Origin of the sequence: Pseudomonas sp. ATCC 43928, from assembly GCF_005938665.2 — a bacterium.
Classification (GTDB): domain Bacteria; phylum Pseudomonadota; class Gammaproteobacteria; order Pseudomonadales; family Pseudomonadaceae; genus Aquipseudomonas.
The window spans coordinates 5685001-5741175 of the sequence record NZ_CP041753.1 but is presented as its reverse complement, the minus strand read 5'-3'; the positions used below and the strand labels follow the sequence as shown (position 1 = coordinate 5741175).

Sequence of the window (56175 nt, the reverse complement as noted above, 5' to 3'; positions counted from 1 at the left end):
GCGGTGGAGGAGGTCGCACGCAACGCGGTTTCTACCTCTGACGCCACGCGCCAATCCAGTGAGTCGGCACACGTTGGCCATCAGCGAGTGAGCGAAACCGTGAGTGCCATCAGCGCCCTTGCCAGCGACGTGCAGACGACGGGCGGCTTGGTGCAGTCGCTGGCCAACCAGTCTCAGGACATCGGCAAGGTGCTGGATGTGATTCGTGCCATTGCCGAACAGACCAATTTGCTCGCCCTCAACGCGGCCATCGAAGCGGCGCGTGCGGGCGAAAGTGGTCGAGGTTTCGCGGTGGTTGCCGACGAAGTGCGTGCCCTGGCGTACCGCACGCAACAGTCGACTCAGGAAATCGAACAAATGGTTCAGGGCATGCGTACTGGCTCAACCCAGGCGCTGGACTCCATGCAAGCCAGCTCCTCGCGGGCCGCCAGCACCCTGGCGTTGGCGGAGCATGCGGGCGAAGCGCTGCAGACCATCACCGCTTCGGTTCACCAGATCCACGAACGCAACCTGGTGATCGCCAGCGCCGCCGAGGAGCAGGCGCAAGTGGCGCGTGAAGTTGATCGCAACCTGGTGAACATTCGCGATTTGTCGGTACGCTCCGCCGCTGGCGCCGATCAGACTAGCGCCTCCAGCCATGAGCTGTCGCAGTTGGCCAATTCGTTACGGACCATGGTGCAGCGGTTTCAGTTGTAAATCCGCCGGATGAAAAAAAGCCCCGCTCCTCGATGGAGAAGCAGGGCCTGGTCTTCATTGGCTTAGCTGTTGTCTTTCAGGTGCTCGAACAAGCCTTTTGGCATTTGTTTGCCATTGGCTTCGTAGCTGGCTTTCACATTGTCGAAAGCCTCTTGTTCCGAGATTTGACCATCGTGGTTGGTGTCGATCTTGTCGAAGTCGCCCTTGGGCGCCACTTTCAGGAACTCCGCACGGGACACCTGACCATCGCCATCGGTGTCGGTCTTGGCCATCGAGGCATCGCCGCACTTGCCTTCGCCACATTTGCCTTCTGGGGTTTTTACCGAAGTTTCGGCGGAGGCGACCATGTAGCCCTGGGTCAGTGGCTGCGCGGCGAATACGGAACCGGACAACATCAGGCCGCCGGCCAGGACGGCACCGAGCAGGCCAACGGTGTTTTTGCTGAGAGTAGTGGTACGGGACATTACAAATCTCCTGGGTTGCACGACACAACCGTTCGATAAAGGACGCCACGCAAGTGCGGCGATGACCGAAGCAGGCGGTGCCTTGCTCGGGTGTGGCCATTTAGCGGGCGCGGTGTATCGCTACTGTGTCGTGCAAGGAGGGAGTTTGTAAGCGAAGGGGTGAAATCGTGGGGCAGATACAGTGAGACACATAGGTGTCAGGAAGTTGGACCGGGACGCATGATTCGCGGGCAAGCCTCTCTCCTACGGGGGAGTCGATCGCATCTTTCGATTTGACTCCGAACTGTAGGAGCGAGGCTTGCCCATGAAGAGGCCCTAAGTGACGCCGAAGCTCTTAATGCAACTTGAGCCGCGGCTCGGTCCCACGCCCAATCTTGCTACCCAGCATCAACATCGCCGTACGGAACGCGCCATACAGCGCCATCTGGTGCATGCGGTACAGCGACACGTAAAACATCCGTGCCAGCCAGCCCTCGAGCATCACGCTGCCGGTCAGGTTGCCCATCAAGTTACCCACAGCCGAAAAACGCGACAGCGAAATCAGCGAGCCATAGTCGGTGTATTTGTATTCCGGCAGGGCCTTGCCTTCGATCCGTAGTTTCAGCGATTTGGCCAGCAACGAAGCCTGTTGGTGGGCCGCCTGGGCACGCGGCGGCACATTGCGGTCGCTGCCCGGTTGCGGGCAGGCCGCACAGTCGCCGAAGGCGAAGATGTTCTCGTCGCGGGTGGTTTGCAGGGTCGGCAGCACTTGCAGCTGGTTGATGCGGTTGGTTTCCAGGCCATCGATGTCCTTGAGGAAACCCGGCGCACGAATCCCGGCGGCCCAGACTTTGAGGCTGGCGTTGATTACCTGGCCGTCGGCGGTAATCAGGCTGTCGGCGGTCACTTCGCTGACCGCGGCATTGGTCATGACGTTGACCCCGAGTTTCTCCAGGGTTTTATGCACAGGCCCGCCGATCCGCTCCGGCAGCGCCGGGAGAACCCGTGGTCCGGCTTCGATCAGGGTGATGTGCATGTTTTCCGGCTTGATCCGGTCCAGGCCATAAGCCGCCAGTTCATGGGCGGCGTTGTGCAGTTCCGCTGCCAGTTCGACCCCGGTGGCACCGGCGCCGACGATGGCCACGCTGATCTGTTGCACGGTGTCGGTCTGTCCGGCGTGCGCGCGCAGGTAGTGATTGAGCAGTTGCTGATGGAAGCGCTCGGCCTGCTTGCGGGTGTCGAGGAACAGGCAGTGTTGCGCCGCGCCTTGAGTACCGAAGTCGTTGGTGGTGCTGCCGACAGCAATCACCAGCGAGTCGTAAGGCACTTCGCGCGCGGGTACCAGTTCAAGGCCAGCATCGTCGTAGGTGGCGGCCAGCTGGATTTTCTTCTGTGTGCGATCGAGCCCGCTCATGCGCCCCAGCTGGAACTCGAAATGGTTCCATTTTGCCTGGGCAACATAGTTGAGTTCGTCTTCGGAAGAGTTGAGCGATCCAGCGGCCACTTCGTGCAACAGCGGTTTCCAGATGTGGGTCAGGTTCGCGTCGACCAGCATCACACTGGCCGTGCCGCGCTTGCCCAGAGTCTTACCCAGACGGGTAGCCAACTCCAGACCGCCGGCGCCGCCGCCAACGATGACAATACGATGAGTCATGGGGATATCTCGCAAGGCTAAAAGAAATCTGTACCGTTACCCGAGCGAGCGCAAGGCAGCTCATAGCGTCAGGTAACTGATAAGTCGGCTCAACAGGCCTAAACCAATGGTCACTGCCAACACCACCACCAGGAGCATCCACGGCCGGAAAGGCCGGCGCTCGACTTGGTGCTGGGACAGGTGCAGGTACTCTTCGACATGCTTCTGGTCGTCGGGGTTCAGGCGGCTGGTCATAAAGGCCTCGTCGGGTAGACGTTGCTGAATGTGCAGACGTTACAGCAGATTGTCTGCAAGCGTTGAACGGTGCATGTGGTTCGGGTGAACGATTGCGCTTTGTAACATTCGGCCAGTGATTGCGCCATCCTGTGCAGGGTTGCCGCTATATGTGGCGGGACTCACAAGCTGATCCCGACATCGAAGACGATGCTGCGCCCCAGGTTGCTGCGCAGGAAATCCGGGGCATCCGGGTGGGCGAAGAGTACGCGGGCGAAGGTCGGGCCGACCAGCGACAACGAGCGCCAGCCCTGGCGCAGGTATTCGGTGGGCGGCGGGAAGTGGCTGTTGAGGTCCAGCACTTCGCGCTTGAGGCTGGCGAAGGCGATGATGTCCAGATCCCCCAGGTCCATGCCGCGCTCTTTGTAGTTGTGGGCTTTTTTGCGCAAGGTTGGCGCCAGTCTCAGCAGAAATTCATTAGCCGGGATGCGCCGGGGCTTGGCCTCGCGGCGCACCAGTTGGCTCAGGGAGAACGCGCTGCGCCGACGTTGCAGCTCATCACGCCATTCATCATTGAGGCGCCGGCCCTCGTCGAGCACGAAGAACACCTCGAAATTCGCGTCGCGAAACAGCACGTCCGGCGGCTCTCCGGCGGGGGCAAACTCGTCGGCGCGATAGGGAATGTTCAGACCTTGCAGCAGGCGCTGGCAAACCCAACGCTCACGCTCCCATTTGCGGGCATTGGAAAGGAACGTGTTGGCTTGCTCGGCCGCAATGGTCAGCAGGCGTAAATAATCGGAGTCATCCATAGGCCCAAGCTTAGCGTTCAAATGTGATCTGAATAATAAAGTCTGTCGCAAAAGAAAAAAGTCGGTCGCGATTTCCTCAGATAGAACCTTACCTGCTTTTTCTGACGTACCTATAGGTGTTCGCGCTGTTGTAGCCTTTCCATACTGTGTTTGATGACATCCATCACCGCAGCGGTCATGACTGAGGTAGAGACACCAAACATCAGGATGCCGTTGGCTGCTTCCAGTGGGCCAAGCAGACGCCAGCGTGGGGACATGATGATATCGCCATAGCCCAGCGTGGCGAAGTTGACTGCCGAGTGATAGAGCGCAGTGGCGAATTCGTCGAATTCGTCGAGCAACATGAACAGGGTGGCCCAGATGGCGATCTGCACGAAATTGCCGAGCAACATCAGCACCATGACCATCGACAGCAACAGGATATTCAGCCATTGCGATTCACGATTTGGATGGGTATGCCTGAAATGCACGTAATGGCGCAAACAGATAGTTATGAAAACGGCTTGCATCAGCAGGCAGAACAGCATCACGGGGAGACCGGCGAGTAGATTCAACAGCATGGCGATATCCTCGGCAGACGTGTCAGATCGGTCCCTGGCGGTCTGTCCCGGGTTCTTGCGCTTTATCGTCCACCCATTGCCAGAACAGCCGATAACCGACAGCCAATATCACAGGGCCGATAAACAGGCCGAGGATACCGCTCGTGACCATGCCGCCCAAGGCACCGATCAGCACCACCGGCATTGGCACATCGACACCTCGGCCTAACAGCAACGGCTTGAGGACGTTATCGACCAGGCCCGCAACGAAGACATAGATGGCAAACACAATGGTCGCCGTACTGGCACCTTCGTTCGCGAAGACGTAGACGATGACCGGAAGGGTAATCAGGGTGGCCGGTAATTGCATGATGCCAATAAGCAGCACCGCCAAGGCGAGAAGACCTGCGCCGGGGATGCCCATGGACACAAAGCCGATGCCGATCAACAGCATCTGGATGAAGGCGATGCCAACCACGCCCAACGCCACTGCCCGGATGGTCGCGGTGCACAGCTCGGTGATTTTCGGTCCCTTGACCGGGCCGCAGAAGCGCGAAGCGATTTGCACTGCGCTGCGGTGGCCACTTTCACCATAGGCTAAAAAAATACCGGCAATAATCAGGGCAAAGATAAATAAAAGGAGCCCCATGCCGGCCCCCGCCAGCTTGCTCAGCAGGGAGAGGCTGACACCTTTGATTTGCGGTATGAACTTCTGTAGCAGGTCGGGCAGGTTGGTGACAGCTTGTGTCCATAAGCCATGAAGGGGTTTGCCCACAAGTGGCCAGCCGGCCACCGCGTCGGACGGAGGGGGGATATGGAAACTGTCACTTTTGACCATGCTTATCGCCCGTTCCACGGAGTCTGCAATCGAGGTTCCCAACAAATAGGCAGGCACCATAAGGATGCAGATGGCGATCAGCACAATCAGCGTCGCGCTGAGCCCATCCTTGTTTCCCAGCGCGCCTTTGAACCTGACTTGTGACGGGTAGAGGGTGATTGCCAGGATTATCGACCACAGCATCAGATCGAGGAATGGACTGAATATCTGGAAGCAGAAAACCACCAGAACGGCGATCAACCCGGCACGAATCAGTACATCGAGCAGACCTCGGGAAAAAGCCTTTTCGGAAATGGGCGTGGGAACCATCGATTTTTCCTCCTATAGGAGCAAAGGCATGAGCCGGGTAAATCCAGCATAGACGTGCTCCTCGCCACAGGTTTCTCTGATTCAAGACCCTCTTTCCCCGCCCAACGCCCGGTTCCGGGCGGTGCACAAAACGGATAGCGATCTGCGCAAAGCGGATATTGCCCCGTGCCTGGCGACTTTACCCTCGGCTGTACGGACGTTAGCCGCGTTACCGACTCTTAAAAAAACAACAACAAGAGATAGATGCCATGCGCAAGATTGACGTACATGAGGTTATCGACAAGGCACGATTCAACCGCTTTCACTGGATGGTGCTGTTCTGGTGCGCCCTGATCATCATTTTCGACGGTTACGATTTGGTGATCTACGGCGTGGTGTTGCCGATGCTGATGAAAGAGTGGGGGCTCAGTCCTCTGCAAGCCGGCGCACTGGGAAGTTATGCACTGTTTGGAATGATGTTCGGCGCGCTGTTTTTCGGCCCGCTGTCAGACAAGATCGGTCGTAAAAAAGCCATCACCCTGTGCGTGATGCTGTTCAGCGGTTTTACCGTGCTCAACGGTTTTGCCAGTAACCCCACCGAGTTTGGCCTCTGTCGGTTCATTGCCGGGCTGGGCATTGGCGGGGTGATGCCCAACGTCGTGGCGCTGATGAATGAGTACGCGCCGAAGAAAATCCGCAGCACGCTGGTGGCGATCATGTTCAGCGGCTACTCGGTGGGCGGCATGCTCTCGGCGGGGCTCGGCATCGTGCTGATCCCAAGTTTCGGCTGGCAGTCGGTGTTTTACGTGGCGGTGCTGCCGTTGCTGCTGTTGCCGTTGATCATGTACTTCCTGCCTGAATCGGTGGGCTTCATGCTGCGTCAGGGGCGCAATGAAGAGGCGCGCAACATTCTCCAGCGAGTCGATCCGGCGTACATCGCGCAAACCGGCGATCAGCTGCACATGAGCGAAGTGAAGGGCAGCGGCACCCCGGTGTTGCAGTTGTTTCGTGAGGGGCGGGCGCTGCGCACGCTGATGCTGTGGCTGGCTTTTTTCTGCTGCTTGCTGATGGTCTACGCCTTGAGTTCCTGGCTGCCGAAACTGATGGCCAACGCCGGTTACAGCCTGGGCTCGAGCCTGTCGTTCCTGCTGGTACTCAACTTCGGCGCCATTTTTGGCGCGGTCGGCGGCGGTGTGCTGGGTGACAAACTCAACCTGCCGCGCGTGTTGGCGGTGTTCTTCGCCGTTGCAGCCGTATCGATCACCTTGCTTGGCTTCAACAGTCCGATGCCGGTGTTGTACCTGCTGATCGCCATCGCTGGCGCCACCACCATCGGCTCGCAGATTCTGCTGTACGCCTGCGCCGCGCAGTTCTACTCCATGGCCATTCGCTCCACCGGTTTGGGCTGGGCGTCGGGCATCGGCCGCAACGGCGCCATCGTCGGCCCGCTGCTGGGCGGTGCCTTGCTGGGGATCAGCCTGCCGCTGCAACTGAACTTCATGGCGTTTGCCTTGCCCGGTGCGGTGGCCGCCATTGCCATGACCGTGTTCGCGATCAGCAGTCAGCGCAGTGTCAAACAAGCGCTGTCGGGCCTGCGCCATGGTTCGCCTGACGGGTCTGTCGGCGACGTTTCATGAAAGCGTTATTCCGGGATTTTTCCTTGTCGGCTGCCGTCGCCGGATTTATCGCGACGGTGATTTCCTATGCGGGCCCCTTGGTGATCATCTTTCAAGCCGCCGAAACCGCGCACCTCTCGCGAGAAGTGCTGTCGTCGTGGGTCTGGGCGATTTCCATCGGCAGCGCCGTGCTCGGCATCGGTTTGAGCTTGCGTTACCGGGTGCCGGTGATCATCGCGTGGTCGGCGCCGGGCTCGGCGTTGCTGGTGGCGCTGTTGCCGGGAATATCCATGCCCGAAGCGGTGGGCGCGTACCTGGTCAGCAGCCTGATTATCTTTCTGGTCGGGGTGTCGGGGGCATTTGACCGGATCATCGGCAAACTGCCCGCAGCGATTGCGGCGGCGATGCTGGCAGGGATTCTGTTCAGTTTCGGCACCGGGTTGTTCGTCTCGTTGCAAGGCAAGCCGCAGCTGGTGCTGGCGATGTTTGCCACGTACCTGATCTGCAAACGGGTGATGCCGCGTTATGCGGTGTTGATGGTGCTGCTGGTGGGCTGTTCCATCGCGTTTCTCGCCGGTGATTTGCACCGCGAAGCGCTGGTGATCGGTTTGGCCACGCCAGTGTGGATCACGCCTGCGTTCAGTTTGAGCGCGACGCTGAATATCGCCTTGCCGCTGGTGATGGTGGCGCTGACCGGCCAGTTTGTCCCCGGCATGGCGGTGCTGCGCGCCAGCGGCTACTCAACGCCCGCCGGCCCGATCATCGCCAGCAGTGCGTTGGGCACTGCGCTGTTGGCGCCGTTCGGTTGTCACGGGCTGAATCTGGCGGCGATTACCGCCGCCATCTGTACCGGTCGCGAGGCCCATGAAAACCCGGGCAAACGCTATGTGGCCGGGGTGGTGGGCGGTCTCTGTTATTTGGTGCTGGGGATCTTCGGCGCCACGCTGGTTTCGTTGTTTTCGGCGTTCCCCAAAGAACTGATCGCGGCCTTGGCCGGGCTTGCGTTGTTCGCTGCGATAGCGGGGGCACTGGCTGGCGCAATGGCGGTGCCGAGTGATCGTGAAGCCGCATTGGTGACCTTTCTCACCACCGCCTCGGGCATGTCGCTGTTTGGGTTGTCTGCCGCTTTCTGGGGACTGATTTTCGGCATGGTCACCCACTGGTTGTTAAACGCCCGGCGTCCCATCGCTCGCAGCGCAAATGCTGCGACTGAAGCACTTCAACCTGTCGATCAATAAAAATAAGAGAAAAAACGATGAAACAGATTTTTCCAACAACCGGGTCAGTGTTGTCCATCGCTGTCGTCTCGAGTTTCTCCACCGGTGCGGTGGCCGCCGAGGGCGGTTTCATCGAAGACAGCACCGCCACCTTGCAAGCGCGCAATTACTACTTCAGCCGGGACTTCTCCGACATCGTCGGGGCCAATAAACAGTCGAAGGCCGAAGAGTGGGCACAGGGCTTCATTCTCAACGTCAAATCCGGTTATACCCAGGGTCCTGTCGGTTTTGGTGTGGATGTCATTGGCCTGCTCGGCCTCAAACTCGACAGCAGCCCGGACCGGGTCAATACCGGTTTGCTGCCGGTGCGCAATGATGGACGCGCGGCGAATGAATACAGTCGTCTGGGGGGCGCGCTGAAGGTGCGTTACTCCAAGACCGAATTGAAGGTGGGGGAGCTGCAACCCAACCTGCCGGTGCTGGCCTTCAGCGATATCCGTCTGCTGCCGCCCAGTTATCAGGGCGCAAGCATCAGCTCCAATGAGATCGATGGCCTGACCTTACAGGGCGGTCATTTGAGTTCGACCAGCCTGCGCAACGAGGCTGGCGATGAAAAGATGCAAGCCATGCTCGGTCATGTACCCCAGCGTCAGGTCAGCAGCGATGGTTTCAACTTTGCCGGCGCCGACTACGCGTTCAATGATAAACGCAGCTCGGTCAGTGCCTGGTTCGGGCAATTGGAGGATATCTACAACCAGCGCTTTCTCGGCTTCAAGCACAGCGAGCCGTTGGGTGACTGGACCCTGGGCGCCAACCTTGGCTATTACGATTCGCGCGAGGACGGCAAAAAATTACTGGGCAACATCGACAACCGGGCGTTCTTCTCTTTGCTGTCGGCCAAGCGCGGCGGTCACACGTTTTATGTCGGCTACCAGGGCATGTTCGGCGACAGCGCCTTCCCGCGAGTGTTTGCCAACATCTCACCGCTGGGCAATGAGGTGCCGACCTACGAGTTTGCCTACACCGATGAGCGTTCCTGGCAGGCGCGTTACGACTACGACTTCGCTGCCCTCGGTGTGCCGGGGCTGACCAGCACCGTGCGTTACATCACCGGCAATAACGTCGACACCGGCAAGGGGTTTGAAGGTAAGGACCGCGAGCGCGATCTGGACATCGGCTATGTGTTGCAAAGCGGCAGCCTCAAAGGCCTCGGGATCCGCGTGCGCAACGCCATGGCGCGCTCCAACTACCGCAGTGATATCGACGAGAACCGCCTGATTCTCAGCTACACATGGAAGTTGTTATGACCGGAGCGATCACAGATCGGTGGTGCAGTTGCCCATGACTTCGTACGTCACGCGATGGGTCTGGCCCTGATGGTCGATATATTCCATGGTCGCTGGCACGACTCCGCAGGCGGTTGCGGTGTCTGTCACTGAAACGACCTTGGCGATGTCCAGTGGTTGTGCCGGGTTGTACGGGGTGGCAGCGGCTGGCTCGTTGGCGGCCAGGGCCGAGGTGGCGGCGAGGGTCAGGAACAGGCTGGTCAGGGTTTTCATTTTTCTGTGCTCTGTGTGGGTTCCAGTGTCTGAATTTTAGTCTTTGCCTGTGGGCGATAAAGGGGGCTGGGTCTGATTCAGTCTTGCGGGAAATGTAACAATCGCTGTTGATTGTGTGCATATCCGTTTCTGCGGTAGTGCCGGCTGGCGGTTTCGCTCTTACAGCGAGTCACTTTGAAAAGCCCAAAGTAACCAAAGGCTCTTGCCCCTTTCGTTCGGCCCTTCGCCTAGGCTCAGGGTGCCCTCGCTCTGGTCCTGCTCCGTGGGCCCGCCGCCATCGGCCATCCATGGCCGGGGGCGGCTAACCCGGCATCCATGCCGGGTTGCCCACTGCGCAGAACCTCCACTCGGCCTCTCGAGGGGGCGTGCACCGCCAAAGCAATAGCGAGGCGGCCTACCGGCCGGCCTGACTTCAAGTGAACGCATTCCCCTGTAGGAGCTGCCGAAGGCTGCGATCTTTTGATCTTGCCGTTGCTTTGGTTTTTGATCTTGATCTATCCGCCCCTTTCCCAGAGGCCGAACGCAGGTATTGCGCAGGGGGCACCGCGGCAGGGATGCCGCGGTAGCCGCCCCCGGCCATGGATGGCCGATGGCGGCGGGCCCCCGGAGCAATGCCGGAGTGAGGGCATGCCGAGCCTAGGCGAGGCACCGAATGGAGGGGCAAAAGCGCTTTGGTACTTTCGCGCTTTTCGAAAGTGACCCGCCGTAAGGGCGGAACCATAAGTGGCCGTTACAAAAAAATGGATATGTACGCCACCAAAGAGCCGCCATTACCGCAGCAACGAACATGCCCCCCAATCGTAAAACGCCCCTCCAGAGCAAAATCAAAGGCCGGTGTAGACTGATGACCTGTTCTCTTCTGGTAAGACAAAGGAGTGTGCCCAGCCATGATCGGTGCCGAGTTACTGTCATCCCAAACCCTGACGATGGGGTGGCTGATCTATATACCGGCGCTGATCTGGGCAATTGCGCGAGCGCCATGGGTCGAACTGTTCAGCGACAGCCGCCGCCAGCATCTGTTGTTCGGTACGGTGTTTGCGCTGTTCATGCTGTGGCTGGTGCGACGGGACTTCGATACCGGTGTGTCCTATCACTTCATCGGCATGACCGCCGTGACCTTACTACTGGATTGGCCGTTGGCGATTGTCGGCGGGTTGGTCGCGCAGGTGGGCTTGGTGTTGCTCGGGCGTCAGGACCTGGCCGCTGTCGGGGTCAATGGCGCTCTGCTGATCCTGCTACCGGTGCTGGTCACCGAGTGCTGCGCCATCCTGGTGGAGCGCGCGCAGCCGCGTAATCCCTTCGTGTACATCTTCTGTTCCGGTTTTTTTGCCGCTGCGCTGTCGGCCTTGTTGTGCCTGATCCTGACGCTCACGCTGCTGTGGTACGACGAGCGATTCGTCATGCCGTACTGGCTGGAAGACTTTGTCGGTTACCTTTGGCTGCTGATTTTTCCGGAAGCGTTCATCAACGGCATGGTGGTCAGCGCGTTGGTGGTGTTTTGCCCAGAATGGCTGGAGACGTTCAATCGCACGCGCTATCTATCGGCGCCCTGGAAAGATGACGATCCCAAATCTTGATCCACATCAAATCCAAAAAACGTTGACGAATCCATGCTTCGGAAAACCTTCAGGAGCATCGAAATGAGTGTCTACGAGTGGGCCAGGCAGGAGTTGCGTCAGAGTCTGGATGTGGCGCAAGAGGTGGGCTTCGATCCGGGGTTGAGCCTGCGTGCCTTGCTCAGTGCGGTGGTGCAGCAGAGCAAGGCAGTGCGCAATCTTGAAGACCTGGCCGATGAGTTGCGGTTTCTCGCCGAGAACCTCGACGAGGGCCAGGACTATGGCTTTATGCGGCCCTGATGGCCGGGATCAGTGACGCGGGTCGAAGTCGCCGCTGAACAACTCGTCCTCGGCATCAGGGGGCACCGGGATCTTGTGTTCTTCCGACGCCCAGGCGCCCAAGTCGATCAGTTTGCAACGGTCCGAACAGAACGGCCGGAACTTGCTCTCGGGGCTCCATTCGACAGGGGCGCCACAGGTTGGGCATTCGACGGTCGGGGTTTGGCTCATGACTGGCCTCCACGCAAAGTAAGGTAAAAGTGATGCAGGCGTTCGACCTCGCTGTGCAGCCAGGCGAGGTCGCGGTCGTTGACCACCACATCGTCGGCATGGCTCAAGCGGTCCTGTCGGCTGGACTGAGCCTTGAGGATCGCCTGGACTTGCTGCTCGCTGGTCTGGTCACGCTGCAGGGTGCGTTCGATCTGTAACTGTTCCGGGGCATCGATCACCAGGACCCGTTGGGTCATGGCGTACTGCCCGGACTCGATCAGCAGCGGCGAAACCAGAATCGCGTAAGGCGATTGTGCCTTGGCCAGATGATGGGCGATTTCCTCGGCGATCAACGGATGCAGTAGCGCTTCGAGCCAGCGGCGTTCTTCCGGCACCTCGAAGATCAGCTTGCGCAGGGCTGCACGATCCAGCTGACCATCGGCTTGCAACACGCCGGGGCCAAAGTGCTCGGCGATTTTTGCCAGTGCCGGGCGACCGGGTTCGACCACCCAGCGAGCCGCATGATCGGCGTCGACCACGTGCACGCCGAGGTCGATGAAGTGCTGCGCGGCCGCGCTTTTGCCGCTGCCGATGCCGCCGGTCAGGCCGAGAATCCAGGGTTTTTCCACAGGGGTATTCATTTCAAACCGACAAACTGCCAATAGAAGCCGGTTATTTGACCACCCCAGAGCAAGGCAATCCAGCCGGCAATGGCCAGATAGGGTCCAAAGGGTAGCGGCGTCGAGGTTTTCGCATCCCGCAGGCGCAGCAAAATCACCCCGAGAATGGCCCCTACCAGCGATGACAGCAGAATGGTCATGGGCAGGATCTGCCAGCCGCCCCAGGCGCCGAGCATCGCCAGGAGCTTGAAGTCACCGTAACCGATGCCGTCCTTGCCGGTGACCAGCTTGAACAGCCAGAACACCGTCCACAGCGCCATGTAGCCGGCCACCGCGCCCCAGAACGCGTCATGCAGTGATACGAAGAGCCCGAAGCTGTTGAGGACCAGTCCCAGCCACATCAATGGCATCACCAGTACGTCCGGCAACAGTTGATGTTCGGCATCGATCAGGCTCATCGCCAGCAGGCCCCAACTCAGGACCAGCACCATGCAGGCCTGCCAGCCGAAACCGAAATGCCAGGCGACGAACGCCGACAGCAGGCCGCAGGCCAGTTCGGTCAGCGGGTAACGTTTACTGATCGGCGCTGCGCAGCTCGAGCATCGCCCACGTAAAAACAGATAACTGAGTATTGGAATGTTCTCCCACACTCGAATCCGATGGCCGCAGTGAGGACACTCGGAGTGGGGCAATATCAGGTTGTAGGTCGGACCGGGGGCTTCGACTGGCAAGTCCAGTACGTCATGGGCCTGCAGGCGCCATTCACGCTCAAGCATTTTCGGCAGGCGCCAGACCACCACGTTGAGAAAACTGCCGATCAGCAGGCCGATCAGCCCTGCGGTCATCACGAAGGCCAGCGGGTTGAGGCTCAGAAATTCGTTCAAGGACATATCAGACCGCTGAGCCGAGTTGGAAGATGGGCAGGTACATTGCAACCACCAGCCCGCCGACGATAACACCCAGCACCACCATGATGAACGGCTCCATCAGGCTGGTCAGGTTATCGACCATGTTGTCCACCTCGGCCTCATAGAAACCCGCGACCTTGTCGAGCATGTCGTCCAGCGCGCCGGACTCTTCGCCAATGGCCGTCATCTGGATCGCCATGGTCGGAAAGATGCCGGAGGTACGCATGGAAAAATTCAGCTGCATGCCGGTCGAAACGTCCTGCTTGATGCGCAACACCGCTCGCTTGAACACGATATTGCCGGTCGCGCCCGCCACTGACTCCAGGGCTTCGACCAGTGGCACGCCGGCGGCAAACGTCGTCGACAGGGTGCGGGCGTAACGGGCCACGGCGGACTTGTACATGAGCGCGCCAACCAACGGCAGTTTCAGCAGCCAGGTGTCCGTCCGGTCGCGAAAGCCCGGGGAATTCTTGAAGGCATGGCGCAGGCCGAAGATCCCCCCAGCCAACACGCCGAGTATCATCCACCACCAGTCCTGCATGAACTCCGACAAGCCGATGACCATCACGGTGAACGCCGGCAGTTCGGCGCCGAACCCCGAGAATACCGACTGGAATTGCGGCACAACCTTGACCAGCAGAATGCCGGTCACAATGATTGCGACGAACACCACGGCCAGCGGGTAGGTCATGGCTTTCTTGATCTTGGCCTTGAGGCTTTCGCTCTTTTCCTTGTAGGTCGCCACCCGTTCCAGCAGGGTATCCAGGGCACCGGCCTGCTCGCCGGCGTCCACCAGGTTGCAGTACAGCTCGTCGAAATACTGGGGCTTTTTGCGCAGGGCCGCGGCGAAGCTGTTACCGGCCGCGACTTCCTGTTTCACCTCGTCCACCAGCTTGCGCATGTTCGGGTTATCGAAGCCTTCGCCGATGATCTCGAACGATTGCAGGAGCGGTACGCCGGCTTTCATCATGGTCGCCATCTGCCGGGTAAACAGGGCGATGTCCAAGGGTTTGATGCGCTTGCCGGCACTGAAAATGGACGCGTACTTTTTCCGCACCTTGCCCGGATTGATGCCCTGCTTGCGCAACTGGGCCTTGATCAGCGCTGGATTTTGTCCGGTCAACTCGCCGGTCATTTTCGCACCTTTGCGATCCGTGCCTTCCCAGGCATACACGCTGATTTTCGCTGCTTTGACCGCCATATTCAGTCCTTCGTGACCCGGTTGATTTCTTCAAGGCTGGTGATGCCTTGCATGGCCTTGAGCAAGCCCGACGTGCGCAGGTCGTTGAAGCCGTCCTTGCGCATCTGGAGGTCGATCTCCAGTGAATTGCCTTCGGCCATGATCAGCCGTTGCAGGTCAGGAGTGTTCTTCACCACTTCATAAATCCCCACTCGCCCTTTGTAGCCAGCATTGCATTGATTGCAACCGACCGGTTCATAGATCGTGAATGAGCCGATGCGTTCCTCGGGGAAGCCTTCCTTGAGCAGCGTCTCGCGGGGAATCTCGATGGGCTTCTTGCAATGGCTGCACAACTTGCGCGCCAGGCGCTGGGCAATGATCAGGCTGACCGAGGTCGCAATGTTGAAGCCCTGAATCCCCATGTTGTGCAGGCGGGTCAGGGTTTGCGCAGCGCTGTTGGTGTGCAGGGTGGAAAGCACCATGTGCCCGGTCTGGGCGGCCTTGATGGCAATTTCGGCAGTTTCGAGGTCGCGGATTTCGCCGACCATGATCACGTCCGGGTCCTGGCGCAGAAACGAGCGCAACGCCTGGGCGAAATCCATTCCCTGCCTGGGATTGACGTTGACCTGGTTGACGCCCTCCATGTTGATTTCCACCGGGTCTTCGGCAGTGGAGATGTTGATGTTGACGGTGTTGAGGATGTTCAGCCCGGTATAGAGCGACACGGTCTTGCCTGAACCGGTGGGCCCGGTCACCAGGATCATCCCCTGTGGTTGCTTGAGGGCGGCCATGTACAGGTCTTTCTGCTCCGGCTCATAGCCGAGGGCATCGATGCCCATTTGCGCGCTGGACGGATCGAGGATCCGGATCACCACTTTTTCGCCCCACAGGGTCGGCAGGGTGTTGACCCGGAAGTCGATGGACTTGCTCTTGGACAGGCGCATCTTGATTCGCCCGTCCTGGGGTTTGCGCCGCTCGGAGATGTCGAGACTGGCCATGACTTTGAGCCGGGAAGCAATGCGGTTGGCCAGTTGCGTTGGTGGCTTGGCAACTTCATGCAGGATGCCATCGGTGCGCATCCGCACGCGGTAGGTTTTTTCGTAGGGTTCGAAATGCAGGTCGGAAGACCCGCTCTTGATCGCATCGAGCAACATCTTGTGGACGAAGCGCACCACGGGCGCGTCATCGGTGTCCTGTCCGCCGATGGCGTCCTGTTTCTGGTCGTCGACCGACTCGATGTCCAGACCGTCGAGGTCGACATCGGCCATCTCTTGCAGGTCGGTGGCGTGGCTGTCGAAGAATCTTTCGATGGCGTCGCTAAGCTTGTCCTCTTCGACCAGGATGGCTTCGGTGTTCAGCCCGGTACTGAATTGGATGTCGTTGATGACCTGTTGATTACTCGGATCGGAAACCCCCACGAACAGTTTGTTGCCGCGTCGCCAGAGGGGTAGGGCGTGGTGCTGGCGGATCAGTTTTTCGCTGACCAGCCCCTTGGGTTGGGTGTCTTTTTCCAGGCAGTTGAGGTCCAGCAGGGCCATGCCGAAATGCTCCGAAGCCACCTCGGCGACCTGCCAGCTTTTCAGCAGTTTGTTTTGCACCAGATAACTGACCAGTGAGACTCGATCGCGTTGGGCTTGCTGATACGCCTGTTGCGCACTTTGATCAGTGATCAGCTCGGCCAGCACCAATTGCTTGGCCAGACCGCTAAGGGCAATGTCATTCATTGGGATTCCGGACGCAGGCGGTTAATGACTTATAGCCTAGTCAAACAGTGGAACCAAACCAGCCGAGGTGAGGTGACAAAAAATGTCAGAAAGTGCGGATCCTGGGGGTACGAAAGGTCTTTGTCGTGATCCCGAGCCCAGTCTGCAGGGACGCATACGACTTGGCATGACCTGTGCTGCACCCTCTACAGATCATGAGATTTCGACTCATGCATGGAGCCTGTCTATGAAAAATCAAAATGGTTTTACCCTGATCGAACTGCTGATCGTGGTGGCGATCATCGGGATTCTGGCGACGTTTGCGTTGCCGCAGTATTCGAAGTACCAATCACGGGCGAAAGTTACCGCTGCGCTTGCAGAAATCTCGGCACTGAAGGTGCCTTTTGAAGACATTATGAATCAGGGTACAGATCCTACCCTCGCTTTGATCGGCGGTACGGCGACTACAGGTAACTGCACGATTACGGCATCGGGTACCACCGCTACCGGTGTGGGCACTATTGCCTGCACGATCCTCAATGCTCCAGGGCCTGTGCTCAGCAAGACCATTACGCTTTCGCGTACCCTCGCCGGTGGCTGGACATGCGCCACCACGGCTCTACAAGAGTACGCACCTAAAGGCTGCACCGGTACCTGATCCATATCACCCGGCATAAACGATGCCCCGCTTCTCACGACGCGGGGCATTTTTGTTGGTCATTTGGGCGGGGGGCGATTCGGATGATCACGAAAACCCCCGACAATTCATGCCCTTAGGCCTGCGTTAAAACCCGCAACTTGCATGTAGATAATGTCGCACTCATGCATTTTGCATGATTTCGAAAGTTGTCATTTTTATTAAGTTGTTGATTTATAGGTATTTGTTTTTTGGTTGCTAGTTGGCACAGCGTTCGCACTCTCTCTGGTAACCCTGCTGACAAGACGACACGCAGCAGACTTTCCAGAAGAACAGGAGTTACTCGTATGAAAAAGTTCGCTATCGCTGCCGCTACTGCTACCGCGCTGACCCTGACGATGGCCAACGCTGCATTCGCCCAGACCAGCCATACCACCCAGGCTCCCATGACGCTGGCTGCCGGTGAAGTGACCAAAGCCAAGGAAGCTACTTCCGATACCTGGATCACGACCAAAGTCAAAGCAGACCTGGTGACTGAAAAAGGCATCCCTGGCACCGACATCAAAGTCGAAACCAACAAAGGCGTCGTGTCGCTGTCGTCCACTGTTGCGGTGACTGAAGCTCAGAAAGCCACCGCCGTGGCCATTGCCAAGAAAATCAAAGGCGTCAAAGCGGTGTCCGCTGACGGCCTGAAAGCCGAGTAAGGCAAGGCTTCTCGCCTGGACCGGGAGAAGATGCGGCAGGCGGGCCAGGTCATACGTCTGTCGCTTTTTGAGAGTTCATGCGAAAGGCCATATGGACGTGGCCGTTACAGGCCCCGACATTCGTGTCGGGGCCTGTTCTATTGGGAGCAACGCCAAAAACTGTGGGGGCGAGTTCAGTTACCGCGCTTGCTGGTGATTTGAACCAACCGGTTTCCTTCAAAGCGCAGGTACTGGTACATCCCGCCGTTGGGCCCGTAGGTCCATTCCTCGACCTGAAACTCTTCCCGTCGATTGGCGCTGCGCTTGTAGCCAAGCAGGTCGCGGGCGACGGGCTCTCCGCATTTTTGCAGCACTTCGCTGGACCTGTCCCCGACGCTGATCAATTGACTGCCGCAGCGCAGGGTATCGGCCGCCGCAGCTTGGCCGGCAGCCAATACCAGGGCCAGGCTCATAAGCCATTGCGCGCCCATCATTCGGCATCCAGATGCAAGGCCGTCACCACGCGGCCATCGCTTTCGGCCTCACCGAGGTTGGCGTCGATGAAGTACACGCGGTCGTCGGCCAACTGCCCTTTGTCCACCAGGTAGTCCTTGATGCTGCTGGCCCGTTCCTGGCCCAGCTGACGCAACAGAACCTCGCTGGAGCTCCAGAAGCCGATCACGCTTTCGCGCATTTTTTTGCTGCGTTCTTCCTTGCCCAGATCCTTCCATTCCGCGGGCGGCTGGATCTTGAGGCGTGTGCGGTAGATTCCTTCGAGCAGCGGGCCTTTCTCGCTGTCCGGCACTTCCAGCATGGAGGCCTGGGCCGGCACTTTGTCACCGCGGCGCTGGAGCATTTTGTAGTAGTTGTACTGGTATTCCCGTTCCAGGCGTTGCTCGGCGAGCAGTGGGCCGTCGCTGCTCTTGGCGGCAGTGCCTTCGATTTCCAGGCGCAGGGCCGGACGCTCCTTGAGCGCCTGGGACAGTTTTATCAGTGTCGTTTCGGCTTCCTTGCTCAAGTCGCTCGAACCTGGTGCAAACGCCACGGTGCCCAGCTCCTCTGAACCGCCGCCGCTGACCAGCCCGCCAATCATTTTGAACGGCGCCGCGGCCGCCTTCACGATCAGATTGCGCAGGGTCTGCCAGATGATCGGCATGATGCTGAACTGCGGGTTGTTCAGGTCGCCGCTCACCGGCAGTTCGATGGAAATCTTGCCGTCGACATCCTTGAGCAAGGCAATCGCCAGTTTCAGCGGCAGGCTCACTGCATCCGGACTGTCGACCTTTTCACCCAGTTGCAGCTGCTCGACCACCACTTTGTTTTCGGCCAGGAGCTGACCGTTGGTGATCTTGTAATGCAGATCCAGATTGAGCCGGCCCTTGCGGATGCGGTAACCGGCGAACTTGCCGGAATAAGGCGTCAGGGTCGTCAGTTCCACCCGTCTGAAACTGGTAGCGATGTCCAGACTGGCCATCGGGTCGAACGGGTTGACCGAGCCCTTGATGGTCACCGGTGCATAGCGGTCGACCTTGCCTTTGACGTCGACGTTGGCCGGTTTTACGTGGCGGCTGTCGATGGTGCCGATCTGCCCGTTCAGTTGTTGGACGGCCGTGGCGAAGTTCGGTGTCAGGCTGAAGTCGGCGAAGTTTGCCGAACCGTCATTGATGGCGATGCTGCCAATGTGGATGCCCAGTGGTTTTTCGTTTCCGGCTGCCGGTTTGGCTGCGGCAGTTGTGGTCGTTGTGGCGCCGGAGTCGGCCGGTTGCGGGATCAGCAGGTCATCGATGTTGGTGGTGCGGTCATCGTTGATCATGAAGCGGGCATAGGGCTGGAACAGATTGACCTTGTCGATCGACAGGCTGTCGCCGTGCTGATAGTTCAGGCCTTCGAGCGCCAACTGTTGCCACTTGAGGAAGTCACGGGTTTTCAGAGTGTCGAGGGTATGTAACTGATCGATCTGGGCTTTACCTGTAACGCTGAACGCCAGGGGCTCGGTGCTTTTCAAGTCAACCGCCAGATCACTGCCCAGCATGCCGCTACGCAGTTCGAGGCGAATGAACGGATTGATGTAGGACTGGGCGACGCGCAGGTCGATATCCCTGGTCTGCACGTTCAGTTTGGCGCTGATCGGGGCCAGATTGACCGTGCCGTCCGCCATGATCTTGCCTTGCTTGCCCACGCCCGTGTCGAGCTTGAGGTTGAAAGGGGAGCCGTTGAGGCTGTCGAAATTCTGCAGGTCCAGGTTCAGCGGGCCGAGCTCCAGCGCTACGGCGGGTTGTGCCTTACGGTCGGCCAGATGCACCTGATAATTATGCAGTTGCACGTCTTTGAGCAGCACCTGCCAGGGCTTGCTCGGCGCGGTCGGTTCGGGCTTCGGTGAATCGGCTGCCGCGGGTGTGTTGGTGGGTTCGGCGTTGGCTTTGGCCGCCTGTTTGGACGGCTGGCTGGCGAACAGTTTTTGCCAATCGAGTTGCCCATCGGCTTCGAGGGCTGCCCAGGTTTCCAGTTTCTGGCTGCGGATCTTGCCGACCACCACTTGCTGCTTGGCCAGATCCACGGTGGTGTCGCTGACGTCCAGTCGTTCGAGCTTCACCAGAGGTCGGCCGTCCGGCGCCTTGATGGCGAAAGGCGCGACGCTGACGACGACGTTGTCCAGCAGCAGTTCGGTGCCTTTGTTCAGATTGAGTTTGTAGTCGGTGCTCAGGTTCAGGACGCCGTTTTCCAGGACCAGTGGCACAGCATCGCGCACATAGGGCCAGAAGGACTTCATCTTGCCATCGGTGATTTTCAGCTTACCTTCAGAGGCGATCGGGCTCAGGCTGAAATTGCCGGTCCAGTCGATCTGCCCGCCGGCGGGGCCGACCGCGACCAGGGTCATGTCGGCGTTGTCGTCGGGCAGGGTACTGAGGTTCTTCAGCTCGAAATCGAGTTTGTCGTAGAGGAATTCGATGGGCTCGCTGGGCCGGGCATCTTCGAAATGCACGTAGCCGCCGGCCAGTTTGATCCGCTCCACGCGCAGCGGGAAGGGTTTGGCGTTCGGGTCGACCGGGGTCGGTTCGCTGGCGGGGATTTTGAACAGCCCGAGAAGATTGAGCTGGCCGTCCTTGCCGAAGCGTATTTCGGTCTTGGGTTTGTCCAGTTCGATATCGGACAGGTGCAGCGCCTTGGTCCACAGGCTGTCGATCTGCAAGTTGGCGTACAGGCGTTCGAAGCCCACTTGTTCCTTGCCCGGCTCGCCGATGATCAGGCCCCAAAGGGTTACTTCAAGGCTGAACGGGTTGAGTTCGATCCGCGAAATTGTCGCGGGCGTCATGGCGTAGTTGGCCAATTGCTGGTTGGCAACCCGCAACGCGATGCCCGGCAAAATCAGAAACCCCAGCAGGCTGTAAAGGGCCAGGGCTGTTAACAAGGCGCCGATAGCGCGGATCAATCCTTTGGGCATGTGTGGCTTCATCTGTCGGAATCGGAGTGCCTTGGAGTATGGCATGCGTTTGCGGTTCCGAAGCAATCACGCTTTATAGGCGTTGTCTGATAATGGGTGTGGATTTTCAGAGCTGCAGGATCAGCGTTTTCAGCGGCGGTTGTTGGTCCGTCGACGGAAAGTCGCTGCCCGGTGTCAGCGCTGTCCACTCACGCACCGGGCGTCCGGCCTTCTCTGCGCAGCGCAGCACCTGTTCGCGCCAATCGTCCATGCTGACCTTCGCCAGGTTGTTGCAGCAGATCAACACGCCATTGTCGGCAGTGGTCAGCAGCGCCGGTTTGAGCAGGCTCTGGTAATCGCGCAACAGATCGACCGTGCCGAAAGCACTCTTGGCCCAGGCCGGTGGATCGAGCAGTACCAGATCATATTGACGCGGCTCCAGGCGCTGATAGCTCGGCAGTTTTTGCCCGCGACGCTGGCTGATCGGCAGGCCGGCCAATTGACGAATCGCCGGGAAGTAATCGGACTGGATGAACTCCATGGTCGGCAATTGCGGGTTGAGCAGACCGTTTTCGCGGCCGACCGCCAGGTTGCCTTCGGCAAAGTCCAGGTTGCACACCTCGCTGGCACCACCGGCCGCAGCGCAGAGACCGACGCCACAGGTGTAGGCAAACAGGTTCAGCACACTTTTGTTTTTGCTGTGCGCCTTGACCCAGCCGCGGGCGTTGCGCAGGTCGAGAAACAGCAACGGATCCTGGCCGGCATGGCGCCCGCGAACCCGGTAGTTCAGCCCCCATTCGTGGCCGATCAAGTCTTGCAGGGCGGCCTCGTCGGCGCGGTACACAGTGTCTTCGCGGTCGATGCGCGAGTTGCCGCGGGAGCGGTCGTTGTAGACCAGCAGGCTATCGAGGCCAAGCTGTTGATTGACGATTTCGTGCAATTGCAGCAGGGCGTCACGCTCCAGTGACTGATGAAAGCTTTGCACCAGCAGTTGCGGGCCATAGCGGTCGATGGTCAAGCCGCCGGCACCTTCCTGGCTGCCGTGGAACAGGCGATAGCAATCGGTGCCTTGCTGATGCAGCTCGGCGAGCAGGTCCTGGCGACGGTCAAGGGCGGCGCACAGCGCCTGATTCAAGGAAGACATGCTGGGCGCCTTGCTGGAGGGAATTGAGGGCGCGGGAGTTTAACACTGTGGCGAGGGGGCTTGCCCCCGTTCCAGTGCGCAGCACTGGCAAAAATTCGAGGGAGCGCCAAGTTTTTTGGGCCGCTTCGCTGCCCAACGGGGGCAAGCCCCCTCGCCACAATAAGCCTCACAGCGCGGCCGGTGGCCGCGCGCAACATTATTGGTTCAGGCGTTGATCAATCAGCCCTTGCACCACGCTCGGGTCGGCGAGGGTCGAGGTGTCGCCGAGGCTGTCCAGTTCGTTGCAGGCGATCTTGCGCAGGATCCGTCGCATGATCTTGCCCGAACGGGTTTTCGGCAGGGCCGGGGCCCACTGGATCAAGTCCGGTTTGGCGAAGCTGCCGATTTCCTGGCTGACATGGGCCAGCAGTTCTTTCTTCAGATCGTCGTTGGGGTCGACGCCGTTCATGGGTGTGACGAAGGCGTAGATGCCCTGGCCTTTGATGTCATGGGGGTAACCGACCACGGCGGCCTCGGCAATGCTGTCGTGCAGCACCAGCGCGCTCTCCACTTCGGCGGTGCCGATGCGGTGCCCGGAGACGTTAATCACGTCGTCGATGCGCCCGGTGATCCAGTAATCGCCGTCCTCGTCGCGGCGTGCGCCATCGCCGGTGAAGTAGTAGCCGGGGTAGGGCTTGAAGTAGGTTTCGACCATCCGTTTCGGATCGCCGTAGACGCTGCGGATCTGCGCCGGCCAGCTGGACTTGATGGCCAGCACGCCGCTGCCGGCGCCTTTGATTTCTTTGCCGTGCTCATCGAGCAACACCGGTTGCACACCGAACATCGGTTGGGTGGCGCAACCGGGTTTGACCCGTTGGGTGCTGACCAGCGGGCTGAGCATGATGCCGCCGGTTTCGGTCTGCCACCAGGTATCGACAATCGGGCAGCGTTGCTCGCCGACTGTATTGAAGTACCACTCCCAGGCTTCCGGGTTAATCGGCTCACCGACAGTACCGAGTAAGCGCAGGCTCTCGCGGGATGTTTCCTTCAACGGCCCGGGACCTTCACGCATCAACGCGCGCAGGGCGGTCGGGGCGGTGTAGAAGATGTTGACGTGGTGCTTGTCGATCACCTGCCAGAAGCGCGAGGTGCTGGGGTAGCTCGGTACGCCTTCGAAGATCAGCGTGGTCGCGCCATTGGCCAGCGGCCCATAGACAATGTAGCTGTGGCCGGTGACCCAGCCGACATCGGCGGTGCACCAGAAGACTTCACCGTCGCGATAGTCGAGCACGTATTTGAAGGTCATTGCCGCTTGCAGCAGGTAGCCGCCGGTGGTGTGCAGCACGCCTTTGGGTTTGCCGGTGCTGCCGGAGGTGTAGAGGATAAACAGCGGGTCTTCGGCGTCCATCGGCTCTGGCGGGCAATCGTCACCGACATCGCGCAGGGCCTGGTGATACCAGAGGTCGCGGTCTTCAACCCAATTCACCTGGTTTTGGGTGTGCTCGACCACGATCACACTGCTGACGTGCGGGCAACTTTGCAGGGCCTTGTCGACGTTCTGTTTGAGCGGCACGAATTTACCGCCGCGCACGCCTTCATCGGCGGTGATTACGGTGCGGCAGTCGGCGTCGAGGATCCGGTCACGCAGTGAGTCCGGGGAGAATCCGCCGAACACCACCGAATGAATCGCGCCGATCCGCGCACAGGCGAGCATGGCGTAGGCGGCTTCGGGGATCATCGGCATGTAGATGCACACGCGGTCGCCTTTCTTCACGCCACGGCTTTTGAGCACGTTGGCCAGTCGACAGACGTTGTGATGGAGTTTTTTGTAGGTGATCTGGATGGATTCGGCGGGGTCATCGCCTTCCCAGATGATCGCGGTTTGATCGCCACGCTTTTCCAGATGACGATCGATGCAGTTGTAGCTGACGTTTAACTTTCCGCCGGCGAACCAGCTCGCTTCACCGGTTTTCAGGTCGTACCGCTGAACGGTCTGCCACGGCGTGCTCCAGTCGAGGAACCGTGTGGCCTGTTCGGCCCAGAAGGTGCTGGGGTGTTCAATGGATTCACGGTACAGGCGCTTGTAGTCGTCCTGACTCAACTGTGCAGCCCGGCGGACGGCATCGGCTTTGGGGAACGTGCTGATATCGAACATGACGGTTCCTTATTCTTGTTTTGCGACAAGAGGGGAGCTGCGCGACCCTCGTAGGAGCTGCCGAAGGCTGCGATCTTTTGATCTTGTCTTTTACAACCAGGATCAAAAGATCGCAGCCTTCGGCCGCTCCTACAGTGATAGCGCACGCCACCGATTTTGCAGTAAACCCGGTGCCGTGGAACTGTCGGTGCTGCAAGTTGAAGGGGCGGGTAAACCGCCCCTTCAGCCTATCACCCGCGGTGACGACCGCGGAAGTAGTTGATCAGGCCTTGGGTGGAAGCATCGTCGGCCGGGGTTTCTTCGCTGCCGACCAGGCGGTTATAGACGCCTTTGCCCAGCTCTTTACCCAACTCCACGCCCCACTGGTCGAAGGCATTGATGCCCCAGACCACGCTTTGCACGAAGACTTTGTGTTCGTACAACGCCACCAGTGCGCCAAGACGCCGCGGGCTGATGCGTTCGAGCACAAGGGTGTTGCTCGGACGGTTGCCCGGGATCACCTTGTGCGCAGCCAGCTTTTGCACTTCATCCTCGGCCATACCCTTGTCACGCAGTTCGGCTTCAGCCTCGGTGCGGGTCTTGCCGAGCATCAATGCCTGGCTTTGCGACAGGCAGTTGGCGTACAGCCACTGGTGGTGGTCGGACACCGGGTTGAAACTGACGATCGGCACGATGAAGTCGGCCGGGATCAGTTGGGTGCCCTGGTGCAGCAACTGGTGGTAAGCGTGCTGACCGTTGCAGCCGACGCCGCCCCAGATGACTGGGCCGGTATCGGTGGACACTGGCGTGCCGTCCTGGCGCACGCTCTTGCCGTTGGATTCCATGTCCAGCTGTTGCAAGTGCTTGGTGATGTTGCGCAGGTAGTGGTCGTACGGCAGGATCGCGTGGCTCTGCGCGCCCCAGAAGTTGCCATACCAGATGCCGAGCAATGCCAGCAATACCGGCATGTTCTGTTCGAATGGCGCGCTCTGGAAATGCTGGTCCATGGTGTATGCACCGGACAGCAGTTCCTTGAAGTTCGACATGCCGATGGCCAGGGCAATTGGCAAACCGATGGCCGACCACAGCGAGTAACGGCCGCCGACCCAGTCCCACATCGGGAAGATGTTCTCTTCACGAATACCGAACGCCACGGCCGCCGCGTTGTTGCTGGAGACGGCAATGAAGTGACGGTACAGCTCGGCTTCCGAACCGCCCTGAGCCAGGTACCAGGCGCGGGCGGCCTGGGCGTTTTTCAGGGTTTCGAGGGTGTTGAAGGATTTCGACGAGACGATGAACAGCGTGGTCTCGGCGCGCAGCTTCATGGTCAGTTCGTGGAATTCACTGCCGTCGATGTTCGCCAGGTAATGGCAACGCACGCCTTTCTGGGCGTAGGACAGCAGCGCTTCGGACACCAGCTCGGGGCCGAGGAACGAGCCACCGATGCCAATGTTCACAACGTCGGTGATCGGCTTCTCGGTGTAACCGCGCCACAGACCGTCGTGGATACGGCCCACGAGATCGGTGATCTGGTTCAGCACTTTGTGCACGTCGGGCATCACGTTGACGCCGTTGACCGACAGCTTGTCGCCCACCGGACGGCGCAGTGCGGTGTGCAGGGCCGGGCGTCCTTCGGAAGCGTTGACGATTTCGCCCGAGAACAGCGCTTTGATCGCGCCCTTGAGGTCGACTTCGTTGGCCAGGCCCACCAGCAGATTGCGGGTCTCGGCGTTGATCAGGTTCTTCGAGTAGTCGAGAAACAGGCCGCAGCTGCTGAGGGTGAATTGATTAAAACGCTGCGGATCGGCATTAAAGGCTTCGCGCATGCTGAAATCCTGCATGGCTTGGCGGTGGTCATTCAGCGCTTGCCAAGCGGGCAGAGCGGTAACGTCGTGAGGAGTGCGGTAATACGCCATCGCTGCGGTTTTCCTTTTACTTGAACGGCCTTTTGAACACTAAAAATCCCGGAGCGCTGTGGGTGGGCGTCCGGTCAACTGCGTCGACACGATTTCTGGCGCAGGGCGAATACAGTAAACCTCGCGCTGCAATCTGTCTTGACTTTGTCTGACCTGCTCCCGGTACTTTTTTAACATTTAACCAGGAGCGGTCCGACAAACGGAAAGCTGGCAGGGGGGCGGTCCGGTCAGGCGACCTGAACCGGAATGGCATTGCTGGTGTGGCTCAGTTCGTTGCCCGGCGCCATGTAGAGCATGCGCGGCTTGAAGTTGAGCAGTTCGGCTTCGCTGTAGTGGGCGTAAGCGCAGATGATCACGCGGTCGCCGACCTTGGCCTTGTGGGCCGCGGCACCGTTGACCGAGATCATGCGCGAACCTTCTTCGCCACGAATCGCGTAGGTGGTGAAGCGTTCGCCGTTGTCGATGTTGTAGATCTGGATCTGTTCGTACTCACGGATGCCGGACAGGTCCAGCCATTCGCCGTCGATGGCGCAAGAGCCTTCGTAATCGAGTACAGCATGGGTGACTTCGGCGCGATGCAGCTTGGCCTTGAGCATGATGGCGTGCATGAGTGTTTCCCCGGGTCGGAATCGAACGGGGGGCAGTTTGCCCGAAGGCTTTGTGGGCGGCAATACAACGCAAAAGATCGTCCGAACACGGCCCGAGCCTGCGGCGTCTCCTAAAGGTCTCCGCGAGACCGTGTAGGGGCTGCCGCAGGCTGCGATCTTTTGATTTTGCCGTTAAGACGCAGCGTCGAGGTTCAGATGCAGGTTGTCGATCAACCGCGTCGTGCCGAGGAACGCCGCCACCAGAATCACCAGATCCCGATCTTGCGCTGTCGCCGGACGCAAGGTCAGGGCATGGCGAATTTCCAGGTAATCCGGACGCAGGCCAGCGGCTTCCAGTTGCTTGATCTGCTCGTTGATCAGCGTCGGGTAATCGCGCTCGCCCTGTTTGATCGCGTCGCTGATCCGGGTCAGGGTGCGATAGACCTCTGGTGCGATGGCCCGCTGTTCTTCGCTGAGGAAACCATTGCGTGACGACAACGCCAGACCGTCGGCGGCCCGTACGGTCGGTTCGCCGATGATCTGGATCGGCATGTTCAGGTCGTGCACCAGGGCGCGAATCACCGCCAGTTGCTGGAAGTCTTTCTGGCCAAAGATCGCCAGGTCCGGCTGGACCATGTTGAACAGCTTGCTGACTACCGTCGCCACCCCTTCGAAATGCCCCGGACGGCTGGCGCCGCACAGGCCTTCAGACAGTTGCGGAACGCTGACGCGGGTCTGGCCGGCCATGCCGTCGGGGTACATTTCTTCGACGGTTGGGGCAAACAGCAGATGGCAACCGGCCTGGAGCAGTTTCTCCTGATCGGCGGCCAGGGTCCGCGGGTATTTGTCGAGGTCTTCGCCGGCGCCGAATTGCAGCGGGTTGACGAAAATGCTCGCGACCACGAAATCCACCCGTTGGGTGGCTTTGGTAATCAGCGCGATATGCCCGCTGTGCAGGTTGCCCATGGTCGGCACAAAGCCGATGCGCTTGCCTTCGCTACGGGCGCGGGCCACCGCGGCCCGCAGTTCGCGTACGGTTTTTACGGTGTTCATGCAGAGAATCCGTGTTCGATGCCAGGGAAAGTCGCCGCTTTGACTTCAGTGACGTAAGCGCTCAAGGCTGCTTGAATGCTGGTTTGGTCGGTCATGAAGTTTTTCACGAACTTTGGCACGTGGCCGGTCATGGACAAGCCCAGCATGTCGTGCAGAACAAGGACCTGACCGTCGGTGCCACTGCCGGCGCCGATGCCAATCACCGGGATCTTCACCGCCTGGCTGATTTCTTCGGCCAATTCGCTCGGCACGCATTCGAGCAGCAGCATGGCCGCGCCGGCCTGTTCCAGGGAAATTGCGTCGGCACGCATCTGCCGCGCCTGGTTCTCGTTGCGGCCCTGGACTTTATAGCCGCCGAGGATGTTGACCGATTGCGGTGTCAGCCCCATGTGCGCGCACACCGGGATGCCGCGTTCGGCCAGCAGACGGATCGAGTCCGCGAGCCACAATGCCCCTTCAACCTTGACCATGTGCGCACCGGCCTGCATCAACAGCGCGCTGTTGGTCATGGTTTGTTCAATGGTGGCGTAGGCCATGAAGGGCAGGTCGGCGAGGATCAGGGCATCGGTGTTGCCGCGTTTGACGGCTGCCACGTGGTAGGCCATTTCAGCAGTGGTCACCGGCAGGGTGCTGTCGTGACCTTGCAAGACCATGCCGAGGGAGTCGCCCACCAGCAGCACTTCAACCCCGGCCTCATTGCAGGCGTGGGCGAAGGTCGCGTCATAGCAGGTCAGCATGGTGATCTTTTCACCTGTCTGCTTGAGGCTCTGGAGCGTGGTCAGGGTGATGGCTGGCATGAAAAAAATCCTCATTACAGGCGCTATGAAAACTACTGCGAGTAACGCGCGTGATTCGTCATTTATACAGGCGCACCCTCTTTCGTGGTGCTTGTAAGGCCTGGACTGCGCCCTTTAGCGCCGCGTTGGCGGCAGCGGGACGCCTATAGTCGTGAGGAGAACCCGGGAAGTCAATTGCATGTGTTACCGCATTGTTACGTGGGGGGTGTTACCGACGTTACTGATGCGATTCAGCAGATTTGCGATGGGCTTGTATCGTCAAAAGCGGCAACTCAGGCTGCCGGGAGGCGTTCCAGGCCGACGAACGGGCAGGCGGCGAGTAATTCTGCGAGGGTGCGGCCGTCAGCCAGGCGCAAGTCCGCCGGTGCCAGTTCGGCCAACGGATAGAGCACAAAGGCTCGTTCCTGCAGGTGATAGTGAGGGACTTTGAGGCGCGGTTCGTCGATCAGTCGATCGCCGAACAACACGATGTCCAGATCCAGCGTGCGCGGGCCCCAGCGTTCAAGGCGCTGGCGGCCTTGTCCGTTCTCGATGGCTTGCAGGGCATCGAGCAGCTCCAGCGGCGCGAGGCGGCTGTCGAGAGCGGCGACCGCGTTGGTATAACGCGGTTGGCCGGGCAGCAGCGAGTCGCTTTGATAAAACCCGGAAACACCGACCAGTTCGGTCTGCGGCAAGCGTGCCAAGGACTCGACAGCGCTGCGCAACTGTTCGGCAGGGTCAGCCAGATTGCTGCCCATGCCGATGTAGATGTGTTCCATGGGCTTATTCGCCTGTCGTGCTCGAAGCGCCGGCAGCGCGTTTGCGTTTGGCGCCGCCACTGCGGCGACGTTTGCGCGGAGCGCCGCTGCCGTCGTCCTTGCCGCTGAGTTCGCGGATCATGTCCCGACGTTCGCTGTCGTTGGCGTCCTGATAGTCGGTCCACCATTCGCCCAGGCCATCGGTCTGTTCGCCAGCGCTTTCGCGCAGCAGCAGGAAGTCGTAGCCGGCACGGAACCGCGGGTTGTCCAGCAACAGGTCGGCCCGCTTGCCGCTGCGGCGCGGCAGACGCTCCTGCATGTCCCAGATCTCGCGGATCGGCATGGTGAAGCGTTTCGGAATCGCAATACGCTGGCACTGTTCGGCAATCAGCTCGTGCGCCGCTTCCTGCATCGCCGGAATCGGCGGCATGCCACGTTCTTGCAAGCGCAGCACGCGGGCCGGCAGGGCAGGCCAGAGCAGGGCGGCGAACAGGAACGCCGGGGTGACCGGTTTGTTCTGCTTGATCCGCAAGTCCGTGTTGATCAGTGCTTCACTGATCAGCGTGTGGGTGTACGTCGGGTTGTACTCCAGCGCCTCGGCACTGGCCGGGAACAGCGGATCGAACAACTGCAGGTCGACCAGCATCTCGAAGGTGTCCGCGGCGTGGCCGGAGAGAAACAGCTTGAGCACTTCTTCGAACAGACGGGCCGATGGAATCTCGCGCAGCATCGGTGCCAGATCGCGGATCGGCAGGGCGCTGTGCTTCTCGATACCGAAATTCAGCTTGGCGGCGAAACGCACGGCCCGCAGCATCCGCACCGGGTCCTCCTGGTAGCGCTGCTTCGGATCACCGATCAGGCGGATCAGGTGATTGCGGATGTCGTGTACGCCATTGGCGTAGTCGAGAATGCGCTCACTGACCGGATCGTAATACAAGGCGTTGATGGTGAAGTCGCGGCGTTGCGCGTCTTCTTCCAGGGTGCCGTAGACGTTATCGCGCAGGATGCGCCCGCTTTCGTTGCGGGAAGACTGGTTGCTGTCTTCGTCCTCGTCGTTTTGCGGGTGATTGGCGCGGAAGGTCGCGACTTCGATGATTTCGCGGCCAAAGTGGATATGCACCAGTTTGAAGCGACGACCGATGATCCGCGCGTTGCGGAATTCGGCCCGTACCTGTTCAGGGGTGGCACTGGTGGCGACGTCGAAATCTTTCGGCGTGATGCCGAGCAGCATGTCACGCACACAGCCGCCGACCAGGTAAGCCTGGTAACCGGCGTTCTGCAAGCGTTCGACGATGTTGACCGCGTAACGGCTGAATTGCGCCTTTTGCAGCGAATGTTGGCCGCTATTGAGCACTTCAGGCGTGCTGCGGATGTGTTGCGTACGACGCAGGGGAGAACGGAATGACTGGAACAGCTTCTTCAGCATGGGATGCACTGTTTGAAGGAATGTTCGGCCATAACGAAGAATGACCGCATGATGGGCCGGGATTCTAGCATTTAGTCGGGGGATGGTGTAGGAAGCTGCGCAAGCGCTTGAAGGGAGATGTCTTGAGGGGCGGTTTTGTAGCAGCTGTCGAGCCTGCGTTCGGCGGCGAAGCCGTCGTAAAACCAGAAATTGCGGTGTGTCAGTAGGAACCGGTTGCCCGTATTAGCGACTGCTGCGCAGTCGAACGCAGCCTCGCACTGCTCGGCAGCTGCTACAAGGCAGAGAATGCCAAACGCCAGAAACCACAAGGGGAGCCGAAGCTCCCCCAGAAGTAGTTGCGTGCTCTATTTTTATTATTGGTTTCGGGCTTCTTGTTTTTGTTGAGCGCCCTCGCCATGAAGTTTTCCTTCATGACCCTCCCAATCGGGAGCCAAGAGCAAACGGATTGCTTTGGTCGCTGTGTTGCTATGATCGTGTGATCCAACCAGTTCAGGCACTGTCTCGGGACAGTTTTTTATTATTCTCGGCCTGGTTGCGGGGCAAGCCCCAAATGCAACGCCTCTCCAAAAGAATCAGTTAGCTACGCCTCTCGCCGTCTTGTTTTTATTGTGCGTGAGTCGATTCGTCTTATTTTTATTGTCTTGTGCATTACTTGTTATTGTTCTTGTACTGAACATATAGCAGGGTGCGTGCCAACTTTTGTGAGGCCCAGTAAAACAAGGGGTTAGGCGGGCTAATGGTGTTTTTCGAGGCCAAAAAAAACCGGGGCTTCGTTACCGTAAGCCCCGGCTTCTGTTACGTGAAAAAGCTGAGGTAACAGTTTTTCCACAATGTCACGTGTTACCCGCGCATCTGACAGGCGCGGTTCAGCTCTCGCTGGCCACCCCGGTCTTGCGCCGCGGGATGCCCAGGCGCTGACGGCGTTCCCACAAGCATTTGCGACTGACACCGAGCTTGCGGGCCAGTTCGGTTTCGGTCATGTGATCCTGATGCTCGAGCACGAAGTGCTGGAAGTAGTCTTCCAGGGACAGATCTTCGGTCGGTTCGTGGCTGGTGTTACCGGCGCTGTTGCCCTGCTGGGGCGCGAGGCCGATGAAATCGTCGTCTTCCAGATCGCTGAGTTCGATGTCGATGCCCAGCAGCTCGGCGGAAATCTCCGGGCTCTCGCACAGAATCACCGCGCGCTCGACCGCGTTTTCCAGTTCGCGAACGTTACCCGGCCAGGAGTAATGCCGAATTGCTTGCTCGGCATCCAGGGCGAATTTCAGATCGGTGCGGTTGACCCGCGCGCTCTGCCGCGCCAGGAAGGCATTGGCAATTTCATTGACGTCCGCACCGCGCTCGCGCAGGGCCGGCAGTTTCAGGGCGATCACGTGGAGGCGGTAATACAAGTCTTCACGGAACTGGCCGATCTTCGCCAGGCTCTTGAGATCCCGGTGGGTCGCGGCGATCAGGCGTACATCGACCTTCTGCGACTGGACCGAGCCAACCCGGCGGATTTCACCTTCCTGCAATACGCGTAACAGGCGGGCCTGGGCTTCCAGTGGCAGTTCACCGATTTCATCGAGGAACAAGGTGCCGCCGTCAGCCGCTTCCACCAACCCGGCACGCCCGGCGCTGGCGCCGGTAAACGCGCCTTTCTCGTGGCCGAACAGTTCGGATTCGATCAGGCTTTCCGGGATGGCTGCGCAGTTCACCGAAATCATCGGCGCCTTGGCGCGTTTGGACAGGTTGTGCAGGGCACGTGCTACCAGTTCTTTACCGGTACCGGACTCGCCCTGGATCAGGACATTGGAATCGGTCGGCGCGACTTTACGGATTTTGCTGTACAGGTCCTGCATCGGCGGGCAAGAGCCGATGATGCCGATTTCGCCGTTGCTGTTGTCGACACCACTTTTTGCTGCGGCGCCATTGGACGCTTTGCCGACAACCGGCTCACCGCTGGCTTGCGCCGATTGCCGGTCACGCAGGATTCGCGCGACGGCCTGGAGCATCTCGTCGTGATCGAAAGGCTTGGCGATGTAGTCCACCGCGCCCATTTTCATGGAGTCGACGGCCGAACGCAGGCTGGCGTAACTGGTCATGATCAGCACCGGAGTGCCCAGGCCGAGTTTGATCAACTCGGTACCCGGCGCGCCCGGCAGGCGCAGGTCACTGACGATCAGGTCAAACGTGGGAATGCTGAAACGCTCTTGTGCTTCCTGCACGGATCCGGCTTCGCTGACCTGGTACTGGTTACGTTCCAGCAGACGGCGCAAGGCGGAGCGGATAATTGTTTCGTCTTCGACGATCAAAATGTGCGGCATTGATTCGATACTCTCGACGGTCTCAGTTCACAGCGGACGTCGCTTCGACATGACGCGGTAAGGTCACCCGGATACGGGTGCCGCGTTGGCTTTGAACATCAGCCGGGCTGTCGATGGTGATTTGTCCATAATGCTCTTCAACGATGGAATAGACCAGTGCAAGGCCCAGACCGGTGCCTTCGCCAGGATCCTTGGTGGTGAAGAAGGGTTCGAACAGTCGGTCCATGATGCTCGAGGGAATACCGCTGCCTTCGTCTTCGACGATCAGATCGACCGTGTGTTCGCCGGCTTCGCTCTTGACGCGCACTGCACTGCCCGGAGGCGAGGCGTCACGGGCGTTTGAGAGCAGATTGATCAATACCTGGGCGAGCCGCTGCGGGTCGCCTTCGACCCAGTGATCGGGGTCGCACAGGTTGTAGAACTGTACTTCGAAATTGCGCCGGTTCAAGGCCAGCAGGCCGATGGCATCCTGGGCCACTTCCGCCAGACAAACGGGCTCGTCGCTGTGCTGATGAGCGCCCGCGTGGGCGAAGCTCATCAGCGACTGAACGATGCGTGACACGCGTTTGGTCTGCTCGAGGATCTGCCCGCTGATTTCCGTGAGTTCGGCGTCTTCTTCACGTTCTTCGCGCAGGTTCTGCGCGAGACAGGCAATGCCGGTGATCGGGTTGCCGATTTCATGGGCCACGCCGGCCGCCAGTCGGCCAATGCTGGCCAGGCGCTCGGAGTGCACCAGTTTGTCTTCGAGCATCTGGGTTTCGGTCAGGTCTTCCACCAGCAGCACCAGGCCGCTGTTACCCGGTGCCAGCGGTTCGTCGATCGCCGCTTTGTGCAGGTTCAGCCAGCGGGTCTGGCCATCGAGGGCCAGGTGCTGCTTGTGCAAGTGTTCGTCCGGCAGATTGATGAAGCCTTGCAGCAGCTCTTTCCACGGGTCGGCAATGGTGCTCAGGCGCGAACCGACCACACGCTGCGCGGCAATCCCGGTCAGCTCCTCCATGGCTTTGTTCCACATGAGGATTTCCTGATCCTTGGCCAGCGAGCACACGCCCATCGGCAATTCCTGCAGGGTTTGGCGGTGGTAGCGACGCAGGGCATCGAGTTCGGCGGCAAGGCCGGTGAGGCGCGAGTGGTAATCCTCGAGGCGACTTTCGATGAAGTGGATGTCTTCGGTGACGTAGTTTTCGCCGCCGGCCTTATAGGGCAGGAAGGTTTCGACCATGTCCTGCGCCACGCTCGGGCCCATCAGGCCGGAGAGGTTGGCTTCGATACGGTCACGCAAACGACGCAAGGCGTAAGGCCGGCGTTCGTCGAACGGCAGATAAAGGTCACGCAGCGCTTGTTCGACTTCTTTCTGCGCCGCCTTGGCACCCAGCGGTTTGGCCAGTTGCGTGGCGAATTCCTGAGGCGAGGCGGCATGCAGTTCGCGGCGTTGCGGGCGGCGAACATTGTCCACCGCGCAGGCTTCGGCGGCGCTGGCCTCTTCGGGGCTGGCGTTGGTGAACAGTGAGATCAGGGTGAACATCAGCACGTTGGCGGCCAGCGAGGCAATCGCCGCCATGTGCCAGCTGGTGTCGTCCAGCACGTAAATCATGTTCAGCAACGGAATGTAGAAGCCTTGCAGATTGCCGACCAGCGGCAACAGCATGGTCACCAGCCACACCAGAATCCCCGCCAGGAGGCCGGCGATGAAGCCGCGACGGTTGGCGGTCGGCCAGTACAGCACCGACAACACGCCCGGCAGGAACTGCAACGTGGCGACGAAGGCGACGATGCCGAGGTTGGCCAGGTCCTGTTCCGCGCCCAGCATCAGGTAGAAACCGTAGCCGGCCATGATGATCGCGACGATCAGTGCCCGGCGGGTCCATTTCAGCCAGCGGTAGATATTGCCCTCGGCCGGTGGCTGATAGAGCGGCAGCACCAAGTGGTTCAGTGCCATCCCGGACAGCGCCAGCGTAGTAACGATGATCAGCCCGCTGGCTGCCGACAATCCACCGACATACGCCAGCAGCGCCAGGGCTTTGCTGTTGGCGGCGATGCCGATGCCCAGGGTGAAATATTCCGGATTGGTGGTGGCACCGAGTTTCAACCCGGCCCAGAGAATCAACGGCACTGCCAGGCTCATCAGCAGCAGGAACAGCGGCAAGCCCCAGCTCGCGCTGACCAGCGAGCGCGGGTTGAGGTTTTCGGTAAAGGTCATGTGGTACATGTGCGGCATGACGATCGCCGAGGCGAAGAACACCAGCAGCAGCGTGCGCCATGGGCCTTCCTGCAGTGGCGTGTGCAGGGCGGCGAGGGCGGTCTGGTTTTGCAGCAGCCACAGTTCCAGCTGTTGCGGGCCGTCGAACACGCCATACAGCGCATACAGGCCGACGCCACCAATCGCGATCAGCTTGATCACCGACTCGAAGGCGATTGCGAACACCAGGCCTTCATGTTTCTCACGGGTGGCGATGTGGCGCGAGCCGAAGAAAATCGTGAACAGCGTAATCAGCGCGCAGAAACTCAGGGCCACGCGATGCTGCACCGGCTCGCGGGTGAGGATGCCGATGGAGTCGGCCACTGCCTGAATCTGCAACGCCAGCAACGGCAGCACGCCGACCAGCATGAAAATCGTCGTCAGCGCACCGGCCCAGGTGCTGCGGAAACGGAACGCGAACAGGTCGGCCAGCGATGAGAGTTGGTAAGTGCGGGTGATTTTCAGGATCGGGTACAAAAGCACCGGCGCCAGCAGAAACGCCCCGGAAACCCCGAGGTAGCTGGACAGAAAACCGTAGCCGTACTGATAAGCCAGGCCCACCGTGCCGTAAAACGCCCAGGCACTGGCATAAACGCCCAGCGACAGGGTGTAGGTCAGCGGATGGCGAATGATCGCCCGGGGGATCATGCCCCGTTCACTGATCCAGGCCACACCGAACAGCACCGCCAGGTACGCGGCGCTGATCAGGATCATCTGGGTCAGGCTAAAGCTCATCGGCATCTTTTTGGCTCTGCAGGATGAAGGTCACGACGATCAGAATCAGCCAGAGCAAATAAGGGCGATACCAGGCGCCAGTGGCGTCGATCCACCAATCCATGATGGCCGGGGAGAACAGATAAATCCCCACTACCAGGAGCAGGACCAAGCGATAGATGTACATCCCGGCCTCTCTCTTTTATGCGCGTGCCCGAAAACGTGCGGCGATGGTAACGGATGGGTGCGCCACTGCAAGTGGCATCACTGCAGTTGCGCTTCAGGCAACGTCAGTGTGCGCGGGATCAGCGACGCATCCCAGTGGGCAATGCCCCAATTCAGCACTTCCCGTGGCGTGGCGTCATTGAGTTCGATAACGGGAGTGTGCCCCAGCGCCCGTAATGCGCGCAGCAACAGCGGCGTGGCCTGATCTTCAGTCAACGGCGGCGAGCGATAGGATTTGCCGAGTTTGTGGCCGTCCGGCTGGGTAATCAGCGGGATGTGCAAGTAGCGCGGTTGCGGCAGGCCGAGCAGTTCTTGCAGATAGAGCTGGCGTGGCGTGGAGTCCAGCAGGTCGGCGCCGCGCACGATATCAGTGATGCCTTGCCAGGCATCGTCTAGCACCACCGCCAATTGATAGGCGTAGAGCCCGTCACGGCGACGAATCACGAAGTCACCCACCTCGCGGCCCAGGTGTTGACGGAATTCGCCCTGCACCCGGTCGATGAAGTGGTATTCCAGCTCCGGTACACGCACGCGGATTGCCGCATTTTCAGTGCCGTGCCCAGCGTTGCGGCAGAACCCGGGATAGATGCCGTGATATGGCTCCAGTTGCTTGCGCGAGCAGGTGCATGCGTAGGCCAGGCCCTGGCTGAACAGGCGATTGAGGACTTCGGCGTAGGCCGCGTGCCGGTCACTCTGTCGGACCATCTCGCCATCCCATTCGAAACCATAGCTTTCCAGCGCCTTGAGAATCGCCGCCTGAGCACCGGGCTCCTCGCGTGGCGGATCGAGATCCTCCATTCGCACCAGCCAGCGCCCGCCGACCGAACGGGCGTCGAGGTACGAGGCCAGCGCTGCAACCAGCGAACCGAAGTGCAGATGCCCGCTGGGCGTGGGGGCGAAGCGCCCGATGTAGGCGGAAGAGGCGATGGCGGTCATAAGGGCGATGTCAGGCTGTCCAATCGTATTGAGCACGGCTTGAAGCCGCCTTCACGAGCAAGCTCAGCTCCTACAGAAGATTGCGCCAGCCTTTGTAGGAGCGAAGATTGTTCCGGGCGGCGATCCGACGAAGGCGATTTCGAAGTCGCAACAAATATCAGCAAATATCAGAAACAAAAACGGAGCGTTCGCACGCTCCGTCTTTCGTTCAAGTCGAGATTACTTGCCGACTTGCTTTTCCTTGATTTCCGCCAGGGTCTTGCAGTCAACGCACATGTCGGCGGTAGGACGGGCTTCCAGTCGCTTGACGCCGATTTCGACGCCGCAGGACTCGCACCAACCGTATTCTTCGTCTTCGATCAGTTGCAGGGTCTTGTCGATTTTCTTGATCAGCTTGCGCTCACGGTCGCGGGCGCGCAATTCGAGGCTGAATTCCTCTTCCTGGCTGGCACGGTCTGCCGGGTCAGGGAAGTTGGCCGCTTCGTCTTTCATGTGATCAACGGTACGGTCGACTTCCTGCATCAAGTCCTGTTTCCACTTGTTCAGGATCTTGGTGAAGTGAGCACGCATGGGTTTACCCATGTACTCTTCGCCCTTCACTTCTTTGTAGGGTTCGAAGCCGCTGATCGACTGATTTTGCTGCTTTGCTTGGGTGGGCATGAAATGGACCGCCTCTACTCTTGTAATCCATTGCGCAGGATTGCTCCATCACCGACACCTGCCGGCCCTGCGGCTGCAAGCGGGCGAACTTACCAGATCAAATCGGACCGCGCTACTCCCGGATGTCGAGCCCGCGGCCCGTGGTGCTTGCAAAAGATTGCAAAGCTTCGTCTGGTGGCTAGGGAGACCTGATCAATTATTGATTTTAGCCAAACCTGAGACATACGCTTGAATCGATTGAGACCAGCATTATATGGCTCTGACCGCTTTAGGCTCTCGCTCGTTCCTGCGCTTGGGTAGAATCAATTCTTTTCCCCGTTGTAAGGAAGGCTAATGGCTCTGTCCTACAGTGCGCGCAGTCGCGCTATCGAACCGTTCCACGTTATGGCCCTGCTGGCGCGGGCCAACGAGCTGCAAGCGGCTGGCCACGACGTGATTCACCTGGAAATCGGCGAGCCGGACTTCACCACCGCCGAACCGATCATCCAGGCCGGCCAGGCCGCGCTGACGGCGGGGAAGACCCGTTACACCGCCGCTCGCGGCATTCCTGAGCTGCGTGAGGCCATTTCGGGTTTTTATCAGCAGCGTTATGGGCTGAACATCGATCCGCAACGCATCCTGATCACGCCTGGCGGTTCAGGCGCATTGCTGTTGGCCAGTGCCTTGCTGGTGGACCCAGGCAAGCACTGGCTGCTGGCCGACCCGGGTTATCCGTGCAACCGGCACTTCCTGCGCCTGGTGGAAGGTGCGGCGCAACTGGTGCCGGTCGGCCCGGACGTGCGTTATCAACTGACCCCGGACCTGGTCGCGCGTCACTGGGATCACGACAGCGTCGGCGCCCTGGTAGCATCGCCGGCCAACCCCACCGGGACCATCCTGACCCGTGATGAGCTGGCCGGGCTGTCCGCGGCGATCAAGGCCCGCCACGGTCATTTGGTGGTCGACGAGATTTACCACGGCCTGACTTACGGCACGGACGCGGCCAGCGTGCTGGAAGTCGATGACAGCGCGTTCGTCCTCAATAGCTTTTCCAAGTATTTCGGCATGACCGGCTGGCGCCTTGGTTGGCTGGTCGCGCCTGAAGCAGCGGTCGGTGAACTGGAGAAGCTCGCCCAGAACCTCTACATCAGCGCACCGAGCATGGCCCAGCACGCGGCATTGGCCTGCTTCGAGCCCGCCACCATCAGCATTTTCGAGGAGCGCCGCGCCGAGTTCGGTCGACGTCGCGACTTCCTCCTGCCAGCCCTGCGGGAATTGGGTTTCGGTATCGCCGTAGAGCCGGAAGGCGCGTTCTATTTGTACGCCGATATCAGCAAGTTCGGCGGCGATGCCTTCGCGTTCTGCCGGCACTTCCTCGAAACCGAGCATGTTGCAATTACTCCGGGCCTGGACTTCGGGCGTCATCAGGCCGGGCATCATGTGCGGTTTGCCTACACCCAAAGCCTTCCGCGCTTGCAAGAAGCAGTCGAGCGGATCGCCCGCGGTTTGAAGAGCTGGCAAGGCTGATGCGTTTTCATCCTCCCCTTGAAGAGGGGCGCTTGATTCGTCGTTACAAGCGTTTTCTTGCCGATATCGAAACCGTTGGCGGCGAGTTGCTGACCATTCACTGCCCGAACACTGGCTCGATGCTTAATTGCCAGGTCGAGGGCGGGCAAGTCTGGTTCAGCCGCTCCACCGACCCCAAGCGCAAGTTGCCCGGCACTTGGGAAGTTGGCGAAACCCCACAGGGGCGGCTGTTCTGTGTGAACACCGGGCGCGCCAACGGCTTGATCGAGGAAGCGTTGCAGGCTGGCGTCATCACCGAGTTGAACGGCTTTACCGAACTGAAGCGCGAAGTGGCCTATGGTCAGGAAAGCAGCCGTATCGATTTTCGTCTCGATTACCCGGGCGGGCCGGCTTATGTGGAAGTCAAAAGCGTCACCCTGGGCTTTGATGGCTCGGCGGTGGCGGCATTTCCTGACGCGGTGACCCAGCGTGGGGCCAAGCATTTGCGCGAACTGGCGCATTTGGCCAGGGACGGGATTCGGGCAGTGCAGTTGTATTGCGTGAACCTGACAGGGATCGACGCGGTACGTCCTGCCGAAGAAATCGATTCGGCCTACGCAGCTGCGTTGCGTGAGGCGGTGGCGTGTGGAGTCGAAGTGCTGGCGTATGGCGTGCGCTTGACTCACGAAGAGATGGTGGTGGACCGGCGACTGGATATGCTGTTGAACGGTTAGAGCGTGACCCAGATTCCTTGCTCATCTTCGTGGCAGGGGATGCTGGTCAGGGATTGTCCGGCGCAGGGGCCGGCGACGCATTCACCGTCCTCGATCAGAAACAGTGCGCCGTGGGTCGCGCACTGGATCAGGCTGTTGCTGGGGTCGAGAAACTGGTCGGGCTGCCATTCCAGCCCGACGCCCCGGTGCGGGCAGCGATTTTCATACACATACACCCGACCGCCCCGGCGTACGGCCAGGAGCTTCTGGCCGTCGACGTCGAAACCGCGACTGCTGGCGTCAGCCAATTCGGCGCCTGTGCAAAGAAGCTTCATGTCTATCCTCAAGTCCTGTGGCTCGTGACCTGGTACGTCCGAGCTTGACGTTCAAATGCAAGCAATTATCAAATGACGGCTCGCCCGCAGGGCGATTACCGGATGCCGAGAATACTTGGCCTGTCATGACTATGCCCGGGAAACCTTTGAAGGAGGCTGTTTATGCACCTGTTCGATCCCGGTACGACTGGCCAATGACCCTTCTGATTAAACCTCGTGCGTTGTTCATTGGCTTAAGCCTGTTGTGTTTGCTGGCGATCTGGCTGTCGCTGGCGTTGGGGCCGGTGAGTTTGCCGTTGTTCGACACCTTGCGCGCGGCGCTGCGCTTGGTCGGCCTGCCGATTGCCGCCGACGGGTTGGAGCAGGCCGAACTGATCCTCGGGCAAATCCGCCTGCCGCGAACCTTGCTCGGTTTGGCGGTGGGCGGGGTTCTGGCGCTGTCTGGTGTGGCAATGCAGGGGTTGTTTCGCAATCCTCTGGCCGATCCGGGCCTGATAGGGGTGTCGAGCGGCGCGGCATTGGGCGCGGCTATCGCGATTGTCGGCGGCTCGGTATTCGGTGGACTGCCTGAATCCATCGGGCCATATCTGTTGTCGGTGTGCGCGTTTCTCGGCGGGTTGGGGGTGACGGCGCTGGTCTATCGACTGGGGCGACGCAATGGCCAGACCAACGTCGCGACCATGCTGCTGGCCGGTATTGCATTGACTGCCCTGGCTGGTTCGGCGGTCGGGCTCTTCACTTATCTGGCGGATGACGCGACCCTGCGCACCCTGACGTTCTGGAACCTGGGCAGCCTTAACGGCGCCAGTTATGCGCGACTCTGGCCGTTATTGCTGGTGAGTACCGGTGTGGCACTGTGGTTGCCGCGTCGGGCCAAGGCCTTGAACGCATTATTGCTGGGGGAGTCGGAGGCCGGCCACCTGGGTATCGACGTCGAAGGACTCAAGCGCGAATTGGTGTTCTGCACGGCGTTGGGTGTCGGCGCGGCAGTAGCTGCGGCGGGGATGATCGGGTTTGTCGGCCTGGTGGTGCCGCATCTGGTGCGACTGCTGGTCGGCCCCGATCATCGGGTGCTGTTGCCGGCGTCGGTGTTGGCGGGGGCCAGTCTCCTGTTGTTTGCTGATCTGGTGGCGCGGCTGGCGCTGGCGCCGGCTGAGTTGCCGATCGGGATTGTCACGGCCCTCATCGGCGCGCCGTTCTTTCTGTATTTATTGCTCAGAGGGCGTGCCTGATGTTGCGAGCGCAGAACCTGCAAATCCGCCGCGGTCGAAAAGTTGTCCTGACGGACATCACCCTCGAGCTTAAACCGGGCGAAGTGCTCGGCGTGTTGGGGCCTAATGGCGCCGGCAAAAGCACGTTGCTCGGCGCCCTGTGCGGAGAGTTGCCGGCGGACCATGGCAGCGTCTGGCTCGATGAGCGTGAGTTGAGTCATTGGAACGGAGCGCAGCGAGCCCGGCGTTTGGCAGTATTGCCGCAAGTGTCGACCCTGGACTTTGCCTTTCGCGTCGAAGAAGTGGTCGGCATGGGCCGTCTGCCTTATCAAAGCGGTCGGGTCCGGGATGAGGAGATTGTCGCCGCCGCGTTGCAGGCGGCCGATGCGGGGCACTTGAGTGGTCGCAGTTACCTGGCGTTGTCCGGTGGCGAACGTCAGCGGGTGCATTTGGCGCGGGTGTTGGCGCAGCTTTGGCCGGGCGAGGCGGGGCAGACGTTGTTGCTCGATGAGCCGACGTCGATGCTCGACCCGCTGCATCAGCACACTACTCTGCAAGCGGTGCGTGAATTCGCCGATCGCGGTGCGGCGGTGCTGGTGATCCTGCATGATTTGAATCTGGCGGCGCGTTATTGTGATCGCCTGTTACTGCTTGAAGGTGGGTGTCCTGTGATGCTGGACACGCCGGAACAGGTATTGCGCCCGGAACCGCTCAAGGCAGTGTTCGGGCTGGAAGTATTGGTGCAACCGCACCCGGAGCGTGGGCATCCGCTGATCATCGCCCGCTGAGGTGTTTTAGGGATGAAAACACGCGTGATGGTTTTTCTGGCCGCGCTGTTACTGAGTGCTTGCCAGCATGTAGCGGTGCCGCCGGTCAGCGGCGAAATCCGGGATTTGCGCAGCGGTCAGACCCTGACCGCGCAAGAACTGCTTGCACGGTTGGCGGAACCTTCGCGGTTGATCGTCGGCGAGCAGCATGACAATCGTGATCACCATCAACTGCAATTGTGGTTATTGCAGGCACTGGGTGAGCGACGGCCTCAAGGCAGTCTGCTGCTGGAAATGTTGACGCCGGCTCAGCAACAGCGCGTCGATGACGTTCGGCATACCTCACCGCTGCCGACCGATTTGTCCGGGGCATTGGCCTGGCAGCCGGGATGGGACTGGAATCTTTACGGGCCGATCGTTCGTTTTGCCCTGACTCAGCCGTACCCGTTACTGGCGGCCAATCTGGACACGCCTGAAGTCCGTACTGTCTATGCCAAACCGCCAACATTGAGCGGTGCGCGTTCCAACGCTCCGACGGTCAGGAACGAGTTGCTGGCACAGATCAGCGATTCCCACTGCGGCTTGCTGCCTGAATCACAGATGCCCGCGATGCTGGCCGTGCAGCAGCAGCGTGACCGGCGGATAGCCGAGCGATTACGGGCGGCACCGATGCCTTCACTGTTGTTTACCGGCGCGTTACACGCCCGCAAGGATGTCGGGGTGCCGATCCATGTGCTGGACCTGGGGGAGCCCAAGGCACCAACGGTATTGATGCTGGCGGAGCAGGGCGCTGAGGTCACGTCGGCCATGGCCGATTACGTCTGGTATACGCCCACCACGCCGCCGCAGGATTACTGCGCGCAAATGCGCAAGCAGTTCGGCAAGCCGTCAGGCCAATAAGATCACGCGAGTTTTCCACAGGCAAAAAAAGACCCGGCAAGAGCCGGGTCAAATAACCGTGATTAGCCTGATGAGGAGATAATCTGAGAGTCCGAACCAAGGGCTTTTCAGAATATCGACCAGTCTCGCGACCAGTTGTGATAATCATAGCGATTCTCATTATCAAGTCAACCGCTGATTTCTCGTATTCGTGAAACACGTCATTCCTTCGCTGGAAAGCCTCGTAATCATTGGGTTTCAGGCTGTGCGTTCGAGTGAAATTATCCGTTCAATTCTTGTGGCGAGACGAAATAGCATCCAGCTGTTTGTTCAAGGCTTCCTTGCGCTCGGCGGGAATGTCGTTCCAGTGGACATCCATCAACGCGCCTTCAATCGCATACAACAACACCTTGGACGCCCGAAAACCGCGAGTGCGCACGGCCCGATAAGCGTCCACAGCTCCCAGCCGACGCAAGTCCGAGGCACTGTGGATGCCCACGGCATGCAGCCATTGCGCCGACGTCTTGCCAAGATTCTTCAGGTGTTGCAGTTCATCATTCATCAAGCCTCCTTGCGACAGCCGAATGGTGCGTGGGCGAGCCTCTCAGCAGTGTAGCCATCAGTAGGAAAAGCGTGATTGTTTGGTCGGTTTCGACGCAAAAGCTTCTAAGAGGAAAACTCAAGAAGCGGCGTGAAAAGGCGGAGCATGTAGTCCGAGGGCGTGTGGGAAATTGAGTTTTCGAGCAAAAAAAGTACAACGTCCAGCGCAAGGCGGGGGCGCTGGACTGGGTGAGACGTCGCTTTTAGCGGGTGCGATAACGCAGGCGTGTACCGAAATTCATCGACATCAGGATCTCATCGGCACTCAGCTCCGGCGGGAAGTAGGCGCCGGAGATCTGCGCGTGGGCCAGGCTCGCGCCTTCTAGGGATGAGTTGCGAAAGTCGACGCCGCGCAAGTCGGCAGAGCGAAAGTAGGCATCGGTGAAGTCGATGCCGTCGGCGTTCAGTTCACGCAGATCGAGCCCGCGGAAGTCACCACCAACCATGTCGATAGGTCCATCTTTCGGGCGTTCATTGTTGAAGCTTGTGATGTCGTCTTTGTGCAGCAAGGCATAAAGCGGGGTGTCGAGAAGTTTTGGCTGGCTCATGTCACATCACCTGATGGTTTTATGACGCCAGTATAGTGCCACTATTTGGCAGCCGTGAAGCCGGTGAGGGCTTCACGGTTGAAATAGTTTCTTACAGACCAGGCAGGCGCTGGCGAATCTGCGCAACGACCGTATCGAGGGTGCCACTTTCATTGGTCTGGACGCGCTTGCTGCAGAGGATTTCTGCTGGCGTCAGTGCCTCGCGGCTGGCTTGCTGGGCGGCGATAACAGCCAGGTTGGCGTCGGACGGATCGTTGTTGTCCGCCTGGCGTTGCTTCAACCAGCTCTCGATCACCGCTTGTGGAGCGTCGCAATCGAGGATCAGGAACGGCGCGCCGGTGGCCTCGGCGATTTTTGCCGCGCTGTCGCGTTGGTCGCGCTTGAGATAAGTGGCATCGATCACCACCGGGAAGCCGGCACGCAGAATTACATTGGCAACCTCATGCAGGCGGGCATAGGTGGCGACGCTGGCGTCGGCGCTATAGATGCCGGCCTGCGGGTCGTTCGGTACGGTCTGTTCGCCGAACATGCGCTTGCGCTCGACATCCGAACGCAGGCGAATGGCACCCAATGCTTCCACCAGACGCATGGCCACATGGCTTTTGCCGACGGCGGAAACACCGTGGGTGATCGCCAGGAAACGCGAAGGAATGGTGCTGTAGCTTTCCGCCAGGTTGGCGTAGTTGCGGTACTGACGCAGAGTGGTAGCGCGCTGCACCGGGTCGGCCTCGGCCGGCATGCTGAACAGGCTGACCTTGGCGCGAACCAGGGCGCGGTAGGCTTTATAGAAGTTCAGCAGCTCAAGACCCTGGTAGTCGCCGGTCAGTTCCAGGTATTGGCTGATGAAACGGCGCGCCAGGCTCTTCAGGCCGCGGTCTTCCAGGTCCATTGCCAGGAAGCCGGTGTCGGCGTAAACGTCGGTGAAGCGGAACGGTTCGTTGAACTCGATGCAGTCGAAGATCACCACTTTGCCGTCGATCACGGTAGCGTTGCCCAGGTGAATGTCACCATGGCATTCACGAATGAAGCCGTCGGCCTTGCGCTGGGCGAACAGTGGCTTGAGGCGCTCGAAGCTGCTTTCGGCCCAGGCTTGCAGTGCCTCGAGTTGCAACAGATCGGCCTTGTCGCTGAGGAACGGAAGGATCTGTTCGAAGTTCTGCCGTACCGGCGCCATGACGCTGTCCGGCGTGCCGGCTTCGTGTTCGGCAGGCACTTTCGGCGCACTGAGGTGGAATTGAGCGATCTGCGCGGCCATCGCGTCGATGTGCGCGGTGGTCAATTCGCCGTTGGCTTGCAGGGTGCTGAGCAGTTGGCTTTGTGGGAACTGACGCATTTTCAGGGCGTAATCGACAACCGGACCATCGCCGCCCAATTGTGGCGCCTCGGCGCTGCCGGTGATCGGTAGCACTTCAAGATACAAGTCATGGGTCAGGCGCTGGTTCAGGCGCAGCTCTTCGCCGCAGAAATGCTTGCGAGCTTCGAGACTGGTGAAATCGAGGAAGCCGAAATTCACCGGCTTCTTCACTTTATAAGCATAGGGACCGGTGAGTATCACCCAGGAAATATGGGTCTCGATGACCTGGAACCCTTCTACGGGATGCGGGTAGAGGGCCGGGTTTTGCAGGGCAGCGATCAGGGACTGGCTCACAGGTGATCCTTCAGAGTCTGGGGGGAAATTCAAGGCCGTCATTATGGCTGCAAGTCCGTCCGACGCAAACCTCAGAGGGCTCCTGTTGAGTATGAATAAAGTGCGTATAATCCGCCGCCATGACTCGATCTCGATCCCCCCGCACCCCTAAAAAACCACCTTCCAAGGGCATGCGCCCCTGGCTGGGCTGGGCCCTTAAACTCAGCCTGGTCGGCCTTGTGGTGCTCGCCGGGTTCGCGGTTTACCTCGACGCCGTGGTTCAGGAGAAGTTTTCCGGCAAGCGCTGGACCATCCCGGCCAAGGTGTACGCGCGCCCGCTCGAGCTGTTCGTCGGACAAAAGCTCAGCAAGGACGACTTCCTCACCGAACTCGATGCCTTGGGCTACCGACGCGAAGCGGTCAGCAACGGCCCCGGCGCGGCAGCGGTCAATGGCAATACCGTCGACTTGAATACCCGAGGCTTCCAGTTCTATGAAGGCATGGAGCAGGCGCAGCCCGTGCGCGTGCGGTTCTCCGGCGATTACGTGGCCGAGCTCTCGGCGACCAACGGTTCGAAGCTTTCCGTGGTGCGACTGGAGCCGCTGCTGATCGGCGGGATTTACCCGAAAAACCTTGAAGACCGCATCCTGATCAAGATCGATCAGGTTCCGCCGTATCTGCTCGAAACCCTGGTTGCTGTAGAAGACCGGGATTTCTACAGCCACTGGGGCGTGTCGCCGAAGTCGATTGCCCGAGCTATCTATGTCAACACCTCGGGCGGCAAGATGACCCAGGGCGGTAGTACGCTGACGCAACAGTTGGTCAAGAACTTCTACCTCACCAGTGAACGCAGCCTGACCCGTAAGCTCACCGAAGCCATGATGGCGATGTTGCTTGAGCTGCATTACGACAAGAGCGAAATTCTTGAGGCTTACCTCAATGAAGTATTCGTCGGCCAGGATGGTCAGCGCGCGGTGCACGGCTTCGGCCTGGCCAGCCAGTTTTTCTTCGGGCAGCCATTGTCCGAGCTGAAACTGCATCAAGTCGCTTTGTTGGTGGGCATGGTCAAGGGGCCGTCCTATTACAACCCGCGCCGCAACCCTGAGCGGGCTCTGGAGCGGCGCAATCTGGTGCTCGATGTTCTGAAGGAGCAAGGCGTTGCCAGCGCCGAACAGGTTGAGGCGGCGAAGAAAATGCCACTGGGTGTGACCACTCGCGGCAAGTTGGCCGACAGCTCGTTCCCGGGCTTCCTTGATCTGGTTAAACGTCAGTTGCGCGAAGACTACCGCGACGAAGACTTGACCGAAGAAGGGCTGCGAATCTTCACCAGTTTCGACCCGATCCTGCAGATGAAAGCCGAAGCCTCGGTCAACGACACGTTCAAGCGCCTGGCCGGGCGCAAGGGTTCCGATGACGTGGAAGCGGCGATGGTCGTGACCAACCCGGAAACCGGTGAGGTCCAGGCCATGATCGGCAGCCGTCAGGCGAGTTTTGCCGGTTTTAACCGTGCGTTGGACGCGGTGCGACCGATCGGCTCTTTGATCAAGCCGGCGGTTTATCTGACCGCTCTTGAAAAGCCGAGCCAGTACACGCTCACCAGTTGGCTATCGGACGACTACTTCTCGGTCAAAGGCGCGGACGGTCAGATCTGGAAACCACAGAACTATGATCGCCGTTCCCACGGCACGGTGTTCCTGTACCAAGGGTTGGCGCATTCCTACAACCTGTCGACCGCGCGTCTCGGGTTGGCGGTGGGCGTGCCGAATGTCTTGAAGACCCTGGCACGCCTGGGCGTAAGCCGCGAATTCCCGGCGTTCCCGTCGATGTTGCTCGGTGCCGGCGGTATGACCCCGATCGAAGTGGCGACCATGTACCAGACGCTGGCCAACGGCGGGTTCAATACGCCGATGCGCGGGATTCGCAGCGTACTGACTGCCGAGGGCGAGCCGCTCAAGCGTTATCCGTTCCAGATTCAGCAGCAATTTGATCCGGCGTCCATTTACCTGATCCAGAACGCCATGCAGCGCGTCATGCGCGAAGGTACCGGTAGTTCGGTTTATAACGTGTTGCCGAAAACCCTGACCCTGGCCGGTAAGACCGGTACCAGTAACGATTCGCGGGACAGCTGGTTCGCCGGTTTCAGTCAGGATCTGCTGGCCGTTGTCTGGCTGGGGCGCGATGATAATGGCAAGACACCGTTCACCGGTGCCACCGGCGCGTTGCAGGTCTGGACCAGTTTCATGCGCAAGGCCGATCCGCTGCCGCTGGATATGCCGCAACCGGACAACATTGTTCAGGCCTGGGTCGATTCGCGCACCGGTCAAGGTTCCGAAGCCAACTGCCCAGGTGCGGTGCAGATGCCGTATATTCGCGGCAGTGAACCGCCTCCCGGTGCTGCTTGCGGTGGTGAAAGCCCTGCAGAATCGGTGATGGATTGGGTCAAGGGCTGGATGAATTAAGCAAAGAGGATTTGAAGTGAACAAGTGGTTGATTCCAGCGGTGACTGCCGTGGCTTTGCTCAGCGGCTGCTCCACTGTGCAGCGTGGTTCGATCCCGGTTGAGGATGCCGGCACTGCCGTCTCCAACAGTGAGCGGATTTCGGCGAATGGCGGTTTCCGTCAATCGACGGTGAAACGTCCTGTACAAGCTCAGACTCAGGCGATCCCGCAAGGTGACACCGGGGTCGTGGTGATGGTCCCGGGTGGTGGCGCCGTCTCCTCGGCACCGATCAGCACTTCGCCAATTACCCCAGGCCCGATTACTCCGGGGCCGATTGATACCTCGCCGGTTCAGTCGGCACCGATCAATCAGGGCAGTTACAGCATGCCGTCGACGCCCAGCGGGATTCCTTCGGCGAACTCCGGCGGTCTGTCTGCCGATGAGCAACTGGACGGTCCGGTCCTGGCATTGTTGACCACCGCCCAGCAGCAACAGGCCAGTGGCGACCTTAATGGTGCATCTTCCAGCCTCGAACGTGCCCAGCGCGTTGCACCGCGCGAGCCGCAAGTACTTTATCGCCTGGCCCAGGTGCGTATGGCTCAAGGTGATGCGGCTCAGGCCGAGCAGTTTGCCCGCCGTGGCCTGACGTTCGCCAATGGGCGTCCGGATCTTCAGGCCAGCCTGTGGGAATTGATCGCCCAGGCCCGAGAGAAGCAGGGTGACCCGGCCGGTGCTGCGTTGGCTCGTCAGAAGGCCAAGGTTTCGCTGTGATGGATATGCGCTTTCCGAAGATTGCCGAACAGTTGCTGTTGATCGAGCGCGAGCTGCGCGTTCAGGGCTGGTGGGATGAAGTACCGCCGTCTGCTGAGGCGCTCTCCAGCGTTGAACCGTTTTCGGTGGATACGCTGGATTTCGAGCAATGGCTGCAATGGGTCTTCTTGCCAAGGATGAAGTCGATCCTGGAGCAGGATCTGCCATTGCCCAATGCATCAGGGATTCAGGAGATGGCCGAAATGGTCTTCGCCTCCCGCAATGTCCAGGGCAAGGATCGGCAGCTTCAGGTCTTGCTCAAAGAGTTCGACGCGTTGATCACCGTCTCCCGCTGAATCGGAAACTGCCAGTGCTTACTGGCAGTTTTTCGCAATCTGTTTCTGTGCTTCGGTGAGGCGCTCCTGACGTTGTTGGTCGGTCAGGCGGCGCGTCTCGCCGTCGACTTCCTCCCGCAATCGCGGATTGTTCTGCAGTTGAGCCAGGTTCGTCCGAGCTTGTTCACAGAACACTCTTAGCTGGGCCTGCTGCTCGGCGACCTGCTTTTTCACTTTATGATCGATGGCCTTTTGATCGCCGATGACGTTGCCGCGCGGTAGCGCGCCCGGCTTGCCGACGGGCGGGGAGGGCGTGACCATGACGGTGGCCTCCCGGCCTTGGGGCGGCTGTGCATCGAAATGGGTGACGCCCTGGGCATCGACCCATTTATAGATCTGACCCGCCATGCACAAAGGGCTCAGGCTGATCAGCAAGCTGGCGGTGAAGATGAGCGTTCGCATGCCATTTCCTTATCGGGGGTGCGCAATTGAAGCTAACACAGTTGCGGTTTAAAGGTTTTTTCTTGCGTTCTCATGCGCTTAGTTCAATAAAGCACATTGACGGCTTGACTTGCGATGGGCGAAACAGAAGAATCCAAAGTCCGCTGTAGAGGGACTGCCAGAAGCAGACCCACTCGGCAGATCATGAGGCGCACATCCGCGCCGACCTGTTACACCCGCAACGCGTTACCTCGCGCTGGGTGGGAAAGGCCCGCAACACTTGGGACGATCCCAATACTTGCTCAGTCAGTGCTGACGTAGTCGGCGACCACCGTCGCTCATGCTCTGCCGAGAAGTAAACCTATTAAGACCCGTCCTCTTGTATGTGGGCGGTATTCTGGCGTTTTAGAGGTGAACAACGTGGAGCTTTTATCTGGCGGTGAGATGCTCGTCCGCTTTTTGCGTGACGAAGGCGTCAAATATATCTACGGGTACCCGGGTGGTGCTCTTCTTCATGTCTATGATGCCCTGTTCAAAGAACCGGAAGTGACCCACATCCTGGTTCGTCACGAGCAGGCTGCGACCCATATGGCTGACGGCTATGCCCGTGCCACCGGTAAAGCCGGCGTGGTACTGGTGACGTCCGGCCCGGGCGCAACCAACGCCATCACCGGTATTGCCACGGCCTACATGGACTCCATTCCGATGGTGGTCATTTCCGGCCAGGTGCCTAGCACCATGGTAGGCACCGATGCGTTCCAGGAAACCGACATGATCGGTATCTCCCGGCCGATCGTGAAGCACAGCTTCATGATCAAGCACGCCTCGGAAATCCCGGAAGTCATGAAGAAGGCGTTCTACCTGGCGCAATCCGGTCGTCCTGGTCCGGTCGTTGTCGATATCCCGAAAGACATGACCAACCCGGCCGAAAAGTTCGAATACATCTTCCCGAAAAAAGCCAAACTGCGTTCCTACAGCCCGGCCGTTCGCGGTCACTCCGGGCAAATCCGCAAGGCAGCCGAAATGCTTCTGGCGGCCAAGCGCCCTGTGTTGTATTCGGGCGGCGGCGTGATCCTCGGTGGTGGCTCTGCGCCGCTGACCGAGCTGGCGAAGATGCTCAACCTGCCAGTGACCAATACCCTGATGGGCCTGGGTGCCTACCCTGGCACCGACCGTCAGTTCATCGGCATGCTCGGCATGCACGGCAGCTACACCGCCAACCTGGCGATGCACCATGCCGATGTGATCCTTGCAGTCGGCGCGCGTTTCGATGACCGCGTGATCAACGGCCCGGCCAAGTTCTGCCCGAATGCCAAGATCATTCACATCGACATCGACCCGGCTTCGATTTCCAAGACCATCAAGGCAGACGTGCCTATCGTTGGCCCGGTCGAGAGCGTCCTGACCGAAATGGTCGCGATCCTCAAGGAAATCGGCGAGACCCCGAACAAGGAGTCCGTTGCCAGCTGGTGGAAGCAAGTTGATGAGTGGCGCGGTGACCGCGGTCTGTTCCCTTACGACAAGGGCGACGGCAGCGTGATCAAGCCGCAGACCGTGATCGAAACCCTGTGCGAAGTGACCAAGGGCGACGCCTTTGTGACCTCCGACGTGGGTCAGCATCAGATGTTCGCGGCGCAGTACTACAAGTTCAACAAGCCGAACCGTTGGATCAACTCCGGTGGCCTGGGCACCATGGGCTTCGGTTTTCCGGCGGCCATGGGCATCAAGCTGAGCTTCCCGGATGACGATGTCGCCTGCGTAACAGGCGAGGGCAGCATCCAGATGAACATTCAGGAACTGTCGACCTGCCTGCAATACGGTTTGCCGGTAAAAATCGTCATCCTGAACAATGGCGTGCTGGGTATGGTTCGCCAGTGGCAGGACATGAGTTATGGCAGCCGTCACTCGCACTCCTACATGGAATCGCTGCCTGACTTCGTCAAACTGGCAGAGGCCTATGGTCACGTTGGCGTGCGCATCACCGACTCGAAAGATTTGAAGTCGAAGATGGAGGAGGCGTTCGCCATGAAAGATCGCCTGGTGGTTATCGATATCTCGGTTGACACCAGCGAGCACGTCTACCCGATGCAGATCAAAGACGGCTCCATGCGTGATATGTGGTTGAGCAAGACGGAGCGTACTTAATCATGCGGCACATTATTTCCCTGCTTCTGGAAAACGAACCGGGCGCTCTGTCTCGTGTAGTCGGCCTGTTTTCGCAGCGCAACTACAACATCGAAAGCCTGACCGTGGCGCCAACCGAAGACCCGACTTTGTCGCGTCTGACGCTAACCACTGTCGGCCATGATGAAATCATCGAGCAGATCACCAAGAACCTGAACAAGCTGATCGAAGTGGTCAAACTGGTCGACTTGTCGGAGAGTGCTCACATTGAGCGCGAACTGATGCTGGTCAAGGTCAAGGCCACCGGCGCCCAGCGCGCCGAGATCAAGCGCACCACCGATATTTATCGTGGGCAGATCGTTGATGTCAGCGCCAGCGTGTATACCGTTCAATTGACCGGTACCAGCGACAAGCTCGACAGCTTCATTCAATCGATCGGCACTGCCTCGATTCTGGAAACCGTACGCAGTGGCGTCACCGGGATTGCCCGCGGCGACAAAGTACTGAGCATCTAAACCAAATTAGCGAATGGCCTGAGGGCCAGATATAAAGGGGAAATTCATGAAAGTTTTCTACGATAAAGACTGCGACCTGTCGATCATCCAGGGCAAGAAAGTTGCCATCATTGGTTACGGCTCCCAAGGCCACGCTCAAGCGTGCAACCTGAAAGACTCCGGCGTTGACGTTACCGTTGGCCTGCGTAAAGGTTCGGCCACCGTTGCCAAAGCTGAAGCCCACGGCCTGAAAGTGACTGACGTTGCTTCCGCCGTAGCAGCTGCCGACCTGGTCATGATCCTGACCCCGGACGAGTTCCAGTCCTCGCTGTACAAGAACGAAATCGAGCCGAACATCAAGAAAGGCGCCACCCTGGCCTTCTCCCACGGTTTCGCGATCCACTACAACCAGGTTGTTCCGCGCGCTGACCTCGACGTGATCATGATCGCGCCGAAAGCTCCGGGCCACACCGTGCGTTCCGAGTTCGTCAAAGGCGGCGGTATCCCTGACCTGATCGCTATCTACCAGGATGCTTCGGGCAACGCCAAAAACGTTGCACTGTCCTACGCTGCCGGCGTTGGTGGCGGTCGTACCGGCATCATCGAAACCACCTTCAAGGACGAGACCGAAACCGACCTGTTCGGCGAACAAGCCGTTCTGTGCGGCGGTACCGTTGAGCTGGTAAAAGCCGGTTTCGAAACCCTGGTTGAAGCTGGCTACGCGCCGGAAATGGCCTACTTCGAATGCCTGCACGAACTGAAGCTGATCGTTGACCTCATGTACGAAGGCGGTATCGCCAACATGAACTACTCGATCTCCAACAACGCTGAGTACGGCGAGTACGTGACAGGTCCGGAAGTAATCAACGCCGAATCCCGTCAGGCCATGCGCAACGCCCTGAAACGTATTCAGGACGGCGAATACGCCAAGATGTTCATCAGCGAAGGCGCCACCGGCTATCCTTCGATGACCGCCAAGCGTCGTAACAACGCCGCTCACGGTATCGAAATCATCGGTGAGCAACTGCGCTCCATGATGCCGTGGATCGGTGCCAACAAGATCGTCGACAAAGCCAAGAACTAAGTCACGAGCTTGTACGGAAAACGCGGCCTAGGCCGCGTTTTTTCGTTTGGATCCGCCGGTTCTGGTATAAAGCTGCATCGTTTGCGGTCGAACCGTCGTCCCAGACACCTGTCGAAACTTTCCACCCCGTTGCAAGGTAATGTCCATGAGCGAACGTCCCGAAGAGCCAAAGCAGGCTTCTGACGCCGAAAGCCTTCTGCCCATCGATGAGCACATCGAAGAAGGGCATGACGCTGAAGGCCGTAAAGTCCGGCATCGTGGTATCTATCTTCTGCCGAATCTGTTCACCACTGCGAACCTGTTCGCAGGGTTCTATTCCATCATCAACTCGATGAGCGCCCAGAGCGCCTTGAGTGCCGGTGATGCAATCGGCGCGAGCAAGTATTTTGCGTTTGCCGCGATCGCGATTTTCGTTGCCATGGTGCTCGACGGCCTCGACGGTCGCGTCGCTCGCATGACCAACACCCAAAGCGCCTTCGGTGCGGAGTACGACTCGCTGTCGGATATGGTTGCCTTTGGCGTCGCGCCGGCTTTGCTGGCATTCGGCTGGGCCTTGGGCGATATGGGCAAAGTCGGCTGGATGGTCGCCTTCATCTATGTGGCGGGTGCGGCGTTGCGCCTGGCACGCTTCAACACGCAGGTCGGCACCGCCGACAAGCGCTACTTCATCGGTCTGGCCAGCCCGGCCGCGGCCGGTGTGGTCGCGGGAATTGTCTGGGCGTTCAGCGATTACGGCATTCAGGGTTCCAAAATGTCGTTCCTGGTTGCACTGATGGTTGCCGCCGCAGGCATGCTGATGGTCAGTAACATCAAGTACAACAGCTTCAAGGAGCTGGACTTGAAGGGGCGCGTTCCCTTTGTCGCGATCCTGGCAGTGGTGCTGGTATTTGCCGTTGTATTCAGTGATCCGCCGCGCATCCTGCTGCTGGTTTTCCTTGCCTATGCGGCTTCCGGGCCGGTGCAGTACCTGCTGCGTCTTCGTCGGCACAAAAAAGCCGAGTGATGTAATTTCCCTCATACTCCGCAGTCTATGGGTGCATCTGTCCTCCAATGCTGCGGAGTTGCCATGCTGATCAAAGTCCCCAAAGCGTCTGACTGTCATGAGTCAGACGTCACGCCTGAATCTCTCTACCTTTCTCGTCGCAATGTATTAGGCGCGGCCGTTGCCGGTTTGGCTGTGAGTACGCTGCCGCGGTGGGCGAGTGCCGACGATGCTGCACGTTATGCCGATGTCGAGCCTGGCAAGGCGCCGTCCTGGTTTGCCGAAAAACTGCCTTCCACTAAATGGGGGGCGGTCAACGTCAAGGATGAAGCAATCACGCCTTTCAAGGATGCGACCCACTACAACAACTTCTATGAGTTCGGTACCGACAAAGGCGATCCTGCGGCCAACGCCGGTGCGCTAAAAACCGAACCGTGGAGCGTGGTGGTAGACGGGGAGGTGGGTAAGCCGGGACGGTATGCGCTGGAAGACTTCATGAAGCCTTATCAGCTGGAAGAGCGTATTTATCGTCTTCGCTGTGTGGAGGCCTGGTCGATGGTCATTCCGTGGATTGGTTTTCCAATTTCGGCTTTGCTGAAGGAAGTAGAACCGACGTCCAAGGCCAAATTCATTCGCTTTGAAACCCTGCAAGATCCCAAGACTATGCCCGGGCAGCGTTCTGGCTTCGCCTTGATCGACTGGCCATATGTAGAAGGGCTGCGTCTGGATGAGGCGATGAATCCGTTGGCGATTCTCGCTGTAGGCATGTATGGACGTGAGTTGCCCAATCAGAACGGTGCGCCGCTACGTCTGGTGGTGCCGTGGAAATACGGCTTCAAGAGCATCAAGTCCATCGTGCGAATCAGCCTGGTCAGTGAGCAGCCGAAAACCACCTGGCAGAGCATTGCCTCGAATGAGTATGGTTTTTATGCGAACGTGAACCCTGCAGTCGACCACCCGCGCTGGACGCAGGCACGGGAAAGACGTTTGCCGAGTGGTCTGTTCAAGCCCAATGTGCGGGACACGCAAATGTTCAACGGCTACTCGGATGAAGTCGCTTCTTTATATGCAGGGCTCGATCTGCGGAAGAATTACTGATGCGATATCTGTTCTGGCGTATTGGTGTCTTTATCGCCGCAGCTATTTGGCCGCTGCTTTGGTTGTATCAAGCCTGGGCGGATGTGCTGGGACCTGATCCAGGAAAGGTGCTGGTTGATCGTCTAGGGTTGGGGACGCTTGTCCTGCTGCTCATTACGTTAAGCATGACGCCATTGCAGAGGCTCACCGGTTGGTCGGGGTGGATAGCTGTCCGACGGCAGTTGGGGTTGTGGTGTTTCGCCTATGTGGTTTTGCATTTGAGCGGCTATACGGCGTTCATCCTCGGCTTTGATTGGTCACAACTGGGTATCGAGTTGCGCAAGCGGCCGTACATTATCGTCGGG

The 56175-nt window shown here is 59.4% G+C and carries 54 protein-coding genes (2 of these 54 cut by a window edge); 22 read left to right on the top strand and 32 right to left on the bottom strand.

Annotated features, from left to right (window positions below; all coding sequences use genetic code 11):
* A protein-coding gene (locus FFH90_RS30790) for a methyl-accepting chemotaxis protein (protein ID WP_371924336.1) crosses the window boundary here: on the top strand, window positions 1-696 show its 3' portion. 168 nt of this gene lie to the left of the window's left edge; the window shows 696 of its 864 coding nt (coding positions 169-864); the start codon falls outside the window, past its left edge; the stop codon is at window positions 694-696.
* 62 nt (window positions 697-758) lie between these two features.
* On the opposite strand, the gene FFH90_RS26400 is transcribed toward FFH90_RS30790, so the two are convergent.
* The 6 genes from FFH90_RS26400 to FFH90_RS26375 all read right to left on the bottom strand — a co-directional run bounded on the left by FFH90_RS26400 (window position 759) and on the right by FFH90_RS26375 (window position 5501).
* The gene (locus FFH90_RS26400) at window positions 759-1160 is read right to left on the bottom strand and encodes an EF-hand domain-containing protein (RefSeq protein ID WP_138866324.1); all 402 of its coding nucleotides are present in this window, start codon (window positions 1158-1160) and stop codon (window positions 759-761) included.
* A gap of 334 nt (window positions 1161-1494) precedes the next feature.
* Complete coding sequence (locus tag FFH90_RS26395) at window positions 1495-2793, bottom strand: NAD(P)/FAD-dependent oxidoreductase (RefSeq protein WP_019581250.1); 1299 nt, start codon at window positions 2791-2793, stop codon at window positions 1495-1497.
* Between the two features lie 60 nt (window positions 2794-2853).
* Complete coding sequence (locus tag FFH90_RS26390) at window positions 2854-3027, bottom strand: DUF3094 domain-containing protein (RefSeq protein ID WP_007938396.1); 174 nt, start codon at window positions 3025-3027, stop codon at window positions 2854-2856.
* Between the two features lie 161 nt (window positions 3028-3188).
* Window positions 3189-3815, bottom strand: coding sequence for a DUF1780 domain-containing protein (locus FFH90_RS26385; protein ID WP_007938395.1), 627 nt, complete (start codon window positions 3813-3815; stop codon window positions 3189-3191).
* Between the two features lie 110 nt (window positions 3816-3925).
* Window positions 3926-4375 (bottom strand): potassium channel family protein, encoded by a 450-nt coding sequence (locus FFH90_RS26380; protein WP_018930176.1) that lies wholly within the window; start codon window positions 4373-4375, stop codon window positions 3926-3928.
* Window positions 4376-4397: 22 nt separating this feature from the next.
* Window positions 4398-5501 carry an AI-2E family transporter gene (locus tag FFH90_RS26375; protein WP_138866323.1) on the bottom strand — a complete coding sequence of 368 codons (1104 nt, stop codon included), beginning with the start codon at window positions 5499-5501 and terminating at the stop codon, window positions 4398-4400.
* Window positions 5502-5749: 248 nt separating this feature from the next.
* Here FFH90_RS26375 and FFH90_RS26370 point away from each other — a divergent pair, with 248 nt between their 5' ends.
* Genes FFH90_RS26370 through FFH90_RS26360 form a run of 3 tightly spaced genes read left to right on the top strand, consistent with a single transcriptional unit; the run spans window position 5750 to window position 9620 of the window.
* Entirely contained in the window at window positions 5750-7117 is a 1368-nt protein-coding gene (locus FFH90_RS26370) for an aromatic acid/H+ symport family MFS transporter (protein ID WP_138866322.1), read from the top strand.
* Window positions 7114-8334 (top strand): benzoate/H(+) symporter BenE family transporter, encoded by a 1221-nt coding sequence (locus tag FFH90_RS26365; RefSeq protein WP_111454249.1) that lies wholly within the window; start codon window positions 7114-7116, stop codon window positions 8332-8334. The genes FFH90_RS26370 and FFH90_RS26365 overlap by 4 nt, the downstream gene beginning before the upstream one ends.
* Before the next feature lie 17 nt (window positions 8335-8351).
* The gene (locus FFH90_RS26360; RefSeq protein WP_111454250.1) at window positions 8352-9620 is read left to right on the top strand and encodes an OprD family porin; all 1269 of its coding nucleotides are present in this window, start codon (window positions 8352-8354) and stop codon (window positions 9618-9620) included.
* Window positions 9621-9629: 9 nt separating this feature from the next.
* Here the strand turns inward: FFH90_RS26360 and FFH90_RS26355 are convergent, their stop codons facing one another.
* Complete coding sequence (locus tag FFH90_RS26355; RefSeq protein ID WP_018930181.1) at window positions 9630-9872, bottom strand: DUF2790 domain-containing protein; 243 nt, start codon at window positions 9870-9872, stop codon at window positions 9630-9632.
* A gap of 887 nt (window positions 9873-10759) precedes the next feature.
* Here FFH90_RS26355 and FFH90_RS26350 point away from each other — a divergent pair.
* The gene (locus FFH90_RS26350; RefSeq protein ID WP_138866321.1) at window positions 10760-11449 is read left to right on the top strand and encodes an energy-coupling factor ABC transporter permease; all 690 of its coding nucleotides are present in this window, start codon (window positions 10760-10762) and stop codon (window positions 11447-11449) included.
* Between the two features lie 63 nt (window positions 11450-11512).
* A complete protein-coding gene (locus FFH90_RS26345; RefSeq protein WP_111454251.1) occupies window positions 11513-11728 on the top strand; it encodes a hypothetical protein in 216 nt (71 codons plus the stop codon).
* Between the two features lie 9 nt (window positions 11729-11737).
* On the opposite strand, the gene yacG is transcribed toward FFH90_RS26345, so the two are convergent.
* The 5 genes from yacG to pilB are packed head-to-tail and all read right to left on the bottom strand — an operon-like array spanning window position 11738 to window position 16349.
* On the bottom strand, window positions 11738-11938 hold the full coding sequence (gene yacG, locus FFH90_RS26340; RefSeq protein ID WP_103406792.1) for a DNA gyrase inhibitor YacG: 201 nt from the start codon (window positions 11936-11938) through the stop codon (window positions 11738-11740).
* Window positions 11935-12558 (bottom strand): dephospho-CoA kinase, encoded by a 624-nt coding sequence (gene coaE / locus FFH90_RS26335; RefSeq protein WP_026286732.1) that lies wholly within the window; start codon window positions 12556-12558, stop codon window positions 11935-11937. The genes yacG and coaE overlap by 4 nt, the downstream gene beginning before the upstream one ends.
* The gene (locus FFH90_RS26330; RefSeq protein WP_064620394.1) at window positions 12555-13427 is read right to left on the bottom strand and encodes an A24 family peptidase; all 873 of its coding nucleotides are present in this window, start codon (window positions 13425-13427) and stop codon (window positions 12555-12557) included. Before FFH90_RS26330 ends, coaE begins: the two co-directional genes overlap by 4 nt.
* A 1-nt stretch (window position 13428) precedes the next feature.
* Window positions 13429-14646 (bottom strand): type II secretion system F family protein, encoded by a 1218-nt coding sequence (locus FFH90_RS26325; RefSeq protein WP_018930188.1) that lies wholly within the window; start codon window positions 14644-14646, stop codon window positions 13429-13431.
* Window positions 14647-14648: 2 nt separating this feature from the next.
* Window positions 14649-16349: a type IV-A pilus assembly ATPase PilB gene (gene pilB, locus FFH90_RS26320; RefSeq protein WP_064620392.1), complete on the bottom strand. Its 1701-nt coding sequence runs from the start codon at window positions 16347-16349 to the stop codon at window positions 14649-14651.
* A gap of 226 nt (window positions 16350-16575) precedes the next feature.
* Here pilB and FFH90_RS26315 point away from each other — a divergent pair, with 226 nt between their 5' ends.
* Together FFH90_RS26315 and FFH90_RS26310 are read left to right on the top strand one after the other, a co-directional pair.
* Window positions 16576-16986 (top strand): pilin, encoded by a 411-nt coding sequence (locus FFH90_RS26315; RefSeq protein ID WP_019650990.1) that lies wholly within the window; start codon window positions 16576-16578, stop codon window positions 16984-16986.
* Between the two features lie 326 nt (window positions 16987-17312).
* Window positions 17313-17669, top strand: coding sequence for a BON domain-containing protein (locus FFH90_RS26310; RefSeq protein ID WP_064620389.1), 357 nt, complete (start codon window positions 17313-17315; stop codon window positions 17667-17669).
* Window positions 17670-17842: 173 nt separating this feature from the next.
* Here FFH90_RS26310 and FFH90_RS26305 read toward each other — a convergent pair whose 3' ends face one another.
* The 15 genes from FFH90_RS26305 to dksA all read right to left on the bottom strand — a co-directional run bounded on the left by FFH90_RS26305 (window position 17843) and on the right by dksA (window position 37919).
* On the bottom strand, window positions 17843-18139 hold the full coding sequence (locus FFH90_RS26305) for a DUF2845 domain-containing protein (RefSeq protein ID WP_064620386.1): 297 nt from the start codon (window positions 18137-18139) through the stop codon (window positions 17843-17845).
* The gene (locus FFH90_RS26300) at window positions 18139-21135 is read right to left on the bottom strand and encodes a DUF748 domain-containing protein (RefSeq protein ID WP_178114258.1); all 2997 of its coding nucleotides are present in this window, start codon (window positions 21133-21135) and stop codon (window positions 18139-18141) included. Before FFH90_RS26300 ends, FFH90_RS26305 begins: the two co-directional genes overlap by 1 nt.
* Window positions 21136-21196: 61 nt before the next feature.
* Window positions 21197-22213 (bottom strand): class I SAM-dependent rRNA methyltransferase, encoded by a 1017-nt coding sequence (locus FFH90_RS26295; protein ID WP_064620380.1) that lies wholly within the window; start codon window positions 22211-22213, stop codon window positions 21197-21199.
* A 196-nt stretch (window positions 22214-22409) separates the two neighbouring features.
* Window positions 22410-24347, bottom strand: a complete 1938-nt coding sequence (gene acs, locus FFH90_RS26290) for an acetate--CoA ligase (RefSeq protein ID WP_111454255.1) — start codon at window positions 24345-24347, stop codon at window positions 22410-22412.
* A 230-nt stretch (window positions 24348-24577) separates the two neighbouring features.
* A complete protein-coding gene (gene pgi, locus FFH90_RS26285; RefSeq protein WP_064620373.1) occupies window positions 24578-26242 on the bottom strand; it encodes a glucose-6-phosphate isomerase in 1665 nt (554 codons plus the stop codon).
* 227 nt (window positions 26243-26469) lie between these two features.
* Entirely contained in the window at window positions 26470-26850 is a 381-nt protein-coding gene (gene panD, locus FFH90_RS26280; protein ID WP_008153310.1) for an aspartate 1-decarboxylase, read from the bottom strand.
* Window positions 26851-27021: 171 nt separating this feature from the next.
* Complete coding sequence (panC, locus tag FFH90_RS26275) at window positions 27022-27882, bottom strand: pantoate--beta-alanine ligase (protein ID WP_138866319.1); 861 nt, start codon at window positions 27880-27882, stop codon at window positions 27022-27024.
* Window positions 27879-28679: a 3-methyl-2-oxobutanoate hydroxymethyltransferase gene (gene panB, locus FFH90_RS26270; protein WP_138866318.1), complete on the bottom strand. Its 801-nt coding sequence runs from the start codon at window positions 28677-28679 to the stop codon at window positions 27879-27881. Before panB ends, panC begins: the two co-directional genes overlap by 4 nt.
* A gap of 272 nt (window positions 28680-28951) precedes the next feature.
* Window positions 28952-29437, bottom strand: a complete 486-nt coding sequence (gene folK, locus FFH90_RS26265) for a 2-amino-4-hydroxy-6-hydroxymethyldihydropteridine diphosphokinase (protein ID WP_138866317.1) — start codon at window positions 29435-29437, stop codon at window positions 28952-28954.
* 4 nt (window positions 29438-29441) lie between these two features.
* Entirely contained in the window at window positions 29442-30842 is a 1401-nt protein-coding gene (locus tag FFH90_RS26260) for a polynucleotide adenylyltransferase PcnB (protein WP_018930200.1), read from the bottom strand.
* Window positions 30843-31708: 866 nt separating this feature from the next.
* The gene (locus tag FFH90_RS26250; RefSeq protein ID WP_018930202.1) at window positions 31709-33148 is read right to left on the bottom strand and encodes a sigma-54 dependent transcriptional regulator; all 1440 of its coding nucleotides are present in this window, start codon (window positions 33146-33148) and stop codon (window positions 31709-31711) included.
* Between the two features lie 22 nt (window positions 33149-33170).
* Window positions 33171-36125, bottom strand: a complete 2955-nt coding sequence (locus tag FFH90_RS26245; protein ID WP_026286733.1) for a sensor histidine kinase — start codon at window positions 36123-36125, stop codon at window positions 33171-33173.
* The gene (locus tag FFH90_RS26240) at window positions 36109-36285 is read right to left on the bottom strand and encodes a hypothetical protein (protein ID WP_003176118.1); all 177 of its coding nucleotides are present in this window, start codon (window positions 36283-36285) and stop codon (window positions 36109-36111) included. The genes FFH90_RS26245 and FFH90_RS26240 overlap by 17 nt, the downstream gene beginning before the upstream one ends.
* 77 nt (window positions 36286-36362) lie before the next feature.
* Complete coding sequence (gluQRS, locus tag FFH90_RS26235) at window positions 36363-37259, bottom strand: tRNA glutamyl-Q(34) synthetase GluQRS (RefSeq protein ID WP_018930204.1); 897 nt, start codon at window positions 37257-37259, stop codon at window positions 36363-36365.
* A gap of 219 nt (window positions 37260-37478) precedes the next feature.
* Window positions 37479-37919, bottom strand: a complete 441-nt coding sequence (gene dksA / locus FFH90_RS26230; protein WP_007902025.1) for an RNA polymerase-binding protein DksA — start codon at window positions 37917-37919, stop codon at window positions 37479-37481.
* A 333-nt stretch (window positions 37920-38252) separates the two neighbouring features.
* On the opposite strand from dksA, the gene FFH90_RS26225 reads away from it, so the two are divergent.
* Window positions 38253-39425, top strand: coding sequence for a pyridoxal phosphate-dependent aminotransferase (locus FFH90_RS26225; RefSeq protein WP_018930205.1), 1173 nt, complete (start codon window positions 38253-38255; stop codon window positions 39423-39425).
* A complete protein-coding gene (sfsA, locus tag FFH90_RS26220; RefSeq protein WP_138866315.1) occupies window positions 39425-40138 on the top strand; it encodes a DNA/RNA nuclease SfsA in 714 nt (237 codons plus the stop codon). The genes FFH90_RS26225 and sfsA overlap by 1 nt, the downstream gene beginning before the upstream one ends.
* Here sfsA and FFH90_RS26215 read toward each other — a convergent pair.
* A complete protein-coding gene (locus FFH90_RS26215) occupies window positions 40135-40452 on the bottom strand; it encodes a Rieske (2Fe-2S) protein (RefSeq protein ID WP_138866314.1) in 318 nt (105 codons plus the stop codon). The two genes, sfsA and FFH90_RS26215, sit on opposite strands and share 4 nt — an antisense overlap.
* A 248-nt stretch (window positions 40453-40700) precedes the next feature.
* Between FFH90_RS26215 and FFH90_RS26210 the strand changes: the two genes are divergently transcribed.
* From FFH90_RS26210 to FFH90_RS26200, 3 genes are read left to right on the top strand one after another with little or no spacing between them, the layout of a single operon-like run.
* The gene (locus FFH90_RS26210) at window positions 40701-41684 is read left to right on the top strand and encodes an iron ABC transporter permease (protein WP_168206207.1); all 984 of its coding nucleotides are present in this window, start codon (window positions 40701-40703) and stop codon (window positions 41682-41684) included.
* A complete protein-coding gene (locus FFH90_RS26205) occupies window positions 41684-42451 on the top strand; it encodes a heme ABC transporter ATP-binding protein (protein ID WP_018930209.1) in 768 nt (255 codons plus the stop codon). The genes FFH90_RS26210 and FFH90_RS26205 overlap by 1 nt, the downstream gene beginning before the upstream one ends.
* A gap of 12 nt (window positions 42452-42463) precedes the next feature.
* Window positions 42464-43330 (top strand): ChaN family lipoprotein, encoded by an 867-nt coding sequence (locus FFH90_RS26200; RefSeq protein ID WP_138866312.1) that lies wholly within the window; start codon window positions 42464-42466, stop codon window positions 43328-43330.
* Between the two features lie 268 nt (window positions 43331-43598).
* Here FFH90_RS26200 and FFH90_RS26195 read toward each other — a convergent pair whose 3' ends face one another.
* The 3 genes from FFH90_RS26195 to FFH90_RS26185 form a co-directional block, all read right to left on the bottom strand.
* Window positions 43599-43871: a TfoX/Sxy family protein gene (locus FFH90_RS26195; protein ID WP_009050884.1), complete on the bottom strand. Its 273-nt coding sequence runs from the start codon at window positions 43869-43871 to the stop codon at window positions 43599-43601.
* A gap of 241 nt (window positions 43872-44112) precedes the next feature.
* Window positions 44113-44457, bottom strand: coding sequence for a pentapeptide repeat-containing protein (locus FFH90_RS26190; protein WP_018930211.1), 345 nt, complete (start codon window positions 44455-44457; stop codon window positions 44113-44115).
* Between the two features lie 91 nt (window positions 44458-44548).
* A complete protein-coding gene (locus FFH90_RS26185) occupies window positions 44549-46105 on the bottom strand; it encodes a bifunctional aminoglycoside phosphotransferase/ATP-binding protein (RefSeq protein WP_111454259.1) in 1557 nt (518 codons plus the stop codon).
* 119 nt (window positions 46106-46224) lie between these two features.
* On the opposite strand from FFH90_RS26185, the gene mrcB reads away from it, so the two are divergent.
* The 3 genes from mrcB to FFH90_RS26170 are packed head-to-tail and all read left to right on the top strand — an operon-like array spanning window position 46225 to window position 49629.
* On the top strand, window positions 46225-48543 hold the full coding sequence (mrcB, locus tag FFH90_RS26180; RefSeq protein WP_064620347.1) for a penicillin-binding protein 1B: 2319 nt from the start codon (window positions 46225-46227) through the stop codon (window positions 48541-48543).
* A gap of 16 nt (window positions 48544-48559) precedes the next feature.
* The gene (locus FFH90_RS26175; RefSeq protein ID WP_018930214.1) at window positions 48560-49294 is read left to right on the top strand and encodes a tetratricopeptide repeat protein; all 735 of its coding nucleotides are present in this window, start codon (window positions 48560-48562) and stop codon (window positions 49292-49294) included.
* Complete coding sequence (locus FFH90_RS26170; protein WP_018930215.1) at window positions 49294-49629, top strand: YqcC family protein; 336 nt, start codon at window positions 49294-49296, stop codon at window positions 49627-49629. The genes FFH90_RS26175 and FFH90_RS26170 overlap by 1 nt, the downstream gene beginning before the upstream one ends.
* 18 nt (window positions 49630-49647) lie before the next feature.
* Here the strand turns inward: FFH90_RS26170 and FFH90_RS26165 are convergent, their stop codons facing one another.
* Complete coding sequence (locus tag FFH90_RS26165; RefSeq protein WP_064620345.1) at window positions 49648-50070, bottom strand: DUF4124 domain-containing protein; 423 nt, start codon at window positions 50068-50070, stop codon at window positions 49648-49650.
* A gap of 399 nt (window positions 50071-50469) precedes the next feature.
* Between FFH90_RS26165 and FFH90_RS26160 the strand changes: the two genes are divergently transcribed.
* From FFH90_RS26160 to msrQ, 6 genes are all read left to right on the top strand, one after another.
* Window positions 50470-52194, top strand: coding sequence for an acetolactate synthase 3 large subunit (locus FFH90_RS26160; RefSeq protein WP_026286735.1), 1725 nt, complete (start codon window positions 50470-50472; stop codon window positions 52192-52194).
* 2 nt (window positions 52195-52196) lie between these two features.
* Window positions 52197-52688 (top strand): acetolactate synthase small subunit, encoded by a 492-nt coding sequence (gene ilvN / locus FFH90_RS26155; protein WP_003205610.1) that lies wholly within the window; start codon window positions 52197-52199, stop codon window positions 52686-52688.
* A gap of 46 nt (window positions 52689-52734) precedes the next feature.
* Complete coding sequence (gene ilvC / locus FFH90_RS26150; protein WP_003228216.1) at window positions 52735-53751, top strand: ketol-acid reductoisomerase; 1017 nt, start codon at window positions 52735-52737, stop codon at window positions 53749-53751.
* 145 nt (window positions 53752-53896) lie between these two features.
* Window positions 53897-54754, top strand: coding sequence for a CDP-diacylglycerol--serine O-phosphatidyltransferase (gene pssA, locus FFH90_RS26145; RefSeq protein ID WP_008006914.1), 858 nt, complete (start codon window positions 53897-53899; stop codon window positions 54752-54754).
* Window positions 54755-54817: 63 nt separating this feature from the next.
* Window positions 54818-55831 (top strand): protein-methionine-sulfoxide reductase catalytic subunit MsrP, encoded by a 1014-nt coding sequence (gene msrP, locus FFH90_RS26140; protein WP_138866311.1) that lies wholly within the window; start codon window positions 54818-54820, stop codon window positions 55829-55831.
* Window positions 55831-56175 carry the 5' portion of a protein-methionine-sulfoxide reductase heme-binding subunit MsrQ gene (gene msrQ / locus FFH90_RS26135; RefSeq protein WP_111454261.1) on the top strand. 276 nt of this gene lie beyond the right edge of the window, so 345 of the gene's 621 nt are visible here — the first part of the coding sequence; it begins with the start codon at window positions 55831-55833; the stop codon falls past the right edge of the window. The genes msrP and msrQ overlap by 1 nt, the downstream gene beginning before the upstream one ends.

Excerpts from the sequence above, each read along its gene's own strand:
- folK (WP_138866317.1), bottom strand. The coding sequence starts at position 29,437 with ATGGAACACATCTACATCGGCATGGGCAGCAATCTGGCTGACCCTGCC.
- FFH90_RS26165 (WP_064620345.1), bottom strand. The coding sequence starts at position 50,070 with ATGCGAACGCTCATCTTCACCGCCAGCTTGCTGATCAGCCTGAGCCCT.
- FFH90_RS26325 (WP_018930188.1), bottom strand. The coding sequence starts at position 14,646 with ATGGCGGTCAAAGCAGCGAAAATCAGCGTGTATGCCTGGGAAGGCACG.
- FFH90_RS26205 (WP_018930209.1), top strand. The coding sequence starts at position 41,684 with ATGTTGCGAGCGCAGAACCTGCAAATCCGCCGCGGTCGAAAAGTTGTC.
- FFH90_RS26350 (WP_138866321.1), top strand. The coding sequence starts at position 10,760 with ATGATCGGTGCCGAGTTACTGTCATCCCAAACCCTGACGATGGGGTGG.
- FFH90_RS26355 (WP_018930181.1), bottom strand. The coding sequence starts at position 9,872 with ATGAAAACCCTGACCAGCCTGTTCCTGACCCTCGCCGCCACCTCGGCC.
- acs (WP_111454255.1), bottom strand. The coding sequence starts at position 24,347 with ATGTTCGATATCAGCACGTTCCCCAAAGCCGATGCCGTCCGCCGGGCT.
- FFH90_RS26170 (WP_018930215.1), top strand. The coding sequence starts at position 49,294 with ATGGATATGCGCTTTCCGAAGATTGCCGAACAGTTGCTGTTGATCGAG.
- FFH90_RS26365 (WP_111454249.1), top strand. The coding sequence starts at position 7,114 with ATGAAAGCGTTATTCCGGGATTTTTCCTTGTCGGCTGCCGTCGCCGGA.
- panD (WP_008153310.1), bottom strand. The coding sequence starts at position 26,850 with ATGCACGCCATCATGCTCAAGGCCAAGCTGCATCGCGCCGAAGTCACC.
- FFH90_RS26330 (WP_064620394.1), bottom strand. The coding sequence starts at position 13,427 with ATGTCCTTGAACGAATTTCTGAGCCTCAACCCGCTGGCCTTCGTGATG.
- panC (WP_138866319.1), bottom strand. The coding sequence starts at position 27,882 with ATGAACACCGTAAAAACCGTACGCGAACTGCGGGCCGCGGTGGCCCGC.
- dksA (WP_007902025.1), bottom strand. The coding sequence starts at position 37,919 with ATGCCCACCCAAGCAAAGCAGCAAAATCAGTCGATCAGCGGCTTCGAA.
- FFH90_RS26260 (WP_018930200.1), bottom strand. The coding sequence starts at position 30,842 with ATGCTGAAGAAGCTGTTCCAGTCATTCCGTTCTCCCCTGCGTCGTACG.
- FFH90_RS26215 (WP_138866314.1), bottom strand. The coding sequence starts at position 40,452 with ATGAAGCTTCTTTGCACAGGCGCCGAATTGGCTGACGCCAGCAGTCGC.
- FFH90_RS26300 (WP_178114258.1), bottom strand. The coding sequence starts at position 21,135 with ATGCCATACTCCAAGGCACTCCGATTCCGACAGATGAAGCCACACATG.
- coaE (WP_026286732.1), bottom strand. The coding sequence starts at position 12,558 with ATGAATACCCCTGTGGAAAAACCCTGGATTCTCGGCCTGACCGGCGGC.
- sfsA (WP_138866315.1), top strand. The coding sequence starts at position 39,425 with ATGCGTTTTCATCCTCCCCTTGAAGAGGGGCGCTTGATTCGTCGTTAC.
- FFH90_RS26200 (WP_138866312.1), top strand. The coding sequence starts at position 42,464 with ATGAAAACACGCGTGATGGTTTTTCTGGCCGCGCTGTTACTGAGTGCT.
- gluQRS (WP_018930204.1), bottom strand. The coding sequence starts at position 37,259 with ATGACCGCCATCGCCTCTTCCGCCTACATCGGGCGCTTCGCCCCCACG.
- ilvC (WP_003228216.1), top strand. The coding sequence starts at position 52,735 with ATGAAAGTTTTCTACGATAAAGACTGCGACCTGTCGATCATCCAGGGC.
- FFH90_RS26295 (WP_064620380.1), bottom strand. The coding sequence starts at position 22,213 with ATGTCTTCCTTGAATCAGGCGCTGTGCGCCGCCCTTGACCGTCGCCAG.
- FFH90_RS26250 (WP_018930202.1), bottom strand. The coding sequence starts at position 33,148 with ATGCCGCACATTTTGATCGTCGAAGACGAAACAATTATCCGCTCCGCC.
- pilB (WP_064620392.1), bottom strand. The coding sequence starts at position 16,349 with ATGAATGACATTGCCCTTAGCGGTCTGGCCAAGCAATTGGTGCTGGCC.
- msrP (WP_138866311.1), top strand. The coding sequence starts at position 54,818 with ATGCTGATCAAAGTCCCCAAAGCGTCTGACTGTCATGAGTCAGACGTC.
- FFH90_RS26380 (WP_018930176.1), bottom strand. The coding sequence starts at position 4,375 with ATGCTGTTGAATCTACTCGCCGGTCTCCCCGTGATGCTGTTCTGCCTG.
- FFH90_RS26360 (WP_111454250.1), top strand. The coding sequence starts at position 8,352 with ATGAAACAGATTTTTCCAACAACCGGGTCAGTGTTGTCCATCGCTGTC.
- mrcB (WP_064620347.1), top strand. The coding sequence starts at position 46,225 with ATGACTCGATCTCGATCCCCCCGCACCCCTAAAAAACCACCTTCCAAG.
- FFH90_RS26315 (WP_019650990.1), top strand. The coding sequence starts at position 16,576 with ATGAAAAATCAAAATGGTTTTACCCTGATCGAACTGCTGATCGTGGTG.
- FFH90_RS26345 (WP_111454251.1), top strand. The coding sequence starts at position 11,513 with ATGAGTGTCTACGAGTGGGCCAGGCAGGAGTTGCGTCAGAGTCTGGAT.
- FFH90_RS26385 (WP_007938395.1), bottom strand. The coding sequence starts at position 3,815 with ATGGATGACTCCGATTATTTACGCCTGCTGACCATTGCGGCCGAGCAA.
- yacG (WP_103406792.1), bottom strand. The coding sequence starts at position 11,938 with ATGAGCCAAACCCCGACCGTCGAATGCCCAACCTGTGGCGCCCCTGTC.
- FFH90_RS26240 (WP_003176118.1), bottom strand. The coding sequence starts at position 36,285 with ATGTACATCTATCGCTTGGTCCTGCTCCTGGTAGTGGGGATTTATCTG.
- FFH90_RS26195 (WP_009050884.1), bottom strand. The coding sequence starts at position 43,871 with ATGAATGATGAACTGCAACACCTGAAGAATCTTGGCAAGACGTCGGCG.
- FFH90_RS26400 (WP_138866324.1), bottom strand. The coding sequence starts at position 1,160 with ATGTCCCGTACCACTACTCTCAGCAAAAACACCGTTGGCCTGCTCGGT.
- FFH90_RS26190 (WP_018930211.1), bottom strand. The coding sequence starts at position 44,457 with ATGAGCCAGCCAAAACTTCTCGACACCCCGCTTTATGCCTTGCTGCAC.
- pssA (WP_008006914.1), top strand. The coding sequence starts at position 53,897 with ATGAGCGAACGTCCCGAAGAGCCAAAGCAGGCTTCTGACGCCGAAAGC.
- FFH90_RS26390 (WP_007938396.1), bottom strand. The coding sequence starts at position 3,027 with ATGACCAGCCGCCTGAACCCCGACGACCAGAAGCATGTCGAAGAGTAC.
- panB (WP_138866318.1), bottom strand. The coding sequence starts at position 28,679 with ATGCCAGCCATCACCCTGACCACGCTCCAGAGCCTCAAGCAGACAGGT.
- FFH90_RS26395 (WP_019581250.1), bottom strand. The coding sequence starts at position 2,793 with ATGACTCATCGTATTGTCATCGTTGGCGGCGGCGCCGGCGGTCTGGAG.
- FFH90_RS26245 (WP_026286733.1), bottom strand. The coding sequence starts at position 36,125 with ATGCCGATGAGCTTTAGCCTGACCCAGATGATCCTGATCAGCGCCGCG.
- FFH90_RS26370 (WP_138866322.1), top strand. The coding sequence starts at position 5,750 with ATGCGCAAGATTGACGTACATGAGGTTATCGACAAGGCACGATTCAAC.
- ilvN (WP_003205610.1), top strand. The coding sequence starts at position 52,197 with ATGCGGCACATTATTTCCCTGCTTCTGGAAAACGAACCGGGCGCTCTG.
- pgi (WP_064620373.1), bottom strand. The coding sequence starts at position 26,242 with ATGGCGTATTACCGCACTCCTCACGACGTTACCGCTCTGCCCGCTTGG.
- FFH90_RS26310 (WP_064620389.1), top strand. The coding sequence starts at position 17,313 with ATGAAAAAGTTCGCTATCGCTGCCGCTACTGCTACCGCGCTGACCCTG.
- FFH90_RS26305 (WP_064620386.1), bottom strand. The coding sequence starts at position 18,139 with ATGGGCGCGCAATGGCTTATGAGCCTGGCCCTGGTATTGGCTGCCGGC.
- FFH90_RS26225 (WP_018930205.1), top strand. The coding sequence starts at position 38,253 with ATGGCTCTGTCCTACAGTGCGCGCAGTCGCGCTATCGAACCGTTCCAC.
- FFH90_RS26375 (WP_138866323.1), bottom strand. The coding sequence starts at position 5,501 with ATGGTTCCCACGCCCATTTCCGAAAAGGCTTTTTCCCGAGGTCTGCTC.